This is a genomic window from Undibacterium sp. Ji50W (genome assembly GCF_049340445.1).
GTDB lineage: Bacteria > Pseudomonadota > Gammaproteobacteria > Burkholderiales > Burkholderiaceae_D > Undibacterium.
This window is the reverse complement of sequence record NZ_JBMPOX010000001.1, coordinates 980,415-1,038,085: the sequence shown is the minus strand read 5'-3', so window position 1 is coordinate 1,038,085 and position 57,671 is coordinate 980,415. Positions and strand designations below refer to the sequence as shown.

The 57,671-nt window shown below is 51.6% G+C and carries 49 protein-coding genes and 2 pseudogenes (2 of these 51 cut by a window edge); 37 read left to right on the top strand and 14 right to left on the bottom strand.

The window, feature by feature from the left end; translation table 11 throughout:
- From ACO0K9_RS04415 to ACO0K9_RS04365, 11 genes and pseudogenes are all read left to right on the top strand, one after another.
- On the top strand, window positions 1-128 hold the end of the coding sequence (locus ACO0K9_RS04415; RefSeq protein WP_422982138.1) for a hypothetical protein. The gene continues 475 nt to the left of window position 1, outside the view; the window shows 128 of its 603 coding nt (coding positions 476-603); its start codon lies beyond the left edge, outside the window; the stop codon is at window positions 126-128.
- Window positions 125-697 (top strand): hypothetical protein, encoded by a 573-nt coding sequence (locus ACO0K9_RS04410; protein ID WP_422982136.1) that lies wholly within the window; start codon window positions 125-127, stop codon window positions 695-697. Before ACO0K9_RS04415 ends, ACO0K9_RS04410 begins: the two co-directional genes overlap by 4 nt.
- Window positions 698-912: 215 nt before the next feature.
- On the top strand, window positions 913-3,177 hold the full coding sequence (locus ACO0K9_RS04405) for a secretin N-terminal domain-containing protein (RefSeq protein WP_422982134.1): 2,265 nt from the start codon (window positions 913-915) through the stop codon (window positions 3,175-3,177).
- A 12-nt stretch (window positions 3,178-3,189) separates the two neighbouring features.
- On the top strand, window positions 3,190-3,669 hold the full coding sequence (locus ACO0K9_RS04400; RefSeq protein WP_422982132.1) for a type II secretion system protein: 480 nt from the start codon (window positions 3,190-3,192) through the stop codon (window positions 3,667-3,669).
- Between the two features lie 39 nt (window positions 3,670-3,708).
- Window positions 3,709-4,101 carry a type II secretion system protein gene (locus ACO0K9_RS04395; RefSeq protein ID WP_422982130.1) on the top strand — a complete coding sequence of 131 codons (393 nt, stop codon included), beginning with the start codon at window positions 3,709-3,711 and terminating at the stop codon, window positions 4,099-4,101.
- Between the two features lie 20 nt (window positions 4,102-4,121).
- Complete coding sequence (locus tag ACO0K9_RS04390; RefSeq protein ID WP_422982128.1) at window positions 4,122-4,604, top strand: type II secretion system protein; 483 nt, start codon at window positions 4,122-4,124, stop codon at window positions 4,602-4,604.
- Window positions 4,605-5,111: 507 nt separating this feature from the next.
- Window positions 5,112-5,804: pseudogene (locus ACO0K9_RS04385) on the top strand (DUF6531 domain-containing protein); the annotation flags it as partial.
- 21 nt (window positions 5,805-5,825) lie between these two features.
- Window positions 5,826-7,697: a hypothetical protein gene (locus ACO0K9_RS04380; protein WP_422982538.1), complete on the top strand. Its 1,872-nt coding sequence runs from the start codon at window positions 5,826-5,828 to the stop codon at window positions 7,695-7,697.
- Complete coding sequence (locus ACO0K9_RS04375) at window positions 7,694-9,142, top strand: hypothetical protein (protein WP_422982126.1); 1,449 nt, start codon at window positions 7,694-7,696, stop codon at window positions 9,140-9,142. Before ACO0K9_RS04380 ends, ACO0K9_RS04375 begins: the two co-directional genes overlap by 4 nt.
- A gap of 47 nt (window positions 9,143-9,189) precedes the next feature.
- The gene (locus ACO0K9_RS04370; RefSeq protein ID WP_422982124.1) at window positions 9,190-10,722 is read left to right on the top strand and encodes an RHS repeat-associated core domain-containing protein; all 1,533 of its coding nucleotides are present in this window, start codon (window positions 9,190-9,192) and stop codon (window positions 10,720-10,722) included.
- Between the two features lie 113 nt (window positions 10,723-10,835).
- Complete coding sequence (locus ACO0K9_RS04365; protein WP_422982122.1) at window positions 10,836-11,330, top strand: hypothetical protein; 495 nt, start codon at window positions 10,836-10,838, stop codon at window positions 11,328-11,330.
- 541 nt (window positions 11,331-11,871) lie between these two features.
- Here ACO0K9_RS04365 and ACO0K9_RS04360 read toward each other — a convergent pair.
- The 3 genes from ACO0K9_RS04360 to ACO0K9_RS04350 form a co-directional block, all read right to left on the bottom strand.
- Entirely contained in the window at window positions 11,872-13,125 is a 1,254-nt protein-coding gene (locus ACO0K9_RS04360; protein WP_422982120.1) for a hypothetical protein, read from the bottom strand.
- 77 nt (window positions 13,126-13,202) lie between these two features.
- Window positions 13,203-13,727, bottom strand: coding sequence for a hypothetical protein (locus ACO0K9_RS04355; RefSeq protein WP_422982119.1), 525 nt, complete (start codon window positions 13,725-13,727; stop codon window positions 13,203-13,205).
- Window positions 13,724-14,377 carry an RNA polymerase sigma factor gene (locus tag ACO0K9_RS04350; RefSeq protein ID WP_422982118.1) on the bottom strand — a complete coding sequence of 218 codons (654 nt, stop codon included), beginning with the start codon at window positions 14,375-14,377 and terminating at the stop codon, window positions 13,724-13,726. Before ACO0K9_RS04350 ends, ACO0K9_RS04355 begins: the two co-directional genes overlap by 4 nt.
- Window positions 14,378-14,723: 346 nt before the next feature.
- Between ACO0K9_RS04350 and ACO0K9_RS04345 the strand changes: the two genes are divergently transcribed.
- From ACO0K9_RS04345 to ACO0K9_RS04285, 13 genes are all read left to right on the top strand, one after another.
- Window positions 14,724-15,026 (top strand): urease subunit gamma, encoded by a 303-nt coding sequence (locus ACO0K9_RS04345; protein ID WP_110253278.1) that lies wholly within the window; start codon window positions 14,724-14,726, stop codon window positions 15,024-15,026.
- Window positions 15,027-15,035: 9 nt separating this feature from the next.
- Window positions 15,036-15,341, top strand: coding sequence for an urease subunit beta (locus ACO0K9_RS04340; protein ID WP_422982117.1), 306 nt, complete (start codon window positions 15,036-15,038; stop codon window positions 15,339-15,341).
- A complete protein-coding gene (gene ureC, locus ACO0K9_RS04335; RefSeq protein WP_422982116.1) occupies window positions 15,338-17,035 on the top strand; it encodes an urease subunit alpha in 1,698 nt (565 codons plus the stop codon). The genes ACO0K9_RS04340 and ureC overlap by 4 nt, the downstream gene beginning before the upstream one ends.
- Window positions 17,036-17,038: 3 nt before the next feature.
- The gene (gene ureE, locus ACO0K9_RS04330; protein ID WP_422982115.1) at window positions 17,039-17,557 is read left to right on the top strand and encodes an urease accessory protein UreE; all 519 of its coding nucleotides are present in this window, start codon (window positions 17,039-17,041) and stop codon (window positions 17,555-17,557) included.
- A gap of 2 nt (window positions 17,558-17,559) precedes the next feature.
- Complete coding sequence (locus ACO0K9_RS04325; protein ID WP_422982114.1) at window positions 17,560-18,240, top strand: urease accessory protein UreF; 681 nt, start codon at window positions 17,560-17,562, stop codon at window positions 18,238-18,240.
- 23 nt (window positions 18,241-18,263) lie between these two features.
- Window positions 18,264-18,908, top strand: a complete 645-nt coding sequence (gene ureG / locus ACO0K9_RS04320; protein ID WP_422982112.1) for an urease accessory protein UreG — start codon at window positions 18,264-18,266, stop codon at window positions 18,906-18,908.
- Window positions 18,909-18,935: 27 nt separating this feature from the next.
- The gene (locus tag ACO0K9_RS04315) at window positions 18,936-19,538 is read left to right on the top strand and encodes a HupE/UreJ family protein (protein ID WP_422982110.1); all 603 of its coding nucleotides are present in this window, start codon (window positions 18,936-18,938) and stop codon (window positions 19,536-19,538) included.
- A gap of 357 nt (window positions 19,539-19,895) precedes the next feature.
- Window positions 19,896-20,792: a dihydrodipicolinate synthase family protein gene (locus tag ACO0K9_RS04310; RefSeq protein WP_422982108.1), complete on the top strand. Its 897-nt coding sequence runs from the start codon at window positions 19,896-19,898 to the stop codon at window positions 20,790-20,792.
- Window positions 20,793-20,818: 26 nt separating this feature from the next.
- Window positions 20,819-21,952: an NAD(P)/FAD-dependent oxidoreductase gene (locus ACO0K9_RS04305; RefSeq protein ID WP_422982106.1), complete on the top strand. Its 1,134-nt coding sequence runs from the start codon at window positions 20,819-20,821 to the stop codon at window positions 21,950-21,952.
- A complete protein-coding gene (locus tag ACO0K9_RS04300) occupies window positions 21,945-22,214 on the top strand; it encodes a 2Fe-2S iron-sulfur cluster-binding protein (RefSeq protein WP_422982104.1) in 270 nt (89 codons plus the stop codon). Before ACO0K9_RS04305 ends, ACO0K9_RS04300 begins: the two co-directional genes overlap by 8 nt.
- Window positions 22,214-23,503, top strand: a complete 1,290-nt coding sequence (locus ACO0K9_RS04295; RefSeq protein ID WP_422982102.1) for an FAD-dependent oxidoreductase — start codon at window positions 22,214-22,216, stop codon at window positions 23,501-23,503. Before ACO0K9_RS04300 ends, ACO0K9_RS04295 begins: the two co-directional genes overlap by 1 nt.
- A 225-nt stretch (window positions 23,504-23,728) precedes the next feature.
- The gene (locus ACO0K9_RS04290) at window positions 23,729-24,070 is read left to right on the top strand and encodes a hypothetical protein (protein ID WP_422982100.1); all 342 of its coding nucleotides are present in this window, start codon (window positions 23,729-23,731) and stop codon (window positions 24,068-24,070) included.
- Between the two features lie 70 nt (window positions 24,071-24,140).
- Complete coding sequence (locus tag ACO0K9_RS04285; RefSeq protein ID WP_422982098.1) at window positions 24,141-25,124, top strand: hypothetical protein; 984 nt, start codon at window positions 24,141-24,143, stop codon at window positions 25,122-25,124.
- On the opposite strand, the gene ACO0K9_RS04280 is transcribed toward ACO0K9_RS04285, so the two are convergent.
- The gene (locus tag ACO0K9_RS04280) at window positions 25,121-25,531 is read right to left on the bottom strand and encodes a hypothetical protein (RefSeq protein WP_422982096.1); all 411 of its coding nucleotides are present in this window, start codon (window positions 25,529-25,531) and stop codon (window positions 25,121-25,123) included. The two genes, ACO0K9_RS04285 and ACO0K9_RS04280, sit on opposite strands and share 4 nt — an antisense overlap.
- Window positions 25,532-25,679: 148 nt before the next feature.
- Here ACO0K9_RS04280 and ACO0K9_RS04275 point away from each other — a divergent pair, with 148 nt between their 5' ends.
- Both ACO0K9_RS04275 and ACO0K9_RS04270 read left to right on the top strand, forming a co-directional pair.
- Complete coding sequence (locus ACO0K9_RS04275) at window positions 25,680-26,822, top strand: acyl-CoA dehydrogenase family protein (protein ID WP_422982094.1); 1,143 nt, start codon at window positions 25,680-25,682, stop codon at window positions 26,820-26,822.
- Window positions 26,823-26,883: 61 nt separating this feature from the next.
- Window positions 26,884-28,019 (top strand): annotated as a pseudogene (locus ACO0K9_RS04270) (CaiB/BaiF CoA transferase family protein).
- A gap of 14 nt (window positions 28,020-28,033) precedes the next feature.
- Here ACO0K9_RS04270 and ACO0K9_RS04265 read toward each other — a convergent pair.
- A complete protein-coding gene (locus ACO0K9_RS04265; protein ID WP_422982092.1) occupies window positions 28,034-32,014 on the bottom strand; it encodes an ATP-binding protein in 3,981 nt (1,326 codons plus the stop codon).
- 244 nt (window positions 32,015-32,258) lie between these two features.
- On the opposite strand from ACO0K9_RS04265, the gene ACO0K9_RS04260 reads away from it, so the two are divergent.
- From ACO0K9_RS04260 to ACO0K9_RS04245, 4 genes are all read left to right on the top strand, one after another.
- Window positions 32,259-35,531 (top strand): amidohydrolase family protein, encoded by a 3,273-nt coding sequence (locus tag ACO0K9_RS04260; RefSeq protein ID WP_422982090.1) that lies wholly within the window; start codon window positions 32,259-32,261, stop codon window positions 35,529-35,531.
- 239 nt (window positions 35,532-35,770) lie between these two features.
- A complete protein-coding gene (locus ACO0K9_RS04255; protein WP_422982088.1) occupies window positions 35,771-36,964 on the top strand; it encodes an aromatic amino acid transaminase in 1,194 nt (397 codons plus the stop codon).
- A gap of 583 nt (window positions 36,965-37,547) precedes the next feature.
- Complete coding sequence (locus tag ACO0K9_RS04250; protein ID WP_422982086.1) at window positions 37,548-38,063, top strand: hypothetical protein; 516 nt, start codon at window positions 37,548-37,550, stop codon at window positions 38,061-38,063.
- Between the two features lie 70 nt (window positions 38,064-38,133).
- Window positions 38,134-38,481 carry a hypothetical protein gene (locus ACO0K9_RS04245; protein WP_422982084.1) on the top strand — a complete coding sequence of 116 codons (348 nt, stop codon included), beginning with the start codon at window positions 38,134-38,136 and terminating at the stop codon, window positions 38,479-38,481.
- A gap of 32 nt (window positions 38,482-38,513) precedes the next feature.
- Here ACO0K9_RS04245 and murI read toward each other — a convergent pair whose 3' ends face one another.
- The 3 genes from murI to ACO0K9_RS04230 form a co-directional block, all read right to left on the bottom strand.
- A complete protein-coding gene (gene murI / locus ACO0K9_RS04240; RefSeq protein ID WP_422982082.1) occupies window positions 38,514-39,374 on the bottom strand; it encodes a glutamate racemase in 861 nt (286 codons plus the stop codon).
- 27 nt (window positions 39,375-39,401) lie between these two features.
- Window positions 39,402-40,922 (bottom strand): fumarate hydratase, encoded by a 1,521-nt coding sequence (locus ACO0K9_RS04235; protein ID WP_422982080.1) that lies wholly within the window; start codon window positions 40,920-40,922, stop codon window positions 39,402-39,404.
- Window positions 40,923-40,992: 70 nt separating this feature from the next.
- A complete protein-coding gene (locus tag ACO0K9_RS04230; protein WP_422982078.1) occupies window positions 40,993-41,592 on the bottom strand; it encodes a TIGR00645 family protein in 600 nt (199 codons plus the stop codon).
- Window positions 41,593-41,964: 372 nt separating this feature from the next.
- Here ACO0K9_RS04230 and acs point away from each other — a divergent pair, with 372 nt between their 5' ends.
- The gene (gene acs / locus ACO0K9_RS04225) at window positions 41,965-43,971 is read left to right on the top strand and encodes an acetate--CoA ligase (RefSeq protein ID WP_422982076.1); all 2,007 of its coding nucleotides are present in this window, start codon (window positions 41,965-41,967) and stop codon (window positions 43,969-43,971) included.
- Window positions 43,972-44,142: 171 nt separating this feature from the next.
- On the opposite strand, the gene ACO0K9_RS04220 is transcribed toward acs, so the two are convergent.
- Window positions 44,143-45,006: an AAA family ATPase gene (locus ACO0K9_RS04220; RefSeq protein ID WP_422982074.1), complete on the bottom strand. Its 864-nt coding sequence runs from the start codon at window positions 45,004-45,006 to the stop codon at window positions 44,143-44,145.
- 337 nt (window positions 45,007-45,343) lie between these two features.
- On the opposite strand from ACO0K9_RS04220, the gene ACO0K9_RS04215 reads away from it, so the two are divergent.
- Both ACO0K9_RS04215 and ACO0K9_RS04210 read left to right on the top strand, forming a co-directional pair.
- Window positions 45,344-45,667, top strand: a complete 324-nt coding sequence (locus ACO0K9_RS04215) for a c-type cytochrome (RefSeq protein WP_422982072.1) — start codon at window positions 45,344-45,346, stop codon at window positions 45,665-45,667.
- A gap of 15 nt (window positions 45,668-45,682) precedes the next feature.
- Window positions 45,683-46,036 carry a c-type cytochrome gene (locus tag ACO0K9_RS04210; protein ID WP_422982070.1) on the top strand — a complete coding sequence of 118 codons (354 nt, stop codon included), beginning with the start codon at window positions 45,683-45,685 and terminating at the stop codon, window positions 46,034-46,036.
- 203 nt (window positions 46,037-46,239) lie between these two features.
- Here ACO0K9_RS04210 and ACO0K9_RS04205 read toward each other — a convergent pair whose 3' ends face one another.
- The gene (locus ACO0K9_RS04205; protein ID WP_422982528.1) at window positions 46,240-46,494 is read right to left on the bottom strand and encodes a hypothetical protein; all 255 of its coding nucleotides are present in this window, start codon (window positions 46,492-46,494) and stop codon (window positions 46,240-46,242) included.
- Window positions 46,495-46,837: 343 nt separating this feature from the next.
- On the bottom strand, window positions 46,838-47,971 hold the full coding sequence (locus ACO0K9_RS04200) for a JmjC domain-containing protein (RefSeq protein ID WP_422982067.1): 1,134 nt from the start codon (window positions 47,969-47,971) through the stop codon (window positions 46,838-46,840).
- 78 nt (window positions 47,972-48,049) lie between these two features.
- On the opposite strand from ACO0K9_RS04200, the gene ACO0K9_RS04195 reads away from it, so the two are divergent.
- Complete coding sequence (locus ACO0K9_RS04195) at window positions 48,050-48,610, top strand: FKBP-type peptidyl-prolyl cis-trans isomerase (RefSeq protein ID WP_422982065.1); 561 nt, start codon at window positions 48,050-48,052, stop codon at window positions 48,608-48,610.
- Between the two features lie 249 nt (window positions 48,611-48,859).
- On the opposite strand, the gene mutS is transcribed toward ACO0K9_RS04195, so the two are convergent.
- The 3 genes from mutS to ACO0K9_RS04180 form a co-directional block, all read right to left on the bottom strand.
- Window positions 48,860-51,490, bottom strand: a complete 2,631-nt coding sequence (mutS, locus tag ACO0K9_RS04190) for a DNA mismatch repair protein MutS (RefSeq protein ID WP_422982063.1) — start codon at window positions 51,488-51,490, stop codon at window positions 48,860-48,862.
- Between the two features lie 373 nt (window positions 51,491-51,863).
- Window positions 51,864-53,246 (bottom strand): DEAD/DEAH box helicase, encoded by a 1,383-nt coding sequence (locus tag ACO0K9_RS04185; RefSeq protein WP_422982061.1) that lies wholly within the window; start codon window positions 53,244-53,246, stop codon window positions 51,864-51,866.
- 93 nt (window positions 53,247-53,339) lie between these two features.
- The gene (locus ACO0K9_RS04180) at window positions 53,340-54,131 is read right to left on the bottom strand and encodes an inositol monophosphatase family protein (protein WP_422982526.1); all 792 of its coding nucleotides are present in this window, start codon (window positions 54,129-54,131) and stop codon (window positions 53,340-53,342) included.
- A gap of 169 nt (window positions 54,132-54,300) precedes the next feature.
- Between ACO0K9_RS04180 and ACO0K9_RS04175 the strand changes: the two genes are divergently transcribed.
- The 3 genes from ACO0K9_RS04175 to ACO0K9_RS04165 all read left to right on the top strand — a co-directional run.
- A complete protein-coding gene (locus ACO0K9_RS04175; protein ID WP_422982059.1) occupies window positions 54,301-55,059 on the top strand; it encodes an RNA methyltransferase in 759 nt (252 codons plus the stop codon).
- A gap of 520 nt (window positions 55,060-55,579) precedes the next feature.
- A complete protein-coding gene (locus ACO0K9_RS04170) occupies window positions 55,580-57,355 on the top strand; it encodes a type IV pilus assembly protein FimV (protein WP_422982057.1) in 1,776 nt (591 codons plus the stop codon).
- 126 nt (window positions 57,356-57,481) lie between these two features.
- A protein-coding gene (locus tag ACO0K9_RS04165; RefSeq protein WP_422982055.1) for a glutathione S-transferase crosses the window boundary here: on the top strand, window positions 57,482-57,671 show its 5' portion. The gene runs 458 nt beyond the window's last position; the window shows 190 of its 648 coding nt (coding positions 1-190); it begins with the start codon at window positions 57,482-57,484; its stop codon lies off the right edge, out of view.

The window sequence follows — 57,671 nt, the reverse complement described above, 5'->3', positions numbered from 1 at the left end:
CCTTTGCGTCACTTGATGAAATTTCATTCAAGCGTGAAACGATTAATGGGACGGTCATTGATTCAAAAATCGTTTTCACCTTATTCGTCACTGATGAGCCTGTACAGACTTCAGGAAATATCGAATGAAGTTAAGAAAAATCTTACTTGGAATCGGCTTGCTGGTAGCAGTCTGGTTCGCTTTTTTTGCAGACAAGACACCCGAGAATGGCATTGTTGACGCCGCCACCTCAGCAAAAGCAACAAAAAAAGTAGTCAATGTCCCAGGCAATGAAGCGATGCCCGGCAAGTCGGCGTACAGTCAGGCAGGCAAGCAAACTGATGCCAGGACAGAGAAAAAAGCTGAAACCAGCATTGCCAGCATTATTGATAGAAAAACCCTCATCTCTGGCGACTATAAGGCCAGTGATGGTTTTTTCTCTGCACAATCGTGGGTGCCGCCTCCACCGCCAATGGTCAAGGCTCCGCCACCTCCGCCACCAACTGCGCCACCAATGCCGTTTCGTTATATCGGAAAAAGAATAGAAGAAGGAGCGACAGAAGTTTACCTGTCTTACGGTGACAAAACCTATATCGTTCAAGAGCAGAGTGTGCTTGACGGCAGCTATAGAGTCGATTCCATCAAGCCACCTGTCATGACCTTGACTTACTTGCCCCTGAATCAGGTACAAACCATACAAATTGGTAGCGTTGATTGACGCTGCCATCAGCAGATTAATTATTTATGACTTCATACTCTAGCCGTTCCTTTTTAATAGGATTTACGCAAAATTGTTACAACAAGGTGCAGCGACGAAGACAGTACTTTAGTACGGCGAGGAGCTGCAACGCAGTTGGGGCGGTTTTGCGTAAATCCTTAAGATATATGGCTGTCATCGCTGTATACCTATCACTATGTGGCTGCGCAGCGCAGATGGCCTATCGTGAAGGGAAAGACTTTATTGCCCAGGACAAGCTAGAAGAGGGCCTGGATAAATTCAAACTTGCCATGACAGAAGCACCTGACCAGCTTGAATACCGCAAGGCTTACCTCAAAACACGAGAAAAAGTAATCTATGACTTGTCAGAACAGGCCGACCAATCGGTCAAACTGGAAAAATACCAGGCTGCGAGAAAAAACTATCAAAGAATTTTAAGTATAGATGCAGTCAACGAACAGGCAAGGGCAGGTCTGTTGAAATTGGAGATGTTTGATCAGCATGCAGCCATATTGACTGAGGCGCAAAGTGCATATGACAAGAAAGATTTTGTACATGCACAGCAATTGCTGAAAAAAATCCTGGCAGAAAACCCTATGAATGCCGGCGCCAACAGGCTGGGCAGAATGGTGTCTGAAATGATTGCGCAGGCTCCGCAAGAAGCCAAGGTAACCAGCAATTACAAAAAACCGATCAACATAGAATTCAGGGATGCGCCCGTACGACAGGTTTTTGAAGTTATTTCCCGCACCTCAGGTATCAATTTTTTATTCGATCGTGATGTCAAGACCGATCAGCGCACTTCCATTTTGCTAAAAAATAGCACGATAGAATCAGCCATTCACTTTACCTTGTTGACCAATCAGTTGGAAAAGCAAGTGCTCGATAGCAATACCATTCTGATTTACCCAAACACTGCAGCGAAACAAAAAGAATATCAAGAGATGATAGTCAAAAGTTTTTACCTGACCAATGCCGATGCCAAGGCAGTGTCCAGTTCACTCAAGACCATAGTAAAGACCCGTGACATTGTCGTTGATGAAAAGCTCAATATGCTGATATTGCGGGACAGCCCGGATGCAATCAAGCTGGCAGAAAAATTGATTGCCCTGCACGACGTACCAGAACCGGAAGTCATGCTCGAAGTAGAAATACTGGAGATTAAACGTACCCGTCTTTTGGACCTGGGCATACAGTGGCCAAACAGCTTAACTTTGACACCTTTGTCTGCAACCGCTGGTGGCGCACTGAATTTGCGTGATTTGCGTAGCAATATCAATCCTTCCACCATAGGTGTCGGTGTAAGCCCCGTTTCTGTCAAAGCAAGAAGAGAAACTGGTGATGCCAATTTATTGGCAAATCCACGCATACGTGCAAAAAATCATGAAAAAGCCAAAATCCTGATAGGTGAACGTGTGCCCAATATCACCACGACGGCAACATCAACAGGCTTTGTTTCAGAATCCATCAACTATATCGAAGTGGGTTTAAAACTGGATGTCGAACCCACCATTTATCTTGATAATGACGTTGGTATCAAAATTGCGCTGGAAGTCAGCAGCCTGACCAATCAACTCAAAACACAATCTGGTTCCGTGGCATACCAAATTGGCACACGCACTGCCAGTACAGTACTGCGCCTCAAAAATGGCGAGACGCAAATATTGGCAGGCCTGATCAATGATGAAGAGCGTAACTCTGCCAACAAAATACCTGGCATTGGTGAATTGCCACTGGTAGGGCGTTTGTTCGGTAGCCAGCTTGACGACAGTCAAAAAACAGAAATCGTCTTGTCGATTACCCCGCATTTAATACGCAATATCCAGCGACCAGATGCGGTCAATGCTGAATTTCAATCAGGTACAGAAACAAGTTTCAGGGTTCGCCCAGATTTTCCTGATGCTGCACCAGGCGCAACGACAACTGCTGCTTCTACTAATGGTGTTGATACATCCAAAACCGCACCAAAAAATAATGCCAATGCATTGAATGGCAATGCCAATGCCGGCACCAATACAGGTAATGCAGGCGTTATCGGGCCTGGTGTTGCTGCTGCCAACTTGCCCGGCATGCCGCAACTGGGCTGGCAGGGGCCACGCAGTGTAAAAATCGGCGACATTTTTTCGCTGCAATTGATCATGCAATCGGATCAGGCGGTCACCAGTGTGCCATTAAGCCTGAGCTTTAACCCGCAAGTATTACAAGTTGTCAGCGTAAATGAAGGCATATTTTTAAAGCAGGGCGGGGCGGCAACCACCTTCAATGCGCAAATTGATCCCAACGGCCAAGTGGTTGTCACCAACATCCGCACGCTGGGCGGCGCAAGCAGCCCTGGTAGTTTGATGACAGTCAATTTCCGTGCTATGGCAGCGGCGGAATCCACGCCAGTACAAGTCACCTCAGTAACGCCTGTCGGTATGACTGGTAAAGCGCTTCCCATGTCGCAGATCGCACCGGTGAATATTGAAGTATTGCCTTGATTGACCAGAACAATGAAATCAAAAAATGCATCGGGTTTTACGCTGATTGAATTGCTGGTGACACTGGCAATTATCGGCGTACTAGCCAGCATTGCCGTCCCCATGGCGCAATTGTCGGCGCAACGGGGTAAAGAACAGGAGTTGCGCCTCTCATTGAGAGAAATACGCAATGCCATCGATCAATACAAGCGACTTAGTGATGAAGGGCATATTGCCCGCAACTTCAATGCGTCGGGTTATCCACCCAGTTTGGATGTATTGGTGGAAGGCGTGATTGATCAGCGTGATCCGAATCGCAAAAAGATATACCTGTTACGCAGGTTGCCGCATGACCCTATGCAAGTGAATCAAACCTTGGATGCGGCCAGTTCATGGGGAAAGCGTTCTTATGCCAGCGAAGCCAGCGATCCGCAAGAAGGCGAAGATGTCTACGACATCTATACGGACAACAAACAAACAGGTTTAAACGGCATCGCTTATCGCCAGTGGTGATGGTCAATATTAAAAAATAGAAGGCAGCAGGTAATGCAGATGAAACATCCATCAATTGCAAAGTGCAGTACCGGTTTTACACTCATAGAGTTATTAGTGGTGCTGGCTATTCTTGCCCTGTTGGCGACGCTGACCATACCCAGGTACTTTCAAAGCATAGACAAAGGCAAAGAAACTGTTTTGCTTGAAAACCTGCGCATCACCAGGGAAAGTATAGACAAATTTTATGCAGACACTGCCCGTTACCCGGACAGCTTATCAGAACTGGTAGAGCGAAAATACCTGAAGGCCCTGCCAATAGACCCAATAACAGAGAGTGCATCCACCTGGCTGATCATTCCGCCAGTGGAAGGGCAGCAAGGGCAAGTCTATAACCTGCAAAGCGGTGCGCAAGGGCAGCGTGCCGATGGCAAGCCGTATCGCTCTTTATGATGCATGCCAGGCCAGTCAGGATGAACAATCACCGGTCCAATTACCTATTCAGGTACCGATCTGGCGGTCTGACTTATCTCAGCCTGTTGCTGGTATTGGCGTTATTGTCGCTTGCAGCAATGGCGACCTTGCAACTGGCTTCTTTTGCACAAAGACGGGCGGCAGAAGAAGAATTGCTTTTCATCGGACAAGAATTTCAACGTGCCTTATTAAGCTATGCCAACGCCACGCCACCCGGTGGCAACAAGGCACCACCATCGTTGGACGAGCTGTTGCGCGACAAGCGCACACCCACCGTCAGGCGACATTTGCGCAAGCTATATATTGACCCCATTCGCTTGAAACCAGACTGGGGTTTGATCACTTTGCCAGACGGTAAAGGCATCGTTGGCATTCACAGCAAATCAGACCGGCAACCGATCAAGATTGCCCAATTTCCAGTTTCAATGAATGATTTTGAAAATAAAAAAAGCTATGAAGACTGGGTATTTAAAACGCCTTGAGGATTTTTATTGCTGACTTGGCTACGGTGGAGTTTTAGTGAAAGTTTTTAATTTTCCATCAAATATTCACCTTGTGTATGAAATGTCAAGATAGCCGCACGGAAATAAATTAGTGACAAAATTTAACAATAAGAACTTTTTCATAATATAATCGTGTCGTTTATTTTGATATTAAGTCGGGTGTAAATGCAGTCTTAGTTTTGCGAGTGCGTGTCTTCAATTTCCTCCTACTGTGGTGGTGTTGAGTTGCATCGCCATACCTTTTTTGTTCAGATGTGGATGTTATCTGAGTGCACCCAACTACGATTAAATGCACGCATAGTGTGAAATGCTATTGACCTCATGTTTGCCTTATCGCCTGCATCTTGACGGTAATGGCCGCTCTTTGCAGCACAATTTTTACGTCCTGTTCCTCTTTCAAAATGCCGTGTGGGATTGGCGTTTTGCAAGTGGATTGCAGGTTGGAACGACGTAACCAAGTACCTAGTTAATTTAAAGAATTTTCTTATGTTTATATCTCAATGGCCGTTTGCTGCTTTAGAGCGATTGTTTTTTTTGTCAAACATCGCTTTGGAAAAAAATGCTAGAAAAGTCGTTTTGTGCGTCAGTATTTTCTGCTGCGCTATGTTTGGTGTTTCGATGGCCAATGCGCAAGAGACATCCATTAAATCGGTTAAATATTGGAGCTTGAGCGGCTACTCGTGGTGCTTAGGTACATATATATATAACGTATATCCTGGAATTGAAAGTCAACAGTTTTCATCTCCAGAAAGTGCCTGTAGTGTTGTTCAAAGTTTCCCAATTCTTAATCCACGAGATAACAACGGTCAGACAGGTAGTTGTTTTGATAGGTCACCACCGGTCAATACGTGTGGCACTGTCGGTTTGCACTTATACTGCCCACCTAGCACAACGCTAAGTGCCGATTGGGAAACTTGCAACTGTAGTGCAGGCGATGTTGCGGTCAACGGGGCGTGCGTGACCCCGGCTCCGAATAAACCAGATCCGCATAAACCGCCTCCACCCACTCCATGTTGTGGTAACCCGATTGTGCCGGCGAACGGCAGCAAAATTCAAATTGAAACTGACCTCAAAGTAAGCGGTGAGCTTGGATTTGATCGTCGCTACTATGGTGATATGCTCAATATTGACGAGGCAACGGTACGTTTGTTTGGCCGTCACTGGGTGACTCCTTTTGACTCAAGAATTTTACAAGAATTTGTGCGCGTAAATAGTGCACCGAATGCAGTCTGTTACACCAATAGCGTTGACGACCATTCGTTTTGTCCGGATCAATCACAAAAGTTGACTGGCCTGGTTGTTCCAGACATTGTGTCGGTAACACGCCCCAATAGTGGTCGTCACTTGTTCAGCATGGCAAATGGCGTTGGTACGCCAGATGCTGATATCAATAGCCGGCTTGTTGCGACAACAGACAGCAATAATAAAATTGTCTGGACTTACACCGACGGCGATACTGAAAATATCGAGAAATACAGCGCAGAAGGCAAGCTCTTGTCCATCACTTCCCGTGCTGGCACAACACGCACACTGACCTACAGTACGGGCACCAGCAATGACACGGCAACTGCCAGATGGCCAGCTGATGCACCCGTTTGCGATAACGTGCAGTCTGGCGCATTACTGCCAGCGGATCGCTTGCTCTGCGTTACTGATAATTGGGGCAGGCAGATCCAGTTTGAATACGACACAGTTGGCCGCATTGTTAAGCTCATCGCGCCAGATAAAGCCGTAACTGCATACCAATATGATGGCGCTTCAGCGGGGTGTGTTACCTATGATGTCGCCAACCTGGCTTGTAGTGCAAATAACCTTACGGGCGTCACCTACCCAGACGGCAAGCAACGTATTTATCATTACAACGAAAGTGCGTGGATTAATGGTGGTTCTAACTGCAGTGGTAACAATGTAGGCAATGGTTTTGGCGCATTGCTAAACATGCTTACCGGTATCACAGACGAAAATGGTGTGCGTTTTGCGACCTGGGGATATAACTGCAGGGGCAACGCGACTTTGTCCATGCATGCCGGTGGTGTGGAAAAGGTAACCATTGACTATGGCTTCAACTCTTTTCAAAGCACTCATGGCGTCAGGTACTACGGTGGAACAAATACAAATCCAAGCTTTAGTGAAACGACTTACATTTATTATCCCTGGATAGTTGGCGTTGCCAAGTACCAAGGCACCTATGCCCGGTGTGCAGGTTGCCCAGCGACCAAAGGCCACGGTTATGACGCCAACGGTAACCTGACCAGCAAGTATGACTGGAAAGATATCGGGACATCCTATGATTTTGATATGGCCCGTAATCTGGAGATTCGCCGTACAGACGCATTCAATACGTCGCAGCCCTTAACCACAACCACCTCGTGGCATGCAACGTATCGCCTGCCAGCACAAATCAACGAACCCTTGCTGCGCACGACCTACACCTATGATGCCAAAGGTAATGCGTTGACTAAAACCACGCAGGCAACCACTGATACGAATGGCAGCCAGGGTGCGAATGCCAGCGTGACCGGTACACCCCGTGTCTGGACCTACACCTACAACAATGTAGGCCAAATGTTGACGGTAACTGGCCCACGTACCGATGTCGTAGATAGAACCACCTACACCTACGACACCAAAGGCAACCTCAGTACCGTCAGCAATGCCGCTGGTCATGTCACGACTCTCGCTAATTATGACGGCAATGGCCGCGTTGGCCAGATTACTGACCCCAATGGCTTGGTCACGACACTGAGCTACACCCCACGTGGTTGGTTAAGCCAGCGTGTGACTAACGGTGACGGCGTGTCAGAAACCACCAGCTATCAATACGATGGGGTGGGCCAGATGACCAAAGTCACCCTGCCAGATGGCAGCAGCATCAGCTACACCTATGACGACGCCCATCGCCTGATAAAAATCAACGACAGCCTGGGCAACAGTATCAACTACACCCTCGACATCATGAGTAACCGTATCAATGAAACCATCACCGATAGCAGTGGCAACTTAACGCGTCAGGTTAGCCGTGTGTATGACACTTTGAACCAATTGAAAACAGTGACAGGAGCAGCACAATGAACCGCCTCCTGAATCTATCCATCGAAAGCAAGATGAATCGTCTAGTCACCTGCGCAATGGCGCTGGCCGTGGCTGCCCTGTGCAACCCGGCCCAGTCCCAGGCGCAAACCACCGTCTATCAGTACGATTACGACAACGTCGGCAATGTCACTAAAATCACCAATGCCAACAATGTCGCCACCCTGCAAAGTTACGACGCCCACAACCGCTTGCAAACACAAACGGATGGTAATAACAAAGTCACCGGCTATGACTATGATGGCCAACATCGCCTGATCAAAGTCACCGATGCACGCAACCTTAGTACCCTGTACAGTATTGACGGCCTGGGCAATCAGCTCAACCAGACCAGTCCCGATACCGGCGTCACCACGACCACCGTCGATGCCGCCGGTAATATCCTGACCCGTACCGATGCTAAAAACCAGACCACCAGCTACGTCTACGACGTGCTCAACCGCATCACCCGCATCACCTATCAAGATGGCAGCATCATCAACTACAGCTACGACCAGGGTGTGAATGCCAAAGGCCGCCTGACCCAGATCGCCGATGCCAACAGCACCATCCAGTACAGCTACGACAGCCGTGGTCGCGTCCTGACCGATACCCGTACCATCAATGCCGTCAACTATGTGACCCGCTACCAGTACGACAACGCAGGCCGCATCAGCAACCTGACCTATCCGAATGGCCGCAAAGTCAGCTACACCCGCGACAGCCTGGGTCGGATTACCCAGATCGACAGCAGCAAAGACGGTATCACCCTGACCCTGGTCAGCCAGGTCCTTTATCGCCCCTTTGGTGACGTACAAAGCTATCACAACAGTGCCGGGCAAACAGCCACACGCAGCTTTGACAATGAAGGCCGCATCGCCAGCTACACCCTCAACAACCAGGTGCAGGCCGTCACCTATGATGCGGCCAATCGCATTACCGCGATCAATGAAGTCAACAACAGCAATCGCCAGGCCAGCTATGGCTATGACAATCTTGACCGCCTGACCAGCTACACCACCCCGCAAACCAGCCAGAGCTTTACCTATGATGCCGTGGGTAACCGCAGTACCAAAACAACCGGTGCCGCCAATACCAACTATACCTACGCCAGCACCAGCAACCGCCTGACCCAGGTTGCTGATAGCCAGAGCAACGCTATCGTCAGCGACGCCAACGGCAGCATCACCAATAACGGCAATACCCAGTTTACGTATGACACCCGGGGCCGCATGACAGCCGTCACCACCAGCATCGGTGTCGTCCAATACACCATCAATGCGCTGGGGCAGCGGGTGCAAAAGGCTGTGCCGGCAAATGGCAGCAATGCCGCGACCAGTACCCTCTATCACTATGATGGCGGCGGCAAGCTCATTAGCGAACGTAGCGGGCAAAGCGATGTGGATTATATCTACCTGGGTGATATTCCTGTAGCGGTCATCAAGTAAAGCAGCGCATTTCTGCCCCTGACTAATCAATTAGAAAAAGCAAAAGCATGAATTCAACTTTACAAACCGTGCGTACGGCATGGGGCAGCTTGCAACTGTCAGCAATGGGTGTTGTCCTGTTGAGCTGCTGCGCAGTTCCAGGTGTGCAAGCCCAAACCACCACATCGCCGACCATCAGCCTGTCACCCGCCGTGTTGCAGACTAGCCAGGCCGCGCCTGCTAATGGCAACTTCATCGCCCCGGCCAGCATCAGCCTGACAGCAACGGCAACCGCTGCCAGTGGCAGCAGCATCAGCCAGGTCCAGTTCTATCAGGGTGCCACACTGATCGCCACAGCGAGTGCACCGACCATAGCCAACGGTAACAGCTACAGTGTCAACTGGACCAATGTCACTGCCAACAGCTATAGTGTTACCGCTAAAGCCACTGACAGTGCCAACGCCACCGCGACCAGTACAGCGGTGACTGTGAACGTCATCAACAACAACCCACCCAGCGTTAGTCTGACGGCCAATCCGGTCAATGCAACTGCACCGGCGACCATCATTCTGAATGCGACGGCAACAGACACCGATGGCACGGTAGCCAAGGTGGAATTCTTCAATGGCACAACGACTATTGCGACCATAACCACAGCACCGTTCACCACCAACTGGACGAATGTGGCCCAGGGTACCTATAGCATCACAGCCAGGGCGACGGATAACCTGGGGGCAGTTACTACCTCAGTATCTGTACCGGTGAGTGTGACGGCTAATGTGCCGAAGGCGTATGATATTCACAGTGACCAGCTTAATACACCGCGTGTGATTACGGATGCGAATGGCAATGAAGTCTGGCGTTGGGATAGTGCACCGTTTGGGGAAACTGCACCGAACGAACAGCCGACGACAGTCACCAACAAGTTCACATTTAACTTCCGCTTCCCGGGACAATACTTTGATGCGGAGACGAATCTGCACTATAACTACTTCAGGGATTATGATCCGCAGGCGGGTAGGTATGTGGAATCTGATCCGATTGGGTTGAGTGGGGGAATTAATACGTTTGGGTATGTGGGCGGGAACCCAATTAATAATTCAGATCCATCTGGATTAATTGCGAATGGAAAAAAGGAGGGGGATACAGTCACAATCACAATTCCAATTTATATTCGTTCTATTGACGGTGCTGATATTGGAAATTTTTCTAAGAATTTCAATAAGAACGTAACTTCAATTTGGAAAAAAGTAAAATATGGAAAATGTTGGGTTGTTTTTCAGCCCGAAATTCATCCTGATTTTCGACAGGGAGATAATGTTGGAAATATCTATCCACCTGGTTTTATAAAGCGGGAGTATGTTGGCGGAGTAGGCTATAGAAACATGCATGTAAACAGTGATTCTTCCCCTGGAGTGATTGCGCATGAAGTAGGGCATTTAATGTATGCTGATGATCACTACACGGATGTTAAAGGTAAAGGAAGCGTGCCAAATAAGGGATGGGAGTCGGACATTATGGCTAATTCAAATATGCCTCCAACTTCCAAATCAATAGGAGAGATACTTAAAAAATTAAATTTAGATTGCGAATGCAAATAATGACTCTTCTTGGCCAATATTTTCTTTAAAAAATCTCTGATGTTCTTTTTCTAAAAGAACACCTTTGCGATTTATAATGACTGGCAATGTATACTTGATCAAAGGTTCACGCCATGAAATATTTTTTGAGTTTGTTGCTCTTGTTAAGTACGATTTTTGCAAATGCTGATGCGCCATTGCAAGCCCCAAAAGTGATAAGGCGAGAAAATTTAAATAAGACCTTTACAGCAGTTTCAGATCCGAAAAAGGGTACCGTCATTCTCCGTACTGATGGTAAAGAAATGTGGCGTATTCCTGCTTGGTTTAGGGATTTTTATATTGCAAATGATGGAGTCTATTTCGTCAGTACCTATTGGGGTATGGATTTAATTCCTCTAGATTACAAAACTAATTTAGTGTTAATGACTTTTTGGAAAAACGGAAAAATTATTAAAGAAGTGCCCATAAAAGAACTTGTTACAAGTAAAGATGTTCTTGTACGGACAGCCTCGCACTATTTATGGGGAACTGTTGAGGGGTTAAATAAAGATGATCTCCTGACAGTACGACGAGCTGATGGAGTTATTTTTTTGTATAACATTAAAACAGGAAACCAAATTAAACATTGACATAACCGGTATTGCAATTAATTGATTAAACACTTTATGTCATTTATGTGTTGCCGCAAAGAAGCTGGGGTCACCCATTAGTCCCCAGCAGTCAATTAGTCGAACAACATACTCGCAATACACCGCGATAAGATATACCACGCCATCACGCGCTTGTTTCAAAATAAAAACGCAAAATAAAAACTGGGTCACCCATTAGCCCCCGGTAGTCAAGTAGTCGAACAACATACTCGCAACACAACGCGATCAGATTTACCACGCCACCACACGCTTGTTTCAAAATGCCGTCGTGCCTTTTGCTTCAACGTGTGGTTGCGTGAATCGCACCAGTCACTCATGTGGATCTAGCGAAACATCAAACCTGGATTTCGCCCAAGTAGCACAGCTACTCCAGAAGCATCTCAGTACCGCGTTGCGTCCAAGTGATGGGCAGATCTGTGGCTACCGGATTCGGTTCCTACAACAATACCAAAACAGAAACTAGTCCACGCTCCCTGATTTCTGTTCCGGCATCAAAAAAAATCTTACCCACGCCCAACCCTCACGGCTTTTTCTCTTCCCGTTTTTCTATCACTATTCTTGATGCAGTAGGCATTTCCCTGACGGTGTAGCCTTCCGGGACGCTGAACAGGTTGGCGGCTGGTTCGGTGCGTTTCAGGTTGTTGAGGCGGTAGCTCCATTCGCCGGTGCGGGGGTCGCTTTGTTTGGAATAGACGGTCATTTGCAGTTCTGGCGAATACCAGGTTTCTGAGCTGACGGTGATGGCGTTTTTATTGCCGATTTCGCCTGCGGGGATTTGGTAAGAGCGCATTTTCCCTTCGGCGCGTACGCCGTCTATGTCGCGGCTACCCAGGTCTTTGCTATTGCCTTTTGCTGTCCAGCGGGCGTCGGTGAAGGCCATGGGCAGTGGGCCCATTTTGATCAGGTCAGCAAAATTGCTGGTCAGTTGCAGCGTTTCGGCATGGGCTATTTGCAAGTCGCTGCCTGTGCTGGCACCAGCAACAACAGTCGCAGCACCAGTACCGGCGCGTATTACCCTGACCTGGACTTGTTCACGTGTGTCTTTGCTGCCTTCGGCTTTGTCGTCACCATTTTTGCGTTCGATTCTTTTGACTGTGACTTCATCACCGTTGCGCAGGGTTTCTACGTGGACGGTTTTGCCTTCCTGTTTCATTTTTTCCAGTTTTTCTTTGACGCTGGCCAGTTTGTCGTCAAGCTCTTTGCCGACGCTAATTTTGGTGGCTGTCTTTTTTTCTGGCATGAGGAGGTAACGCACGTTGTCAACCGGATCAACAATCAGGATGTGTTGTACGGTGCCTTTGCTGTCGCGGATTTCCTGGCGGGTGCGACCTGCGTTATCCCGGTAGCTGACGCTGGTGGTTTTATTGCTGATCTGGTTGCCGTCTGCCAGGGTCTGGGTTTTTTCTGTGACAATCTCTGCACTGTAAGGTGCATTCTTTACCGGCTTGATGGATTGCATGCCTTGCATGCCGGAAAAGGCTTGGCTCATGGCAGAAGATATGATGGTGTTAATGTGTTTGCCATCAGGTAAATCTGCCAGTGCGGCCAAGGGCGGCAGAGGAGTGATTGGCGTCATGGGCGTCATTGGGCTCATGGGGGCCATTGGCGGCATCGGTGCCATGGGTGCCATTGGGGTCACCTGTATTATTTCTATCCGTTGGCCGGACTGTTTTTCTTCTGCCGGTTCTGGTGCCGCATTGTCGTTGATGACGTTGGCTTGTGCCATTGCCCAGGAAGATCCGAGGAGAATAAAGAGGGGGAGTTTGCCGTTCATGGGGTGTCCTTGTTTTGTCGGGTAGCTTAAAAATCTGTTTGTTTAGTCAGTGTTTCAGTCAGTGCTGGAAAAGGGTTTTAATATTTGAGCAGGCGCATGGCCAGGGGCGTACCATCAGCATCCACCAGCATCTGGGCTTGTACCAGGTCGCCGGCCATTTCGGGGTTGACCGGCATGCCCAGGCTGGCCAGCCATGCAGCGGGTACTTCTGCTTCCAGCATGCGCGGTGTTTCATTGTTCAGGCGTTCCAGTGGCACCAGGGCGATGAAGGGTGGCAAATTAAAGGGTGGCAAATCTGCGTTGGCATAGGCAGTATTGGGTGGTGCCGGGTCTTGCATGCGGGTAGGGGCCAGCACCATCATCATGAACAGGCCCAGGCTGCCACCTACTGTCAACATGCCGCCCAGCCATAGGTGCCAGCGCCTGATGCGCGCCTGCTTTTTGTCTTTGGCTTGCTGGTTGGCAAAGGCTTTCAATAAAAGCTGTTCAGTTGCTGCTGGGGCATCCAGTTGTTGCAGTTCTTCACGCAGGATGCTGAATTGCCTGTCCAGCGCGGCGTCCATGTTGCCTGCATCATTCACGGAATTTACTGGGGATGTCATTGTTCTGTTCCTGTCATTGTTGCGTTTGCTCTTGATGCGGTTGCTGATGCTGTTGTCGTGCGCATGGCCAGTTCCGTGCGCCATCCCATTCTGTCGCTGTACTGCAAGATGGTGGCACGCGCCCTGGACAAACGAGAACGCACAGTGCCTATGTCTATGCTACAAATCACGGCGATTTCTGCATACGAAAGTTCTTGCAGCTCATACAAAATAATCACGTCACGATAATGCGGGCGCAGCACGCTCACTGCCTGTCTTACATGTTCTGTCAACTGCTGGCTGAAGATGGCGTCTGAGGTTTCTGCCGTTTCGCTCATCAATACTTCTTCCTGGTCTTCATCCCCCTGAGCTGGCAATGGCTGATGGCGGCGTTGGGCCTGGTCTTGTTTCAGCAGCAGGTTCCTGGCAACGCCAAACAAAAAATTTTGCAAATTACCCAGGCCAGCGTCATAGCGATACGACCTGGTCAGCAAGCCCATGAATACGTCCTGCACGACATCGGCGGCCAGCGCGCTTTGGCCGCAGCGCATCAGGGCATAACGATAAATCGGTCCTTGATGGCGTTGGTACAGACGCTGGAATGCCGCAGCATCGCCATCACGCATTTGCCTTAGCAAGCTGGAGTCTGTATCCCCGGTATCTGTTTTCATTCGTGTGCGGTTGTCTTCAGCTTGGATTTGGTTTTGGTGGAACAAGGTCTCTTGTATGTATTACTCTGAACCAGCTCAAAAGTTCCAACTATTTTTCTGCAGGGCTGTTAATCTGATATTTATTAAAATTGCACCCTATTGGTGATAGATGTGCCTTTATTTGGTGCGCAGTCATGCAATATGGCTTGCATAGGCTTACTTAGGCTTGGTTCAAAACTTGCTGTGTTGCTTTTAATAATGTTTGAGTAGTAAAAGTTGATATTCGGTATCTGACTACTTGTTATTTTGAAAATCAACCGAAATAATGGGAAAGCGCAGTTACTACGCAGATGACAAGAAAGAAGATATGGATCTGACACCCAGAGAAAAAGATAAATTGCTGATATTTACCGCCGCCTTGCTGGCAGAGCGGCGCAAGGCACGTGGCCTGAAACTGAATTACCCGGAAGCAGTCGCCCTGATCACCGCAGCCATCATGGAAGGCGCACGCGATGGCAGGACGGTGGCAGAACTGATGTCGGAAGGCACGCAAATACTCAGCCGTGCCGATGTCATGGAAGGGGTGCCGGAAATGATTCCTGATATCCAGGTTGAAGCAACCTTCCCGGATGGCAGCAAGCTGGTTACCGTCCATCACCCCATTCCTTAGGAGAAGACAATGATACCAGGCGAAACCCTGATAGAGGATGGGGACATTGAATTGAACGTGGGTCGCACCGTCGTCAGCATTACTGTGGCCAATAGCGGCGACAGGCCGATACAGGTTGGTTCACATTTTCATTTTTATGAAACCAACCCATCCCTGCAATTTGAACGTCAACTGGCCTACGGCATGCGCCTGAACATTGCTGCTGGCACGGCCATCCGTTTTGAACCGGGGCAGCATCGCAGTATAGAGCTGGTGGCCTTGGCTGGTGACAGAAAAGTCTATGGCTTCAGCGGCAAAGTGATGGGGGCGCTATGAAAATTTCGCGTCACGCTTATGCTGAAATGTTTGGCCCGACCACAGGTGACCGCATCCGTCTGGCAGATACCGGCCTGTTCATAGAAATTGAAAAAGACTTTGCCATTTACGGTGAAGAGGTGAAGTTTGGCGGTGGCAAGGTGATTCGTGACGGCATGGGCCAGTCACAAAGACCACATGCCGAAGTCATGGATACAGTCATCACCAATGCGGTCATTATTGATCACTGGGGCATCGTCAAGGCAGATATCGGTATTAAAAATGGTTTGATTGCTTGCATAGGCAAGGCCGGCAACCCTGACATACAGTCTGGCGTGGACATGGCCATTGGTGGCGCGACAGAAATCATTGCCGGTGAAGGCAAGATCGTGACCGCGGGCGGTATTGATTCACACATTCATTTTATTTGCCCGCAACAGATTGAAGAAGCGCTGATGAGCGGCGTCACCACCATGCTGGGCGGCGGCACAGGCCCGGCCACTGGCACGGCAGCCACCACCTGCACCCCGGGGCCCTGGCATCTGCATTCCATGTTGATGGCGGCAGATGCTTTTCCCATGAACCTGGGTTTTATGGGTAAGGGTAATGTCAGCCTGCCTTTACCGCTGGAAGAGCAGGTAAGGGCCGGTGCCATAGGCTTGAAGCTGCATGAAGACTGGGGCACGACGCCGCAAGCCATCGACAATTGCCTGACCGTGGCAGACCAGATGGATGTACAGGTTGCCATCCATAGCGATACGCTCAACGAAGGTGGCTTTTTGGAACATACCCTGGCGGCATTCAAGGACAGGACTATCCATACCTTTCACACCGAAGGTGCGGGCGGTGGCCATGCGCCGGATATTATTGCAGCGGTGGGCGAGGCGAATGTGTTGCCGTCATCCACCAATCCAACCCGGCCTTACACAGTCAATACCCTGGATGAGCATCTCGACATGCTCATGGTGTGCCACCATCTTGACCCGGCAATTGCCGAAGACATTGCCTTTGCCGAATCGCGCATACGACGCGAGACCATTGCTGCTGAAGATATCTTGCATGACATCGGTGCCATTTCGATGATGTCTTCAGATTCGCAAGCCATGGGCCGCGTCGGTGAAGTCATCATGCGTACCTGGCAAACGGCAGACAAGATGAAGCAACAGCGCGGCTCGCTGGCGGAAGACAATGCGCGTCACGACAACTTCCGCGTCAAACGTTATATCGCCAAATACACCATCAACCCGGCGCTTACCCATGGCATCGCGCATGCAGTCGGCTCGCTGGAAGTGGGCAAGATTGCCGATATCGTCTTGTGGAAGCCGGCTTTCTTTGGCGTTAAACCATCGATGATCGTCAAGGGTGGCATGATCGCCGCTGCCCAGATGGGTGACCCGAATGCATCGATACCAACGCCACAACCCGTGCATTACCGCATGATGTTTGGTGCCTTTGGTGGCGGGCTGAAAAAGTCTTTCACCTTTGTATCGCAGGCGGGGCTGGATGCCGGTCTGGCCGAACAACTGAAGCTGAACAAGACCCTGATCGCCGTCAAGAATACACGTCAGATTCGCAAAAAAGACATGATACACAATAGCCTGACGCCGACCATGGAAGTGAATCCGGAAACCTATGAAGTCCGTGCGAATGGTGAATTGCTGGTATGTGAACCGGCAAAAATCCTGCCCATGGCCCAACGCTATTTTTTATTTTAAAAGATGCTGACATTACAAACAAAAATCGAGACTACCGACAGCATAGCCGGGCAACTGGTCTTGCCGTATGAACTGCGTGAAAAAAGCCGCTTGCGCGCCACCCTGGCCAGTGGTGAAGATGTGGCGGTGTTTACCGTGCGCGGCACGGTCATGCGCCATGGTGACCTGATGCTGGGTAACGATGGCCGCGTGATAGAAGTCATTGCCGCTGCGGAACCGACGTATAAAGTGGAATGTGATACTGCCTTTAATTTATTGCGCTGCGCCTTCCATCTGGGTAACCGGCATACCCAGGCCCAGGTCGGCGATGGTTTTTTGCGCATACGCAAAGACCCGGTGCTGAAGGAAATGTTGCAGGGGCTGGGTGCAATCGTCACCGAAGAGCAGGCCAGTTTCGAGCCGGAATCAGGTGCTTATGGTGGTGGCCATCATCATGCAGGCGACGATGGGCATCCGCATAATCCGCTGGCACCGATACCTTTACGGCAGCGCATACATCGTCCTTCTGACAGCAAGGCTTAAGCATGCAGTCTGCAGCCTTACTCCACCTGTTGCAACTGGCCAGCCCGTCTTTGCCCATCGGTGCCTATAGCTATTCGCAAGGGATGGAAGCGGCGATAGAAAAAGGCCTGGTGCGTAATGAAGCCACAGCCAGGGAATGGATTATCAATTGCCTGCATGAAGTGGTAGCCCGTTTTGAAGCGCCAATATTGTGGCGTTTGTTGCAGGCTTTTGGTGAAAGAGATCTGGCCGCCGTGTCACACTGGACCAGCTTGTTCATCGCCGCCAGGGATACTGCAGAATTTCGGGCAGAGAGCATACAAATGGGTTATTCGCTGGGCAAACTGGTGCATGACCTGAAGATTGCAGATGCTGAATTGCTGGCGATTTTGCTGGCGCAACATGAATTGCCTTTGCCCACGGCCCTGGCTGCTGCTGCCATTGCCTTGCAGGTGCCACCAGAATCGGTCTTGCTGGGCATGCTGTTCTCATGGGCAGAAAATCAGGTGCTGGTCGGGGTGAAATCCATCCCCCTGGGACAGGTGGCCGGGCAGCGTTTATTGCTGTCGCTGCGCCCTGAGCTGGAAAAAGCCGCAAGGCTGGCGCAAGAACTGGAAGACGATCAATTATCGAACTGGGCACCCGGACTGTCTTTGCTGTCCATGCAGCATGAGGTGCAATACAGCCGGCTATACCGATCATAAAAATTAAAACAGGAAACAAATAAATGAACACCCAAAATCTAAGCTCTTCAGAACCGAATCCTTTGCGCGTAGGCATAGGTGGCCCGGTCGGCTCCGGTAAAACCGCATTGTGCGAAATGCTCTGCAAAAGTATGCGTGACCAGTATGAAATGGCGGTCATCACCAATGACATCTATACCAAGGAAGACATGGAAATCCTGCTGCGTGCTGATGCCTTGCCCGCCGAACGTCTGATGGGTGTGGAAACCGGTGGTTGCCCGCATACCGCCATACGTGAAGATGCATCGATCAATTTGGAAGCGATAGCCCGCATGAGTGCGGATTTTCCGGATCTGGATTTGATACTGGTGGAATCAGGTGGCGACAACCTGGCGGCCACCTTCAGTCCGGAATTGTCTGATCTGACTATCTACGTCATCGACGTGGCTGGTGGCGAAAAAATCCCGCGCAAGGGCGGGCCTGGTATCACCCGTTCTGATTTGCTGATCATCAATAAAACCGACCTGGCACCGCATGTAGGTGCCAATCTGGACATCATGGCGCAAGACGCCAAACGCATGCGTGGTGAACGCCCCTTTGTATTTACCAATCTGCGTACGGGTGACGGGCTGGAAGCAGTAGTCAGCTTCATTCGCAAGCAAGGCATGCTGGACGAAGTCAAAAACTAATTTTTAATCTGGAATCGGGAGAAACGCATGAAACCAAGCAAATCGCAATCCCTGGGCGCGGTCATCGCACTGAGCCTTGCCATGACCACATTGCCAGCGTCGGCGCATGACAGTGTGCTGCATACCATGAATGCGCTGCAGGATGGTTTTCTCCATCCATTTACCGGATTCGATCATTTGCTGGCCATGCTGGCGATAGGTATCTGGGCGGCGCAGCAAAAGCATGCACAGGCCTGGCTGATACCGGCCAACTTTCCCGTGGTGATGGTCGTTGGTGGCGCGCTGGCCCTGGCGGGCATCGCATTGCCGGGCGTAGAGCACGGTATTGCCGCTTCTGTCGTGGTGCTTGGCTTGTTGATCAGCTTTGCGGTTAAATTGCCGGTTGGTGCAGGTATGGCCATGGTATCCGTGTTTGCAGTGGCGCACGGCTACGCACATGGCCAGGAAATGCCGGCAAATGCATCTGCATTGCTATATGGCAGCGGCTTTGTAGGGGCGACTATGTTGATCCATGCCATCGGCTGGATGGCGGGCAAGACAGCGCAGCAATGGATGGTCAGCCAGTTTCCACGCATTGCCGGTGCAGGCATCGCCATGGCTGGGGTGTTCTTTTTCGTGTCTGCAAGCTGAACCAAGTTCAATCTTTATTCTGGCTATAGGGCAAGGGTGGCAATGTCATTCTTGCCTGATTCGTAATTTGTAACACTCTGCGAGCCTGCGGTCGCCGCCCCATGGCGACTATGCCGATTTCGTCTTTCAAAACACATACAAACATCAAGACTGCTGCCCCCGGCAGGCTTACACTTTCTCACGTTCAAGCCTGACAGCTGCGCAATTGCTTTAATTCGCTACCACTCGCTTCCAATCGCTTCATTTTAAGCTTCGTTTTTGCTGTGATCGATTTCTTCGGCAAGTTGTCAGCGCAGGGTTTCTTTGACTGATTTTCAAAATTAACCGGTCTTCGCCGGAGAAAGCAAGGCAAATACCATGTGGCAAGGTGTCATTCCTGCAGTAACGACAAAGTTCAATCCCGACGACAGTCTCGATTTCAAAGAGATGGAACGTTGTTTCCACTATCTGATGGATGCCGGTTGCGATGGCCTGATTGCCTGTGGCTCTTTGGGTGAAGGCCCGTTGCTGTCGCATGCAGAGCGCATCGATGTACTGAAGCTGACCAAGCAAGTTACAGGCAACAAGCCGGCAATTATGACCGTGGCTGAAGCCGCGACACGCGATGCCTGTGCCCTGGCAGAAAAAGCCGCCAAAGCGGGTGCCGATGGTTTGATGGTGGTGCCAAGTACCATTTACCATACCAATCATTGTGAGACCGTCGCCACACTGCGCAGCATTGCCGCGGCGGGTGATTTGCCCATCATGATTTATTCCAATCGCCTGGCCTATCGCGTCGATGTCACCACCGACATACTGGAAGAACTGGCTGACGATGCGCGCTTTGTGGCCGTCAAGGAATCGTCGGACGACATTCGCCGCACCACAGAAATCATCAACCGCCTGGGCAACCGTTATGACTTGTTCACTGGCGTGGACAATCTGGCGTTTGAAGCATTGACTGCCGGTGCCAAAGGCTGGGTAGCCGGGTTGGTGGTGGCTTTTCCGCATGAAACGGTGGCAATTTATCGCCTTATACAGGCTGGCCGGTATGCCGAGGCACTGGATATCTACCGCTGGTTCCGTCCTTTGCTGGATCTGGATGTTTCCACCTATCTGGTGCAGAACATCAAACTGGTGGAAGCCCTGGTGATCGATTCCAACGACAGGGTACGTGCACCGCGTCTGCCACTGGATGGTGCCTTGCGTGCGCGTGTGGAACAGATCGCCAACGCCGCCCTGGCAAGCCGCCCGGTGCTGCCTGTATTTAACTGACAGGCTGGGTCAGGATGGGGGCAGTGATGAGCATCAAGCCAAGGGCGCTGGTGGTAGGGGCAGGCATAGTCGGCAGTGCCTGCGCGCTCAAATTACAGCAAGACGGTTTTCAGGTAGGCTTGATTGACGCAGCCACGCCCGGTTGTGGTGTGACGGCGGCGGGCATGGGGCATTTGGTGGCACTGGATGAAAGCAGCCAGGAACTTGATCTGTGCCTCTTGTCTTTGCGCTTATGGCGCGAATTTTTTGCCGAATTTCCTGGCGTTGGCGAACCCAGCCCCTGTGGCACCCTGTGGGTGGCCGAGGACGAAGCGCAACTGGCAGAAGCACAGCACAGGGCCGCTACCTTGAATGCGCACGACTGGCAGGCAGATGCCCTGACCGGTGCGCAGGTACAAAAACTGGAACCAGCCTTGCGCCCTGGCTTGGCTGGTGGCGTCCGGGTGGTGGGTGACAGCGTGGTTTATCCGCCGCAGATTGCCCATTTCATGGCGCAACAATTGCGCAAGCAGGGTGGGCAGCTATTGCTGGGGCAGCAGGTCAGCAGCGTTCATGCAGCCAGCCTGAAGCTGCAAGACGGTAGCCGGCTGTCAGCAGATGTCATTGTCATCGCCGCTGGTCTGGATGTGGCAAGGCTCTTGCCAGAGATCGCCATATTTGGTCGCAAGGGGCATCTTGCCATCACCGATCGTTATCCCGGACGTTTATCCCACCAGATTGTCAGCATGAACTATGGCCAGGCGGCAGTCACGGCAGATGCTCTGGCGGTCGCTGCCAACATACAGCCACGCCCGACCGGCCAGTGGTTGCTGGGTTCTTGCCGCCAGGATAGACAGACGGATACCAGCATAGACCCGCGTGCCCTGGGTGCGGTGCTGCAGACCGCCATGCAATTATTACCCTGTCTGGCAGATATGCAGATTATCCGTGCCTGGGCAGGCATGCGCCCGGCTTCTCCCGATGGACAGCCTGTGATAGGGCCACACCCGCTTTTGCCCGGTATCTGGGTCGCAGCAGGGCATGAAGGACTGGGTGTCACGACAGCATTGGCTACGGCACAGATACTGGCAGACCAGATTGCCGGACGTCCTGCCAGGATTGATGACACTGCCTATCGGCCCTCACGTTTTTTTCCCGAACAGGGTGTCAACTATGCCTGAGCAAACTGCCGTACAGGCACACATATGGATCAACGGCCAGCCCGTTGAAAGCCGCAGTGACATGACCGTGGCGGCGGCATTAATGCAATACCAGCATCAGCAAACCCATGTATCGGTATCTGGCCAGCCACGCTTTGCCGTGTGTGGCATGGGCGTTTGCCAGGAATGCCGGGTCAGCATCAATGGCCAGCCACATCGCCTGGCCTGCCAGGAATATTGCTGCTCAGGCATGGTCATCAATACAGAATATGGCGGTCAATGATGATCGCTACGATCTTGCCTTTTTCTACTGACGTGCTGATTGTAGGTGCCGGGCCGGCCGGGCTGGCCGCAGCACTGGCCGCCACGGCGCAGGCAGGCATGGTGACCGTCATCGATGAAAATCCGGCACCTGGTGGCCAGATCTGGCGTGGTGGATCAGGGCAGTGGCGCGATAGCCGCGCCCAGGCACTGTGGGACACACTCAGCCAGCGCGCCAACCTGCGCATGGTGTACGGCGCGCGTATCGTGGCCAGGGCCAGCGAGCAGGAATTTTTGCTGGAAACCGTCGATGGCGCACAAAAAATACGCTGGCAAAAACTCATACTCTGTACTGGCGCGCGCGAGCTGTTGCTGCCTTTTCCTGGCTGGACACTGCCCGGTGTTACCGGGGCAGGCGGACTGCAAGCCCTGATCAAAGGTGGTATGCCGGTAAACGGCAAGCGTGTGGTGATCGCTGGCAGTGGCCCCCTGTTATTGGCAGTGGCTGACACCGCCAGGCGGGCAGGGGCCAAGGTGATTGCCATTGCAGAGCATCGCAGCACCGCTGAATTGATGCGTTTCCTGCTGACTTTGCTACGTCAGCATCGTGGCAAGTTCCTGCAAGCTGTGAAATTGTTCTGGCATCTGAAACAAATCGCTTACCGGCATGACGCCAGGGTCATCAAGGCCAATGGCGAACATCAGTTAAGCAGCGTCAGCTTGCAACATGGCAGCAAGATACTGGACCTGCCCTGTGATTTTCTGGCTTGCGGCTTTGGGTTGTTACCCAACCTTGAGCTTGGTAGCTTGCTGGCTTGCGAATTCAAAGACGGCAGTATTCAGGTAGATGCACAGCAGGCCAGCAGCCAGCCTGCAATCTGGGCCGCAGGTGAAGCCTGTGGCATAGGCGGTGTCGATAAAGCTTTGGCGGAAGGGCATATTGCTGGCCTGGCAGCCACGGGGCAGGCCATTAACGCCGAAGCGCTGGCCATGCGCGACCAGGCGCGGGTATTTGCCGCTCTGCTCAACAGCAGCTTTGCCACGGATGAAAAATGGCGCCATCTATGCCAGCCAGACACACTGGTTTGCCGTTGCGAAGATGTCAGCGCCCAGCAACTGGCCTTGCATGGCGACTGGCGCAGCGCCAAGCTGATGACCAGGGCTGGCATGGGTGCCTGCCAGGGGCGCATCTGTGGTGCCGCCTGTCAATTCTTGTTTGGATGGCAAGCCCCTGACATGCGGCAGCCGGTTTTCCCGGTCAGGGTATCCACACTGGCAGCAATGGGAACAATCGGCGCTGGCGATAAGTAAGGCTGACTATTTAATGGCAGGCAACTGCCCCCCAAAGAAAGCAGGCTTTAAGCCGGCTTTCTTCTTTTCTTCACGACAGATTCCCCGTCAAATTGACTGCTTGACCCGTGATTTATGCATTCTGTCGCAAGCGCATGGCAGATGAGGATGGTGGTGTCTAAGATAACTACATCGATCTACATCTCAGGCTTTGAAAAGCCCAACAACACTCACGAGAGGCACATCATGACTTCCAACAAACGCACCGCACTGATCCTGTTTTCCCTTATGTTGCTGGCTTTCATCAGCATAGCTTCCTTCAGTGACGTGAACATGCATGTCAATGGCCATGAGATGGGTGTGGTTGGTGGCTTTTTCGGCTTCGTCCTTGCCTGCGGCATAGGTGCACTTGCCTTGTTGTTTGCCCTGGGCCTGACGGGGGTGGTGCTGGCAGGGGTAGGCATTTTATTGTTCTTCATCTTTGCCGTCGTCCTTGGCTCTATCGCCCTGGCGCTCTTGCCACTGTTGTTTCCTATCTTGCTGATTGTTGGCCTGGTGGCACTGTTTTCAAAACGTAATCCTGCATAAGCATCTTATTTGCCAGCCCATTTGCCGGAAAGTCTTCCGGCAAATGGGCTTCAGTAGCTGGAGGTTTTAAATGCAAAGCCTGCACACCATCTATCCGGTCAGTCAATTACGGCTGCTGTTCTCGCCATTGTTGATATCTATAGTGCTGCTCCTGTCAGCCTGTTCGTCCGGCCCCACAATACCACCAGCACAAATCCAACTGGCTGCAGATGAGGGGGAAGTTACCATCCTCTGGAGTGCCATACCGCGTCCACCGCCTTTGCCTCCACTTGAGCATGCCGCCATGCTTGTGCCTGTGCATTTTGCGGGGGCTGAGGGTAAGGTGTTTTACATGCAGTTTGATCTCGGACATCCATCCACCATTGTGTATTCGAATAAATGGAAGTCGATTGCAGAGAAATACCGTATTCCGTATTCAGCCGACAAGATTGCCAGTCTCAATTTTACTTTGGGCAACATGCAAGTCAATGCCAGGAATGTTGGCATCATGCCGCGTGAAGGTGCTGGCGTTAACTGGGGTGATGACAGCATAGAACTGCTTGGAACCATAGGAGCAGACCTGATTGATGGCAGGGTAGTGGCGCTGGATTTCAAGAAAAACCTGATCCAGTTGGCCCGCAAGCGCGATGCGCTGGTCGGTGCCGGTACGCAATTTGTGCCTTTCAGTTTCAGCGGTCGCAGGATTCTTATGCCTGTGCATTTTGACGGTGCGGATAAAACCGTCATGTATGACAGTGGTTCCAGTGCCTTTGCCTGGTTAAGTAATGAAAAAACCTTTCAACGGCTGGCAAGGAAAGATGCTGTTCCTATCAGTTATCCTATACGTTCCTGGGACAAAATATTGACTGCCCATACGGTCGCCAGCGACGCCACGGTAAAAATAGCGGGGTTGACCCTGCCCATCAGGGAAATCAGCTATATCCAGGATATGGGCTTGCTGCAAGAGCTTGCCATCAGTAGTCTGGGGGTGGGTGGCATGGTTGGGAACAAGCTGTTTCTGGGCAAAAAACTGATTATTGATACCCGCAAGCTGGAAATCGGTATTGAGGATTAGGACGTGCTTGTGGTTTTGGTGCGCAAGATAAATTGCACGCATTGTGCAGCCAGTTCCTCTATGCCGATGCCGTCGATGCCGCTGCCACGGCGATACCATTGAGCGGTCCAGTTCAGGGTGCCAAACATCAGCAATTTGTCCAGTGGTGTCGGCATGGCCCAGTCGCCCGACGCATGCAGCGCGACGATGGTTTGTTCCCACACGGCTTCGTACCTGTCCTTGAGGTCAATGATACCGGCACGGGCAGGTTTATCCAGCGAACGCCATTCATACAGCAAGACAGCAATAAAATCATGATCCGGTGCCAGCAGGGTATTCAGGTGCACTTCTACCAGACGCTGAAAAGCCAGGCGTGGCGGTAAATCGGCCAGACTCAGTTGTTCAATTTCCTGCAATGATCTTTGCATGCCCTGTTCCATCACTGCAAGCAGAATATCCTGCAAATCAGGGATGATGTCTAATGGCTGGCGAAGATGGTAACCTTAAAGCAGGCTTGCGGCAATTCAAGCTTGAAAGCCCGCTAACTATAAGCTAACGATAAACGATGGAGACACCATGCAAACCAAGCCTGGCTGGATGACACCAGAACTGGACAGCTTTCGTGACGCCGTGCGTCGTTTTGTCGATGCCGAAGTCATCCCGCATCAGGATCGCTGGAAAAAACAGCAGCACGTGGACCGCGATGTCTGGAACAAGGCGGGCACCATGGGCATATTGCTGGCAGACATACCCGAAGAATATGGCGGATCAGGCGGCAGCTTTGCGCATCAGGTCATCGTGTTTGAAGAGCTGACCTATGCCGGTGACATGGCCCTGGGCATTCATGTGCATGCCATCGTCGCCCACTATATTTTGAATCAGGGCACGGAAGAACAAAAACACTATTACCTGCCCAGGCTGGCCAGTGGTGAAATGGTGGCTGCCATTGCCATGTCAGAACCAGGTGCCGGTTCTGATCTGAAAGGCATACGCACCAGTGCCCTGCGCCAGGACGATAGCTATGTCATCAGTGGGTCCAAGACGTTTATTTCCAATGGTTACCTGGCTGACCTGGTCGTGGTCGTCAGCAAGACCGACCTGGATGCCGGTGCCAAGGGGATTTCGCTGATACTGGTCGAAACCAAAGATTGCCCGGGTTACCGCGTTGGTCGCATATTGGAAAAAATAGGGCAAAAAGGCCAGGACACTTGCGAGCTGTTCTTTGACGATGTACGTGTGCCGCTTGATCGCGTGCTGGGTGGTGTGGAAGGCAAGGGCTTCAGTCAGTTGATGACAGAATTGCCGTATGAACGCACGATACTGGGTGTGGCCGGTGTTGCCGCCATAGAGCGGGCACTGCGCCTGACCATAGCGCATACGCGCGAACGCAAGGCCTTTGGGCAAGCCTTGATCGAGATGCAGAACACCCGTTTTGTGCTGGCAGAAATCAAGACCGAAGCAACCATCGCCCGCACCTTCATTGACCGTTGCATCGTCGATATGATGGAAGGACGCATGGATACCGAACTGGCTTCCATGGCCAAATACTGGATATCTGACCTGCAATGCAAGGTCATCGACCAATGCCTGCAATTGTTTGGCGGCTATGGTTATATGATGGAATATCCCATAGCGCAAATGTATGTGGATGCAAGGGTTCAGCGTATCTATGGTGGCGCGAATGAAATCATGAAAGAAATTATTGCGCGCAATCTGTAAATAGTCAGGCAAAAGTCAGACAATAATCAGACAGGGCAAAACGACAGATGAAGGATGAAATATGGCTGGGCCTTTAGCAGGAATACGCGTCATTGAAATGGTGGGTCTGGGCCCTTGTCCGTTTGCTGCGATGATGCTGGCCGACATGGGGGCGGAAGTGATACGCATAGACCGCAAACTGGCGGCGGGCAGCAATAATCCTTTCCCCATGCTGGGCAGCAAATACGATGTCATGGCGCGTGGCCGGCGTTCGCTGGCGCTGGATTTGAAACAGGAAGAAGCAAGGACACTGGTGCTGGAACTGCTGGGGCAGGCCGATATTTTACTGGAAGGTTTTCGGCCTGGCGTCATGGAAAGGCTGGGGCTGGGGCCGGAACCATGCATGCAAGCCAATCCCCGCCTGGTATATGGGCGCATCACCGGCTGGGGGCAGGATGGGCCATTGGCACAAGCGGCAGGGCATGATCTGAACTACATCGCACTCAGCGGCATGCTGCATGCCATGGGCAGGGCAGATACACCGCCCGCACCGCCGCTTAATCTGGTGGGGGATTTTGGTGGCGGTGCCATGATGCTGGCATTCGGGGTGGTCTGCGCCGCGCTGGAGGCACGCAATTCCGGTAAGGGGCAGGTTGTTGATGCTGCCATGGTCGATGGTTCTGCCTTGCTGGGTGCCATGATTTACGGTTTTCGTGCCTTCGGTGCCTGGAGTGACCAGCGTGGCGCGAATATGCTCGATGGCGGTGCCCATTTTTATGATACCTATGCCTGTGCCGACGGCAAATACATTTCCATCGCTTCGATAGAACCACAGTTTTATGCCCTGTTGTTGCAAGTCGCTGGTATCGCAGACCCTGCCTTTGAAGTGCAAATGGATGCCAGCAAGTGGCCAGAATTAAAAGTGAAATGTGCGGCCCTGTTCAAAACCAGAACCAGGCAGCAATGGTGCGCATTGATGGAGGGGACGGATATCTGTTTTGCCCCGGTACTGGATATGGCAGAGGCACCTGCACATCCACATAATCAGGCCAGGGCTAATTTTGTGGATGTGGACGGGGTGACCCAGCCCGCACCCGCACCAGCCCAGAGCTGGGCTTGCCACCCGCATCAGCAGGGCAACATAGCGCAGCTATTTTGCGTGACTGGGGTATTGCCGAAGACCGGATAAGCAGTTTGACAGAGCGCAAGCTGATTTAGCGTGCTGCCTGCAATCACTGTTGGGCAATAACCCCGGCTGCCGCCTCGAATTCAAACTGATGCATGAAATGCCTGAGCTGCACCATGCTGTCAGTACTCAGTTGGCTGGCAATGGCGTTCTGGTGTTCATCAAACAGGGTTTGTGCATCGCCATCGGATGCCAGCAATAAATGATATAAATCAGAGAGCAATTGTTTCGCCTCAAGTTCGCTGACTGCCGCTTCCGCCGGTCTGGGTAGCCTGTCCGGCAGTTGCGCTGTCAGTTCATCGAGGACAGCATTCAGTGATTGCTGCAGTCGTTCTTGCAAAGCAAAAATTGCTTCCCGGTCTTTTACATCGGACAGGGCAAGTTCCATCTCGGCCGCGATTTTTTGCAATTCCACTGCGCCTATGCTGCCCGCCAGTCCTTTCAGGGTATGGCTTAATCTTTCTGCGTTTTTATCATCGTTGGCGTGCAGCAGGCGTTGCATTTCGGGCAGGGTGTCTGACTGGCTTTGTTGAAAACGGTGCAGCATGTTCAGGTAAAAATCCTGACGTCCGCCCATGTAATGCAGCCCCTGGCGGGTATCAAGTTGCGTAAAGTGCGGCAAGATGATGTCTGATTCTTCCTGTGGTGCTGCCAAGGCGATGTTGATCTGCTCGGTCTGTTCGGGGTCACCTGTGATCCAGTGTGACACTATTCTGAACAATGCTTCTGGCTGCACCGGTTTGGTCAGGTAATCCTGCATGCCTTCGCGCATGCAGCGTTCACGAATATCGCCAACTGCGTGCGCTGTCAGGGCAATGATGGGGGTGTCGTCAAATTGGGCTTCTTTGCGTATCAGGGCGGCGGCTTCATGGCCATCCATGATAGGCATCTGCAAATCCATGAAAATCATGGCGTAATAACCGGGGGCAGAGGCCAGCGCCAGGCGGACTGCTTCCTTGCCATTTTCGGCAACATCGGCATTGATACCAACCATGCTCAAGAGTTCCAGCGCAATTTGCTGGTTGACCGGATTATCTTCTGCCAGCAAGACACGACGACCGGCATGGTTCTGTGAGGGCTGTGAAGGCCGGTGTTTTTCGTGCTGGGCAGATGAGTTGCCTGGCAGATGCTGTCTGTTGACAGGATGGGCATCGGCGTCGAAAGCCAGTTCAAAGGCAAAGGTCGATCCCTGGTTTTCAACGCTGTGGACGCTAATTTCCCCACCCATCAATTCCACCAGACGACGTGATATGGACAGGCCCAGGCCAGTACCACCATATTTGCGGGTGGTCGATCCATCGGCCTGGGTAAACGGCTGGAACAGATTCTGTTGCTGTTCTGTCGACATGCCTATGCCGGTATCGCTGACGGAAAATCGCAGCAATGACGTATTGGGGGCGTGTGCAGGTTTTGGCAAACTGTGCACATGTATATTGATGCTGCCACCTGCCGGGGTAAATTTGACTGCATTATTCACCAGATTGATTAATACCTGGCCCAGACGCAAAGGATCACCACGCAGGCTGGCCGGTACGCTGGCATCGACATGAACCAGGTAGTCGACCTGTTTTTCAGCTGCCTTCTGGCTGGTTACCGTGGAGATACCGGTCAATACTTCTTCTATGGAAAACGGGATGCATTCAACATCCAGCATGCCCGCTTCTATTTTTGAAAAATCCAGGATGTCATTGATGATGCCAAGCAGCGATTCGCCGGCATGATGGATCTTGCTTACGTAATCGTATTGCTTGGGCGTCAGCCTGGTCTGCAAGGCCAGGTGAGCCAGGCCGATGACAGCATTCATGGGGGTGCGGATTTCATGGCTCATGTTGGCCAGGAATTCACTCTTCAAACGTGTGGCATCTTCGGCCTTTTTGCGTGCCTGTCTTTCAGTAATGCTGGCAGCTTCCAGTTGCTGTTGGGTCAACCGCAATTCACGATAGGCATTGGCATTATCGAGCGCAATCGCACCATACGCACACAGGGTGCGGAACACCAGACACTCTCGTTCGCCATAGGCATGCTCGCGCGGTGTCTGTATCGTCATCACCCCCAGAATGCGTTCATTGATACTCAGCGGAGCAAATAGCAGGCTGAGTGTCTGCAAGGTATTCCGCACGGCGGCGAAATCATTGTCGGCCTGCAGCTCCAGCCTGATTTCGCGTTTTTCATTGACACAGCGGGCGCTAAAGGCGCGCTCATCGTTGACGGCAACTTCGTGATAGGGATGCGGCAAATTTTCTTCTATACCAAAGGCCTGGGTCAGGGTCTTGCCATCGTCGGATAACAGGTAAATGATGAAAGTGGTGGCATCCAGCAAATCTTTCAGGTGATGATGTATCGCTTCAAAGACTGCTTCCGGCTCCAGATTGGAGGTGATTTTTTGGCCGATCTTGCCCAGCCGCTCAAGGGTGGCACCTGCTTCTTGCAAGGTGGCGGCGCGCCGCGCTTCTGATGCGGCAATCAGTCTGTGTTGTTCGGCTTCGGCACGTATCAGTTCGGTTTCATGCCGGACCTGTGCCATGGCCGTGCGGTTGTTGGCCTGTTTTTTACTTTCACGCTGTTCTGCTGCGACAGCCATTTTTGCATATGCCAATGCCTTGCCGGTGTCGCCGATATCTGACCAGGCATTGCTTAATGCCATCAGCAATTCTGTGCTGGCTTGCCAACCCTCGGTCAGTTTGCCAGTCTGCAGTGACTCTTCCAGGTAATAGATGGTGGCATTTGGCGCATCCATGTTGTCTGGCAGGCTGACTACATGGCGTGCATGGATTTCTGCCAGTGTCTGGTTCAGCGTTACGCCCAGGGCGGTGAACTGGTGCAGGTGGATCAGGGTTCGTGCTTCTTCTATCGCATCCAGGGCATCACTGGCCTGGCCAGCAATGGACAGGGCGCGTGCATAACGTATTAATGCCTGTGGCAAGTCGTCCATGGAATGGGCGGCACGAAACAGGCTGATGGCTGCACTGAATGCCAGCACGGCTTTTTCGGTTTCTCCCTGCAATAACAGGCACTCGGCCAGTTCCGCATTGACGATGGCTTTATTGATGCCCCCCGGCGCATGCGAGAAGCCATTGAGTGCCTCTTCCAGTGTCTTTTGGCTGCGTTCCAGTTGTCCCAATTGGCGCAACAGGCTACCCAGATGGGACATGGCATAGCCGACCAGGGCTGGCCATTCGGTTTCATGGGCGCGTTCTGCCGCCCAATCAAAGACACCGGCAGCACCTTCAAGATCACCCACGGCCTGCATCGATTCACCAGAATTGCCAGCAGAAATAATCGCCAGCCGTATCAAGCCGGCCTGACGGGCCAGTTCGCTGGCTTGCAGATAATAGACCGACGCCCGGGCCGGTTCACGCCGGCCCTGGATGACACCCTGTGCCGCTGCCAGATGGGCGGCCACTGCCGGGTGGGATGCCTGCTGGTGTTGCTTGTCAAAAGCGGCATGCCTGACAGCGGCTGCCATCGGGTCATAAAATGCCAGTTCATAGATAGCCCAGGATTCTGCAATGGAGAGCCTGAGCTGGTCATTGGCCCGCGTGTACCAGGTAATGGCATTATTGCAGGCCCGTGCTTCACGCCCGGCATCTCCTTGCTCCAGTGCCAGTGCGGCGTCGGTCAGGCACGCATCACCCAGGCCAGTTGTGTCGTTGAGATCGGTGAAAACAGCTATGCTGTCGGCCAGCAAATGTTCGGCGGCAGCCAGGTTGCCATACAGGGCGGCAATTTCTGACCTGACCAGGCAAAGGCGGGCATGAAATTGCCTGCGCAGGGTTTCTGGCGCATCCAGCTCAGCCAGTTCTGTCAATACCAGGGCGGCAAGTTCAGAGGCACGTCGGCTATCCCTTTGCCGCAAATGCCAGGCCAGACTTAACTGTGTCATGAATTTTTCCAGACCATGTGCGGAAGTCAGCCTGGCAGCAAGCTGTGTTACTTCGTCCTCTAGCGCAAATAGATTCATGGTCATGGACAGGATGCAATTGCTCAAATCATACCTGATGCCAGTCGATTTGACGGCTAATGGCATGCTGCTTTGTTGTAATTCAAGATATTGCCGGGGAATACTGCATGGTGACAGCTTGTCATAGGGAACTTTTTGCCTGAGGATGCATCTGAAACGATCTGGCTGATATGCTTTGGATATATTATTGCCTGTCATTATTGGCTATCAAAAAAGCCAATAAGAGACACATAAGAGGCACATAAGATCCAAATAAGAGCCAAAGAAAAACCAGATCAAAACCAGATAAAAACTAACGAGGGGGAAGTGTATGGGTGTTTCACGACTATTGCCGGTGGCATGGGCTGTCATGCTGTGTTTGCCGGCATTGGCGGCAGAACCAACTGCCAAGCCGGATGCAGAGAAAAAGAAATGGGATGTCAATCATCCTCCTGGCGAAAGCAGAACAGTCAATATCGACACGCGCAGCGGCACCTGGATGAGTGTGGATGTCAGCCCCGACGGCAAACAACTGGTCTTTGATCTGCTCGGTGATTTGTATACGCTGCCGATTGCTGGCGGCGAAGCCACGGCGCTGACCCATTCCATGGCCTGGGAAATGCAGGCGCGTTTTTCACCTGACGGCAAGCAGATTGCGTACATGTCTGATGCTGGTGGTGGTGACAATGTCTGGGTCATGAATGTTGATGGCAGCAATGCGCATGCGGTCAGCAAGGAAGACTTTCGTCTCCTGAATAACCCGGTCTGGCACCCGAACGGCCAATATATTGCAGCGCGCAAGCACTATACTGGCACCCGCTCATTGGGGTCTGGTGAAATCTGGCTGTACCATCAAAGCGGTGGTACTGGCGTGCAGTTGAATGAAAAGCCAAACTGGCAAAAAGATCTGGGTGAACCGGCATTTTCGCCGGATGGACGCTATATCTATTATTCGCAGGACACTACACCTGGCACTTCCTTTGAATACAATAAAAATTCCAACGGGCAGATTTACCAGATTTTCCGTCGCGACATGCAGGATGGCAAGGTCAAGGCCCTGGTCAGCGGCCCTGGTGGCGCGGTACGTCCGGTTCCTTCGCCAGACGGCAAATACCTGGCATTTGTACGCCGCGTGCGCAATCAGTCCACCTTATTCCTGAAGAACTTGCAGACCGGTGAAGAGGCGGCAGCCTGGCCAGAACTGGAACGTGACATGCAGGAAGCCTGGGCCATACAGGGTGTTTATCCGGCGTTCGCCTGGATGCCCGGCAGTAAGGAAATTGTGGTCTGGGCCAAGGGCAAGATCTGGCGTCTTGATCCGTTCTCTCACAAGGCTGTGGAAATTCCTTTCCATGTGAAAGACACGCGTGAAGTCCGTGATGCCCTGCGTTTCCCGCATGAGGTTGCGCCTGATCAGTTTGATGTGCATCAGTTGCGCTGGGTGAATGTGGCACCGCAGGGCGATAAAGTCGTGTATTCGGCACTGGGACATATCTATGTCAAAGACTTGCCAAATGGCACGCCGCACCGTCTGACGACGCAAAATACCCATTTTGAATTCTTCCCCAGTTTTTCACGTGATGGAAAATCAGTGGTTTTCAGTAGCTGGAATGATGAAAAACTGGGTTCAGTCAGGGTGATGGATCTGGCCAGCGGCAAAGAAACCGTGGTCACCAAGGCGCCAGGCAAATATATACAGGCGCGTTTTTCACCGGATGGCAAGCAAGTCACCTATGTCAAAGCCAAGGGCGGTTTCCTGACCTCACCCTGGTTTGGGATGGAGACCGGCGTCTTTCTGGCAAGCGTCGATGGCAAATCCGAGCCGCGCCTGCTGACGGACGAGGGCAGTGCCCCCCAGTTTGGCAAAGATAGCGGCGCCGTGTATGTAACACGTACCCAATTTACCGGTGAGGTTGACTGGACTACTTCGCTGGTACGTCTGCCGCTGGATGGCAAGCCTGAACAGTCTGTGGCAAAAAGTGAATTTGCCGGTGAATTTGCGATTTCGCCAGATGGTGAATGGCTGGCATTCGGTGAGCGTTATCATGCCTATGTCACACCGTTACCGCTGGCGGGCAAGGCCGTTACCATAGGGCAGAAGATGGATGCCTTGCCTGTCAAACAACTGGACGTGAATGCCGGGCAATATCTGCACTGGTCGGGTGACAGCAAGCGTATTCATTTTTCTTTGGGCGATGAATTATTCAGCCGCGATCTGAAAGACGCCTTCGCATTTGTACCAGGCGCGCCGGTTGAATTGCCCAAACCTGTGGAGCAGGGCATCAAGATAGGCTTCCGTCAGCAGGCCGACAAGCCCACCGGTCTGACGGTGATTTCCGGTGCCAGGATAGTCACCATGAAAGGCGATGAAGTGATTGACGATGGCCGCATCGTGGTCAGGGATAACCGCATAGTCAGCATAGGCAAAGCCAGTGATATCGCCATGCCCGATGGTGCCATCCAGATAGATGCAAAAGGTAAAACCGTATTGCCAGGGCTGGTAGATGTGCACTGGCATGGCGGTATGGGGGAAAGTGGCATTATCCCGCAGCAAAGCTGGGTCAACTATGCATCGCTGGCGTTTGGGGTAACGACTATCCACGATCCTTCCAACGATACCGGCGAGATCTTTACCCAGAGTGAATTGCAAAAGGCCGGGCAAGTGTTGGGGCCACGCATCTACTCGACCGGTACCATACTGTACGGTGCCAAGGGTAATTTTGCCGCCATCGTGAATAACCTGGATGATGCCTTGACGCACCTGAAGCGCCTGAAGGCAGCCGGGGCAATTTCGGTGAAGAGCTATAACCAGCCACGACGCGAGCAACGCCAGCAAGTCCTGGAAGCAGCACGACAGACACAAATGATGGTGGTGCCTGAAGGTGGTTCATTATTCCAGACCAACATGACCATGGTGGTCGACGGCCACACCGGCGTTGAACATGCTTTACCCGTCGAAAAAGTGTATGACGATGTCCGGCAATTATGGTCACAAACCCAGGTTGGTTACACGCCTACACTGGGGGTTGCCTATGGTGGCCTGGATGGTGAACACTACTGGTATGCGCACACGGACGTATGGAAACATCCTTTGCTGACCAGATATGTTCCCAAATCGGTACTGGAACCGCGCAGCGTCAGGCGTGAAACTGCACCAGAAGAAGATTTCAATGTCATCAGGGTCGCAGAAACGGCAACCTCATTGCAGCGTGCTGGTGTGCCGGTCAATCTGGGGGCCCATGGTCAGCGTGAAGGATTGGCTGCCCATTGGGAACTCTGGACCCTGGTCAAAGGTGGCATGACACCGATGGAAGCGATACGCAGTGGCACCATCAATGGTGCGCGCTATCTAGGCCTGGACAAGGATGTGGGTTCGCTGGAAACCGGCAAGCTGGCAGACTTGATGATCGTCGATGGTGACGTGTTGAAAGACATACGCGTGTCAGACCGTGTCAGCCATGTCATGTTGAATGGGCGCTTGTACGAATCAGCGACCATGAATGAAATTGGGAAAACACCTAAAACCCGCAAGCCTTTCTTTTTTGAAGGTAAAAACGGTGGTGATATGCCGGTAGAAGCCGAGGAACACTCACACGGGCATTAATTCCATCACATTGCTGTGCGGTAATTGATGCTGCCACCTATGAAGGGTGGCAGCATTTTTTATGTCGGTTTGAATCAGAAAAATACAGTTTTCACTGACGTGAGAGGGCAGCTGTATCCTAAGCTGAAGGTGGCTTGTGTCACAATAGCGGCATGACGCACATTGTCAGTGCATTTTGTTTTGGTGAAAATGCAAGCAATGCCGCTTTGATTTTATGTCCAACCATCTGGAGTTTTATCATGTTTCAGCACGTCGAAGCCTACCCTGGCGATCCTATCTTGTCCCTGAATGAGGCATTTGGCAAAGATCCTCGTCCGAACAAGATCAATTTGTCCATCGGTATTTATTTTGATGATGCTGGCAAGATTCCCATGCTGCCTTCTGTCCGCGCAGCAGAACACAAGGTAGTGGCCGATGCCGGTGCCCGCCCTTATTTGCCTATGGAAGGTGCGGCCAATTTTCGTACAGCAGTTCAGCACTTGCTGTTCGGTGCTGACAATGCGGCGGTCAAGGCTGGCCGTGTGGTGACTATACAATCGGTCGGTTCCAGTGGTGGCCTGAAGGTTGGTGGTGATTTCATCAAACGCTATTTCCCTGAAAGTAGCATGCTGGTCAGTGACCCCACCTGGGATAATCACCGTGCCGTATTTGAAGGTTGTGGCCTGACGGTCAAAACCTATCCGTACTATGATGCCGCGACTGGCGGCCTGCGTTTTGATGCCATGCTGGAAGCTCTGAAAGTTGCGGCAAAAAAAAGCATCGTCTTGCTGCACGCCTGCTGTCATAACCCTACTGGTGTTGATTTGACCAAGGCACAGTGGCAGCAACTGGTGCCTGTGCTGAAAGAGCGTGAATTGATTGCCTTCCTGGATCTGGCGTACCAGGGTTATGGTGATGGCATTGAAGAAGATGCCTACGCCGTGCGTTTGCTGGCTGATGAAGGTTTGAACTTCTTTGTCGCCAATTCTTTCTCCAAGAGCATGAGCCTGTATGGTGAACGTTGTGGCGCACTGAGTGTGGTGTGCCCGGACGCAGCACAGGCAGTGAATGTATTGGGACAGTTGAAGGCAACGATACGCCGCAATTATTCCAACCCACCTTTGCATGGTGGCCAACTGGTGGCGCGTGTTCTCAGCGACCCTGAACTGCGCCCTATGTGGGAAGCCGAAGTGGTTGCCATGCGCGACCGTATCCAGCTCATGCGTCATAAATTGCATGATGTACTGAGTGCCAAACTGCCAGGCCGTGATTTCAGCTATTTCCTGACCCAGCGTGGCATGTTCAGCTATACCGGCCTGACGGCAGAACAATGTGATCGACTGAAGGAAGAATTTGGTGTCTACCTGGTGCGTTCTGGCCGCATGTGTGTTGCTGGCTTGAACACTGGCAATGTCGAAGCAACGGCCAGTGCCATTGCTGCGGTGCTGGCTTAAATCTATGCTGCCCCTCATTCTCCGTGTTTGAATGAGGGGCATCTGAACGGACTTATGCCAGCAGCAATCGAAAAAAAATGATGAAGCCACGAAACGTATTGTGGCTTCTTTCATACCCTAAGCAAAACCACCTCAAAATGAGCTTGCAGTATTAGGGCGTGTTGACCTATCTTTTAGGCAAAGCATTCCCCCCATAGCGCGGGCTGGCAATGTGGTGGAGCAGGGGTTGCGGGCGGCATGCAGCCCGCCTGCGCAACGATGTGCGCCTACCAGCGCACATGCGCCCTGCAAGGGCGGCGCAGTCAGGGCTGGTGCCCCTGACAAGACGTGCAACGCAGTCCAGCGCGCGCTATGGGGGGCCCCGCCTAGGGGGAACCCGGAGGGAATGGGTCCGAAACCTCGCCTGGCGTTGTTGTGCGTCGCTCACTTGGATCACCAAGCAGCGCTCCGCACGCCTAGCCAGACAAGGTTTCAAATCCATTTGCTTGCCTAAAAGATAGGTCAACACGCCCTAGTATATTGGTTGAAATTGCATTCCATGATGTTAATATAAAGTTTTTGACAGCATGAAATGTGGAGAGCCATGAAGCGGACTACAAGTATTCTGTTATTGACGCGTTTATGGCTGCTTGGCCTATGCGTGATGCTGGCTGCCTGCGCCACGCAACTGGCCCCAGCCTATGATAAAACTGTGGTTGCTGGATTAGCTGCAGTCAATACCGATACCATGATCCTGTTTGCCAGTGCTTCAAATGGTACGGATAAAAGCAGCTTCGCCAGTCGTGCCGATCAATATAATTCACTCATAGGACGGCTGGACGCACTGAGTCTGCAAGCCGGTGCCCGCCCCATGCCAAAGAACAAAGTGACCGATGCCATCAATCGCGCACTCGACAAGCGCGGCAGCACGGGCATGGTGGATGATGACAGCACACCACCCAGTGCCTATGCGATCAAGAAAGTCTCGGACACCCTGGGCAAAATGCGCGATACCGACCGCCAGCAAGGCGTGACAGCCTATGAGGTGCTGGCATTCAAAGGTCAGGCCGTGATCTATCTGGATCAGGCCATCACTTACGAAAATTTCTTGCAGCGCTAATTTGTTGTGCTGATTTTTGTAGCGCAACTTGTAGAGATAACTTGCAGCAATATGCAGAAGGAAGAACACCATGTCACTTGATCTTGACCAACTTGTCGCCGATATGCAGGCTGCTGCCACAGGCGTTTTGCAAACCGACGTGACTGCCTTGCGTGGCTTCACCCAGCAGCAATTAAAAGCCATTGCGCAACAAGCAGGGCTGGTAAGCACCGGTATATTAACCAAGCAGATTACCCCGGAAACCCAGCAGTTTTTCCTGGATGGTTTGGAAGACATGGCCCTGAGTTTTGCAAAAACCTTGCGCGGCTTGCTGATGGTGACCATAGAAAAGGTCTGGAATGCGGTTGTTGGCGTGCTGTGGAGCGCCATTTCCAAGGCGACGAATCTGGTGTTGCCGGCACCGGTGATGAGGCAGTAAGTTTTTGTGATCCAGGGTGTAAGTGCTGGAGATCAGGTATTTAGCGCTGCCATGCGGACATCTTTGTGTGCGATGTGCAGCCATTGTATACAGGCTTGCTGCAAGCGTTGAATATTGCCACTAGCGTAGGCGGTAAAAGCAGGTTTTACATCAGTTTTAATGTCCAGCCCGCGCTGTACCAACAGGCGTTGCAAGTGCAGGGCGACTGCCTGGCCGGTATCTACCAGTTGCACTGCTGTGCTGGTAGTGACATGCCGGGTCATAGGTTCAAGCATAAGTTCAGGTATAAGTTCACGTATGAGATCGGCAACCAGAGGGTAATGCGTGCAACCCAGCACCAGGGTATCGGCATTGGCATCCAGTAAAGGTGTCAGGTATTGTTTCAGCAGGATGCGTATCTGTTCTGAATCGATATCCGCTTTCTCAATCTGATCGACCAGGCCAACACAAGCCTGCGAAATAAATTCAACCCCGGTTTCTATGCTTAACTGCGAACGCAGGCGCTGGTATTTATCGCTTTGCAGGGTGGAGCGTGTCGCCAGAACGCCGACGGTTTTAGTCTGGCTGAGCAGGGCTGCGGGTTTCAGTCCCGGCTCCATGCCGACAATGATCAGTTCGGGATAATGCAGACGCAAATGGGCAATGGCAGCAGCCGTCGCCGTGTTGCAGGCGATCACCAGGGCCTTGATCTGTTGGCTGAGCAAAAATTCTGTCACCGCGATACTGCGTTCGAGTATCAGGGCTGCAGATTTATCGCCATAGGGCGCAAAACCGGAATCGGCCACATACGACAGAGATTCATTCGGCAATGTCTGTTTTATGTGCCGTAAAACTGACAGGCCACCAATTCCGGAATCAAACACCCCTATAGGCGCAGAGGTTTCGTGTGTCATGCAGGGGTGTTCATGTCAGGTACGTACTCAGGCGCTGACCGGGATGATGCCGATTTTAGCCTGCCATTCTCTAGGGCCGGTATTGTGGACAGATGTACCTGTGGAATCAACTGCAACCGTGACTGGCATATCGACGACATCAAATTCATAAATGGCTTCCATGCCCAGGTCAGCAAAACCAACCACGGTAGCTGATTTGATTGCTTTCGATACCAGGTAAGCGGCGCCACCGACTGCCATCAGGTAGGCAGACTGGTGTTTGCGTATGGATTCGATGGCGACCGGGCCGCGTTCTGCCTTGCCTATCATGGAAATCAGACCGGTTTTTTCCAGCATCATATCGGTGAATTTATCCATGCGGGTAGCTGTCGTCGGGCCAGCCGGACCAACTGCTTCATCACGTACCGGATCAACCGGGCCGACGTAGTAAATCACGCGGTTGGTGAAATCGACAGGTAATTGCTCGCCTTTGGCCAGCATGTCTTGAATACGCTTGTGAGCGGCATCGCGGCCGGTCAGCATTTTGCCGTTCAACAGCAGGGTCTGGCCTGGTTTCCAGGACGCGACTTCTTCCCTGGTCAGGGTGTTCAAATCTACGCGCTTGGATTTTTCTGTATCAGGTGCCCAGCTTACATCTGGCCAGTCAGACAGTTTTGGTGGTTCGATATAGCTGGGACCAGAACCGTCGAGTACGAAATGCGCATGGCGGGTCGCCGCGCAGTTCGGGATCATGGCAACGGGTTTCGATGCGGCATGGGTAGGGTACATGTTGATCTTGACATCCAGCACGGTAGTCAAACCGCCCAGGCCCTGCGCGCCTATGCCCAGTGCATTGATCTTATCGCACAACTCTATGCGCAATTCTTCAGTCTTGTTTTGTGGGCCGCGTTGCTTGAGTTCATACATGTCGATGTCATCCATCAGGGATTCTTTCGCCATCAGCATGGCTTTCTCGGCGGTGCCGCCTATGCCTATACCCAGCATGCCGGGAGGACACCAGCCCGCGCCCATGGTAGGTACGGTTTTCATGACCCAGTCAATCAGGGAATCAGACGGGTTCAGCATGACGAACTTGGTTTTATTCTCAGAACCACCGCCTTTGGCTGCGACTTTGACATCCACCGTATCGCCGGGTACCAGTTCCATGTGCACGACAGCCGGTGTGTTGTCCTTGGTATTTTTACGTTCGAAGTGCGGGTCGGCGACGATGGAGGCGCGCAGCTTGTTGTCCGGATCATTGTAGCCACGACGTACACCTTCATTTACGGCATCAATGATGGAGCCGCTGAAGCCTTCAAAACGTACGCTCATGCCGATTTTCAGAAACACATTGACGATGCCGGTGTCCTGGCAGATCGGGCGACGACCTTCGGCGCACATGCGCGAATTGGTCAGAATCTGCGCAATCGCATCCTTGGCGGCGGGGCTTTGTTCTGCCTCATAGGCGCGCGCCAGATGGGCGATATAGTCGGCTGGATGATAATAGCTGATGTACTGCAGCGCAGCGGCTACGGATTCGATCAGATCGTCTTGCTTGATGACTGTCATGATATGGCTCTTGGCTAGGTGAAGGAAAACGGTATATCTCTAAATATGAATGCGCGCAATATTCTGTACTTTAATGCTTACTGGCTGCTTGCGCAGTTTGGGTCATGATCCGGTCGCAATGTGCAATGGCCAGCGCAGATAACAAAAACACCAGATGTATGCCAGTCTGTGCCAGCACTACATGCGGCTCATAATTGCCTGCATTGATGAAGGTCTTCAACAAATGGATAGACGAGATGCCGATGATCGCCATCGCCAGTTTGACTTTCAGTACGGATGCGTTGACGTGCGACAGCCATTCTGGCTGGTCAGGGTGGCCATCCAGTCCCAGGCGGGATACAAAGGTTTCATAGCCACCAATAATGACCATGATCAGCAGGTTGGAAATCATGACGACGTCAATCAGGCCCAGTACCACCAGCATGATGGTGGTTTCAGTCAGCTTGGTCGGTTTGACGCTGCCGGTAGCAACGGCATCGACGATATGTTTCAGGGCAGCTTCATTGCCCATGGCGGCACCGATCAAATCGACCAGTTCAACCCAAAAATGAAAGACGTACACGCATTGTGCGAGTATCAAACCCAGATAAAGAGGAAGTTGCAGCCAGCGGCTGAAAAAAATCAAGCTGGCAAGAGGGGAAAGTTTTACTGGAGATTCTGGTTTTGACATGTTTACAATCTGCTTGATGGGCAACAGTGGAACGCGTGATGTAAGGCAAAGCGATATTTTACATGGCCCTGCAGGGCTCGTGTGGTAAGGCTGAAATGTTCAGGCATGTAGTGGCAATTGAATGGTATCTTTGTGGTATTATTTTCCATAAAAGCAACCGTAAGGCCTGAGTAAGTCTCCAAGTTTAAGGTTGGCGTGTGTAAAAACTACTTTGTGCATGGCAGCTGTGCTGATCTGACGCCTATACTGAATGCAGAATGGGTCATGAAGGCTCGCCGGGGTGCGTGAAATGACTTATCGATCGATAAGAATTTTGTGCTGGCTCAACAGTAGTGATGATTTCAATCAAACTATAACAAGTTGGAGATACAAATGTCTGACCTTAATGCTGCTCAAAATGCTGCTCAATACGAAGGCAAAGCCGAATCCCGCATTTTCTATCCACCTGCCGCTTTTGCCGCCAATGCCGCTGTCTCGGGCATGGATGCTTACAATGCATTGTGCCAGGAAGCCGAACAGGACTATGAAGGCTTCTGGGCCCGCCTGGCGCGTGAAAATCTGCACTGGCACAAACCTTTCCAAACCACACTCGACGAATCAAATGCGCCGATGTACAAATGGTTTGAAGATGGCTTGCTGAATGTTTCCTACAATTGCCTCGATGTGAATCTGCAAAATGGTAATGCTGACAAGGTCGCACTGATATTTGAAGCGGATGGTGGCGATGTCACCAAGATCACTTACCAGCAACTGCATCAAAAAGTCTGCCAGTTTGCCAATGGCCTGAAATCATTGGGCATAGTCAAGGGTGACCGCGTCGTTATCTATATGCCGATGTCGGTAGAAGGTGTGGTTGCCATGCAGGCCTGTGCCCGTATAGGTGCGACGCATTCGGTGGTGTTTGGTGGTTTTTCTGCCAAGTCGCTGCAAGAACGTATTGTGGACGTGGGTGCAGTGGCGGTTATCACTGCAGACGAACAAGTGCGTGGCGGTAAACATCTGCCACTCAAAACCATCGTTGACGAGGCACTGGCACTTGGTGATTGTGAAAAAGTAAAGAATGTCATTATTTACAAACGCACTGGCGGTAACCTCAAGGTCGCCGCTGGACGTGATTTGTGGATGCATGAACTGGTTGCCACCCAATCTGCAGTCTGCGAACCTGAATGGGTCAGCGCCGAACATCCCTTGTTCATCCTGTACACGTCCGGTTCCACCGGCAAGCCAAAAGGTGTGCAGCATTCGTCGGGCGGGTATCTGCTGTGGGCGATTCTGACCATGAAATGGACCTTCGACATCAAGCCAGCAGACGTGTTCTGGTGTACTGCTGACATCGGCTGGGTCACTGGCCATACCTATATTACCTATGGTCCGCTGGCCGCGGGCGCAACTGAAATCGTGTTTGAAGGTGTGCCTACCTTCCCGAATGCAGGCCGCTTCTGGAGCATGATAGAAAAACACAAGGCGACTATTTTCTATACCGCACCAACGGCTATCCGCTCACTGATCAAGGCAGCAGATGGTGATGCGGCTATCCATCCGGACAAGTTCGATCTGTCTTCGCTGCGCCTGCTGGGTTCCGTGGGTGAGCCTATCAATCCGGAAGCCTGGATGTGGTATTACAACCATATCGGGCGTGGCAATTGCCCGGTCGTTGATACGTTCTGGCAGACCGAAACCGGTGGCCACATGATGAGCCCATTGCCAGGCGCGACACCGCTGGTGCCAGGTTCCTGCACCTTGCCTTTGCCTGGCATTATGGCCGCGATTGTGGATGAGACAGGCCATGATTTACCAAACGGGCAGGGCGGTATTCTGGTGGTGAAACGTCCATGGCCATCGATGATACGTACCATCTGGGGTGATCCTGAACGATTCAAAAAGAGTTATTTTCCGGAAGAGTTCGGTGGCAAGGTCTATCTGGCGGGTGATGGTGCCATCCGCAATAAGGATACCGGCTACTTCACCATTACTGGCCGTATTGATGATGTGCTCAATGTTTCTGGACACCGCATGGGTACCATGGAAATTGAATCGGCTCTGGTCGCCAATCCGCTGGTTGCCGAAGCTGCCGTGGTCGGCAAGCCAGATGAAACCACTGGTGAGGCAATTTGTGCTTTCGTGGTTTTGAAGCGGTCACGCCCTACCGGCGAAGAAGCGAAACAGATAGCTACTGAATTGCGCAACTGGGTAGCGAAAGAAATTGGACCAATTGCCAAACCCAAGGAAATCCGTTTTGGTGATAACCTGCCAAAAACCCGATCAGGTAAAATCATGCGTCGCTTGTTGCGTGTGCTGGCAAAGGGTGAGGAAATTACCCAGGATATCTCTACGCTGGAAAATCCAGCCATCCTGGAACAGTTGAAGCAGGCGCAGTAATTATTTTGAGATTGCTTTGAGTAAGATGCGACATCAAAATATAATGACAGAATACTGAAAGCAATCGCATAGACGAAGCATTGGTATAAATACCGGTAATATTAAAAAGGCACTGCATATCCAAGGATATGACAGTGCCATTTTTTTATTCAATAATGCTTGGGGTGTTGACTAGCGATTGGTGCGTGACATGAAGACCAGGCGTTCAAACAGATGCACGTCCTGTTCATTTTTCAGCAGGGCACCGTGCAGCGGCGGGACGATGGCTTTGTTGTCCTTGCTGCGCATGGCTTCCAATGGAATGTCTTCGGCCAGCAAGAGCTTCAGCCAGTCTATGAATTCTGAGGTGGATGGTTTTTTCTTCAAGCCGGCAACATCACGGATTTCATAAAAGGTCTGCAGGGCTTGTGCCAGTAAATCCGATTTTAGTTTCGGGAAATGCACGTCGACGATTTTCTGCATGGTTTCCTTGTCGGGAAACTTGATGTAGTGGAAGAAGCAGCGACGCAGGAAGGCATCTGGCAATTCTTTTTCATTATTCGACGTGATGATGACCAGCGGGCGATGTTTGGCCCTGACCATTTCACGCGTTTCATAGACATAAAATTCCATGCGGTCGAGTTCGCGCAACAGGTCATTCGGGAATTCGATATCGGCCTTGTCGATTTCATCAATCAGCAATACCACCGGCTCGTCGGCTGTAAAGGCCTGCCACAGTACACCCTTGATGATGTAATTGTGGATGTCCTTGACTCTTTCATCGCCGAGTTGTGAATCGCGCAGGCGCGAGACGGCATCATATTCGTACAGACCTTGCTGGGCCTTGGTCGTGGATTTGATATGCCATTGCATCAGCGGCATGTTGAGGGCTGCGGCAACTTCTTCTGCCAGCATGGTTTTGCCTGTGCCGGGTTCGCCCTTGATCAATAGCGGGCGCTGCAGACTCAGGGCTGCATTCACGGCCAGTTTCAGGTCATCGGTGGCGACATAATTATCGGCACCGTCAAAGCGTAAATTATTAGGGACTTGCGTCATGGTTTGTACCCGGAATTTATATTTAGGATTTACGCAAAACCACACAGGTGGCCACGCACGAATAACATGCATTGCGTCATAAAACTGTTTGAAGAGTATAAGCCAGAATTTGCCCTCTTGTGAACGCCTGTTCTTTTTTTGCGAAAGCAATCCCAATGAAAGTCCGGAGCGTGCATGAAAAACGCCATGCTGGATTGCATAAATGCAGCATTTTCATCTTTCAACAGATAATAGGGGGCAGGTTTTTTGCGCAAATCTGCTTGTAATCGGCTAAAATGCTGAGTTATATCAAAACACTGTATTTATTGATCTGCCAGCTAAATTAATAATCGCTACTATGAAAAAATTGTTTGCACTCCTCGCCATGGCGAGTTTCGCTCAAGCTGCTGCGGCAGCAGATCCGGTTGGCAATGCTAAAGATGCTGCCGACAAAAAAATCGCTATGTGTATAGGTTGCCACGGCATTCCAGGTTACAAGGCTACCTTCCCGGAAGTGTATCAAGTGCCCATGATCGGTGGCCAATCCGCCAAGTACATTGAAAATGCCTTGAAAGCCTATCAAAAAGGTGATCGCAAGCATCCAAGCATGCGCGGTATTGCTGGCAGCCTGTCCGAACAGGACATCGCTGATCTGGCAGCTTACTATTCCCAACAAAAATAAAAACAGGAGCGAACCATGAAGAAATCTATTGTGTTGGCAACGCTGTTGTCTATGGCATCTTTCGCAGCACTGGCAGGTGGCAATATTGAAGCCGGCAAAGCTGCGGTTATAAAATTCGACTGTGCTTCTTGCCACGGCGTAAATTTCAGTAGCCCGAAAGATCCATCCTATCCAAAACTGGCTGGCCAGCATGTTGATTACCTGGCGCAAGCCCTGAAATCTTACAAGCGCGGTGGCGATGTGGCGAGTGCCAATGGCCGTACTAATGCAACCATGGGCCCGAAGGCAAAAGAATTGTCGAATGATGACATTCAAAATATTGCAGCATATCTGCATAGCCTGCCTGGCGAGTTGGTATTGAAAAAATAAGTGATCCCACTTTAAAAAAGCCACGACTTGTCGTGGCTTTTTTTGTAACTTTCACTTCTTTCACTTTTTTCCAGCACTGCGTATTCTTTGCTATGGCAGGCTGCTGATATTGGCATGCGTGCCGCCAGAAAATGGGAGCGACAGGTTTGTAAAAGGCGAAAAAAAACCGACCCAAGGGCCGGTTTTTCTTAAGTAATTAAAAATTACTTGGATGCAGATGCGGAAGCTGCTGCTGGAGCAGATGCTGCTGCGGAAGCTGCTGGCGCTGCGCCAGAAGCTGCTGCTGCATCAGATGCTGCTGCTGGAGCAGGAGCTGCTGCTGGGGCTTCTGCTGGAGCAGATGCTGGAGCTGGAGCTGCTACGGAAGCTGCTGCAGAAGCAGATGCTGCCTCTTCTTTTTTGCCGCAAGCAGCCAAAGCGATTGCCAACAGGGAAACGAGCAAGAGTGATTTTTTCATGTTTGTACTTTCAATAAATAGATCAAAAAAGAAGATCAAAACGTTGCGATGAATAATTACCGGTAATTATCGCTCTATAGGTTAATTCGCGAGCTTCTCGCCAAAACGACATTCGGCCCCTACGAAAGTTTCCTAACCCGGAATTATAATGATTTTTCCATTGTTGGAATAGGCATAGATGCATTTTTGCACTCAAATCTGTCATTATTTATAGGTTAGAGGGCAATTTTAGTGGTGGTTTCCAACTTTTACTTGAAAATTAGCCTTCAAAAGACGAAAATTTCTTTTCAAATTTTAATTCGAATGCTGCGCTGCGACATGTGTTTTCGTTGTTTTTAGGCAATTAACGGATTTCCAGCCAGCCATCTTCGTACCATAAGCAAAATGCTTCCAGCACGTCGGCAGAGATATTCGTGATATCGCTACCATCGAGTTCCCTTTGGTTCGCCAGCAGCGTCAGGCACATCTTGTCTTCCCTGCCAACAGCAAAGGATTCGCCGTTGATGAAGACATGTTTGCCTTTGTATAACATCTGGGATTTGCGCGACAGCTTCAAGCCATTCTTGATGGCAGATTGCTGGAAGCGCTTGGGCGTCAATGGTTTCTCTGGTCCGGTAAAGAAGACGCTGGGCTTGGGTTCGGTCAGGTGTTCACCCAGGAAGATCAGGATGTCATCATCGGTGAAGCGTATCTTGGCGATTTCGGCCGAGATATCGTTCAGCATTTCTGTACTGATTTCAGCCGGTTTGGCGCTGGATTTCAAGTCAGGGTCGGCATAGCGTCCTGGCAAGTCTATGGATTCAGACATGAAATGTAGGAAAGACTCGCCCAGTTCCTGGTAGGACGGAGCGCGGAAACCGATGGAGTAAGTCATGCATTCGCCGATTGCCACGCCATCATGCGCATAGTTGGGCGGCAGGTACAACATATCGCCGGGTTCCAGCACAAACTCTTGTTCGGCCTTGAAGTTGCGCAAAATTTTCAAAGGCATGCCTTCTATCAGAGTCAAATCCTTTTGCGCGCCTATGCGCCATTTTCGTTGACCATATGCCTGCAGCAGGAAGACATCATAAGAATCGAAATGCGGTCCGACGCCGCCGCCATCCGCCGCATAGCTGATCATCAGGTCGTCCAGCCTGCTATCGGGAATGAAACGGAATTGCCTCAGCAGGGCGTCTGCCGCATCATTGTGCAGGTTGACGCCTTGTAGCAGAAGAGTCCAGTCTTTCTTTTCCTTAACTGGTATCTGCTCATGTGGGCCGGACTGCATTTCCCAATGCTTGCCAAAAAAGCTGATCAGGCGGGATTCAACATCGTCGCGACCTGCCATGTCAAACAAATCGGTCTTGGCCAGCAAAGGCTGAAAGCCGGGAATGGCCTGACGGATCAGCAAAGGCTTCTTGTGCCAGTATTCACTGAGAAACTCTTCGGCTGAGATGCCGCCAAGCAAGGGGAGGGATGAGGTGATTTTTTTCATGCCCGCATTATAGGCCGAGGCAAAGCACTCGACTAGACGGGTATAATCCGGAAGCAGATAAATTTTTAAGGAATTGCTATGAAGATAGGCAAAAATTCAGTTGTTACCGCGCGCTACACCTTGAAAGACGCACAAGACAATCTGATTGAAGACGGGCAAGACCCTATGGTGTACTTGCATGGCGGGTACGATCAGGTCTTCCCCAAGATAGAAGAAGCCCTGGAAGGCAAGGAAAAAGGCTTTAGTGCCACGATACAGCTCAATCCTGAAGATGCCTTTGGTGATTATGATGCCGCTTTGGTCAAGGTCGAGCCGCGCGAGCGTTTCCCTTCTCCGCTTGAAGTGGGTATGCAGTTCGAAGGTATGCCAGAAGAATCCGGAGAGTCTTCAGATTCTGAAGATGACGACGCCCATATTTTTACCGTGACCGATATCGCTGAAGATAAAGTGGTGCTCGATGGTAATCACCCTCTGGCTGGCATTGCCTTGCGTTTCAGCCTGACCGTCGACGATGTGCGCGAAGCGTCGGAAGAAGAAATCGCCCATGGCCATGTGCATGGTGCCCACGGCCATCATCACGACGATGATGAAGACGATGATGGCGCGGACGGCGAATATCGCAGCCACCAGTTGCACTAGTGTGGTGCTGCACTCTTCTTGCCACATATAAAATGCGCCTTTTCCGCCGATACTGCGTCAAAAATCCTCGCAATACCTCGGTATTGCTGCGGTTTTTTCCTTGTCTCAACGAAAAATTCGCGATTTTATAAGCGGCAATCTGCGTGCAACACCACACTAGCGTCAAATGAAAATGCCGTTGAATACAACGGCATTTTCATTTTTTCATTCAGTTGGACACAACTGGATATAACTGAATGCAGCTGGACATCAGTTTTTACCCAGCAAGCCCTTCAATTCATACAGCGCTGCCAGAGCTTCTCTGGGCGTCATGCTGTCTGGTTCCATGGAATCCAGGGTTTCCAGCAATTCGGTATTGGCGGGAGTGGTATCGATGGGCTCGGGTTCCGGTGCTGCCACCGCTGATGAAAACAAATCAAACTGCGAGGTCGATTGCAGTGACTGTGCTTCCAGGTCAGCCAGGTGTTTGCGTGCAGATCTGATGACGGCTTGCGGTATGCCCGCCAGTTGCGCTACCTGCAAGCCATAGCTTTGCGAAGCTGGCCCGGCCTGCACTGCATGCAGGAAAACGATATTTTCCTTATGCTCCACCGCGGACAAATGCACGTTTTCGGCCGATGGATGCACCTCAGGCAATTGCGTCAGTTCAAAATAATGCGTGGCAAACAGGGTATAGCTTTGGGATACCTGGATAAGGTGTTTGGCAATGGCCCAGGCCAGCGCCAGTCCATCGAAAGTGGAGGTGCCACGACCGACCTCATCCATCAAGACCAGGGAATGTTCGCTGGCGCCATTTAATATTGCTGCAGATTCTGTCATTTCCACCATGAAGGTAGAACGTCCGCCCGCCAGATCATCTGCCGCGCCGATACGGGTAAAGATGCGGTCTATGGGGCCTATGCTGGCTTCTGTGGCCGGTACATAGCTACCGACGTAGGCCAGCAGGGTAATCAAGGCTACCTGGCGCATGAAGGTCGATTTACCACCCATGTTGGGGCCGGTGATCAGTAATAATTTGCGTTCGGCAGAAAAATCGCAATCATTGGCGATAAAGCGCTCGATCTGGTTTTCCACCACAGGGTGACGGCCCTGGGCAATATGCAATACCGGCTCGCCAAGCAATTGTGGGGCGCACCAGTTATTCTTGGTCGCATGTTCGGCCAGGCTGACCAGGGTATCGAGCTGGGCAATTGCATTCGCAATTTTTTGCAAGGCAGGAACCTGGGGTAACAAATCTTGCAGCAGGCGTTCGTACAGCATTTTCTCGCGCACCAGCGCCCGTTCCTGGGCTGACAGGGCCTTGTCTTCAAATGCCTTCAATTCTGGCGTGATATAACGCTCGGCATTTTTCAGGGTCTGGCGCCGGCGGTAGTTGTCGGGGACTTTATCGCTCTGTCCATTGGTCACTTCAATATAAAAACCATGGACGCGGTTGTATTCGACACGCAGATTGGCAATGCCGGTCCGTTCACGTTCCGATGCTTCGAGTTCAATCAAGAATTGCCCGGCATTTTCTGACAGAGCCCGCAGCTCATCCAGTTCTGCATCAAAGCCGGTCGCAATCACGCCGCCATCACGTACCATGGTGGCCGGTTGCAGCATCAGGCCGCGCTCCAGCAAATCCAGGCATTCTGTTGGGGTATCCAGGTCAGACAACACTTTGGTCAGCAGACTGGTCTGGTTATCGGCGATGCACAGGCTGACGTAGTTGCGCAAGCCAGGCAAATGTTGCATACCGTCGCGCAGCGCAGACAAATCACGCGGGCGCGCCGACTGTAGGGCGATACGGGTGGTGATGCGCTCTATATCCGGGATCGATTTCAAGGTGGTTGCCAGACCATCGGTAGAATCTGCCTGTATCAGCGCCTTGATGGCATCATGGCGGGCCCGTGCCACTGACTGGTCGCGGCGCGCATGATGCAGCCAGTGGCGCAACAGGCGTGAACCCATCGCGGTACGGCAATGATCCAGCAAAGAAAACAGTGTCGGCGATTCTTGCCCGCGCAAGGTTTCAGTCAATTCCAGATTGCGTCGTGTGGCGGTATCCAGGCCGATGAATTCATGCTCGGTCTCGACATTCAGGGTATTCACATGCTTCAGGCCGCGGCCCTGGGTACTTTCCGCATAGCGCAGCAAGGCCCCGGCGGCACCCAGGGCGGCATGCAGGTTTTCTACCCCAAAGCCTGTCAATGATGCCGTGCCGAGTTGATCCTGCAAGGCTTTTTGCCCTTGTTTGACATCAAAATGCCAGTCAGGCAGTTCAGAGAATTTTCCCGGTAGCTGGCTATAATGCTCATCCAGCAAAAGCGTGCCGGCAGACAGCAAGACTTCAGCAGGGCTGATGCGTTCCAGCTCTTGCTGCAGGCGCTGTGGCAGCGATTTTTCGTCGGTGGACACTTCCATCAGCTTCAAGGCGCCGCTCGCCAGTGACAGCCATGCCAGGCCTATGCTGACGGTTTTTCTTTGCTGTAGCATGCACAGCGACAGCAAAGGACGGTCAGACTTCTCTGGCAACAAATCGGTATCAGTCAGCGTGCCGGGCGTGATGACACGCATCACCTTGCGTTCTACCGGCCCCTTGCTGGTGGACGGGTCGCCTATCTGCTCACAAATAGCGGCAGATTCGCCAATCTTGACCAGCTTGGCCAGGTAGGGTTCCAGCGAGTGAAAAGGCACACCCGCCATCTTGATCGGTTCACCGCCAGAACTGCCGCGCTGGGTCAGGGTAATACCCAGCAAACGCGAGACTTTTTCGGCATCACCGTAAAACAGTTCGTAAAAATCACCCATGCGATAAAACACCAGCGTGTCCGGATAATCTGCCTTGATGCGCAGGTACTGGGTCATCATCGGTGTGTGCTGAATTTCTTTTGTGCTCATAAAGCCTTGATTGTATTGATGTATTTTCCATTGCCTTGGATGCGGCGATGGCTTGTCCAGGTCTTGTGCAGCGTTAACAGCAGGCCTGCTATTTTTCGTATTTTTGCCAGGCCAGCCGTTAATTTTGGTGCGCACCTTATCATAGACGATTGCTGTGGTCTACGGGGGTACTCTGCGGGATTGCCTGTGTATGAAGGGTAAGCGCATGAAATACCCTGGCATATTGTCGCAAAAAACAAGAATGAGTCAATGGCAACGACGAGCAAACCCGGGCAGTAAATGTCATTGTCTTCAGATGTTTGTCATCTAAAAAAATAAAGCCAGCTACGCAAGTAGGCTGGCTTTGTTATTGCTGCATGCTGGCAGGATTGTATTAGCCGTTGCCGCGACTGCCCGACCTGCGGGGGGCAGATTGCTTGACTACCGGGCGAGGGCCGGCTGGGCGTGGTTTTGATTGCGCCGCGCCTGGTGTTGCCGGTTTGCCTGGCGCACGTGCTGCCTGACCGCCGCCATTGCCCTGTGGACGTTGTCCACGGCCTGATGGTTGTGCTCTGCCGCCTCTGTGATCCTGGCTGCGCAACTGTATGGGCTGGGCTTTGGCATGGGGATCAGGGATGAAGCCATCAATGATTTCTTGGGGTATCTGGCGCTTGATGAGTTTTTCTATGTCGGCCAGCAACTTGAATTCATCCACGCACACCAGGGATACGGCTTCGCCAGTGGCACCAGCGCGACCGGTACGGCCTATGCGATGTACATAGTCTTCTGGCACGTTGGGCAAGTCATAATTGACTACGTGTGGCAGTTGGTCAATGTCGATGCCGCGTGCAGCGATGTCGGTCGCTACCAGTACTGTCAGGCTGGCTTCCTTGAATTCGGCCAGGGCCTTGGTGCGTGCAGACTGGCTCTTGTTACCGTGTATGGCCATGGCAGCGATGCCATCTTTAATCAACTGTTCCACCAATTTATTGGCACCGTGCTTGGTACGGGTAAATACCAGAACTTGTGACCATTGATGGGTCTTGATCAGGTGGGCCAGCAAAGGGTGCTTTTTGTCGCGGTCAACCGGATGCACTTTCTGGGCAATCACTTCCACGGTGGAATTGCGGCGTGCCACTTCTATCATGGCCGGGTTGTCAAGCAGACGGTCGGCCAGTGTCTTGATCTCATCCGAGAAAGTGGCAGAGAACAGCAGATTCTGGCGTTTGGAAGGCAAGATCGCCAGCACTTTCTTGATGTCGTGGATAAAGCCCATGTCCAGCATGCGGTCGGCTTCGTCCAGTACCAGGATTTCAATATGGCGCAGGTCTATCGTGCCTTGCTGATGGTGATCCAGCAGGCGTCCAGGCGTGGCCACCAGAATATCGACACCCTGTTTCAGCAGTTTGATTTGCGGGTTGATGCCGACGCCGCCAAAAATGACGCCAGAATTCAGCGGCACATATTTGCCATAGGTGTTGACGCTTTCTTCTACCTGGGCAGCCAGTTCACGCGTCGGTGTCAGCACCAGTGCGCGGATAGGGCGTCTGCTGGTTTTGTCCTTGGGTGCATTTGCCGAAGTCGAAAGACGTTGCAATATCGGCAGGGTGAAACCTGCGGTTTTGCCGGTGCCGGTTTGCGCGCCGGCCAGCAGATCACCACCCTTGATGACAGCAGGAATAGCCTGTTGCTGAATCGGGGTTGGCGAGGTATAGCCTTGTTCGGTGACTGCGCGAACAATGTTCTCGGATAAGCCGAGTTCGTTGAATGATGCCATGTGGTTTGACTGTGTTTCTAAGTGGCCGGACCGATATCCATCAGTCCGGCATGTGGGGCAGTGGGGCGCTCCAATTTTTCGGAGCGTGAGAAATTACTTGATAGCTGAAAACGGTTGCATTGCATTGACCATTTGTGCAAATACCTTGGGTGTACCGGCCAGTACATCACCTTTGTGCAGGTAATCGGAATCGCCAGAGAAGTTGCCGACGATGCCGCCAGCCTCAGTAATCAGCAATGCACCTGCGGCGATATCCCAGGGGGCCAGGCCTTTTTCAAAAAAACCATCCAGGCGACCGCTTGCGACATAGGCCAGATCAAGTGCTGCCGAACCTGGTCTTCTCAGACCCTGGCATCTGCTGGTCATGACCTTGAACATGGCCAGATATTCGTCCAGGCCAGACAAGTCACGTGAAGGAAAGCCGGTACCGATCAGTGCGTCGGCCAGTTTGTCGCAACGTGTAACGCGTATGCGTTTGTCGTTCAGGAAAGCGCCGGCGCCTTTGCTGGCAGTAAACATTTCATTGCGGGTTGGGTCATACACGACAGATTGCGTGATCACGCCGCGCTGTTGCAGGGCGATGGAAACGCAATATTGAGGGAAGCCGTGGATGAAGTTGGTGGTGCCATCGAGTGGGTCGATGATCCAGACATTGTCATTTTCGTCGTGCAGATTAGCGGAAGCACCTGATTCCTCGGCCAGTACGGCATGATCCGGGTATGCAGTGGTCAGCACTTCAATGATGGCGGCTTCGGCAGCCTTATCGACTTCAGTCACGAAATCATTGAAATGTTTTTCTGTGACTGTGACACGATCAAGGTCAAAAGATGCGCGATTGATAATCGTCGCGCCACGACGAGCGGCTTTAATGGCCGTATTCAGCATTGGGTGCATAAGGTTTCCGATAAAATGACAGCATGCGAATTACTGTCACCCGAAAAGTGAGGTAATTGCAAAGCTACACAAAAATGATAAAGAGCGTGCGTAATTGTCGTCAGTCAGGCAATGATCAGCACAACCGATGAAAAATTAACGCTTGATACCGCTATTTTAAATGAACTTGCCCAAAACTGACACATCTCTTTTTCAACGCCTGCGCTTCATCCTGGTGGAAACCAGCCATCCTGGCAATATAGGCGCTGCTGCGCGGGCAGTTAAAAACATGGGCTTTTCTGAACTGGTTCTGGTCAATCCCCGGTTTGACGATGCCTTGCAGCACCCTGAAGCGGTGGCTTTTGCCAGTGGTGCGCAAGACATCCTGGAGCAGGCACGCATTGTCAGTACGATAGAAGAGGCCTTGCAGGGTTGTGAGTACGTGGCCGCAGTCAGTGCCAGACTGCGCGAGTTTTCACCGCCTGTGGTCAGCCCGCGCCGCTTTGCCGAAGATATGGCGCAGCGCCAGCCAGCGCAGATGGCTTTGATATTTGGCAACGAACGCTATGGCCTGCCCAATGAGATCGTAGTGAATTGCCATGTGTTGATCAATATCCCGGCCAATCCCGTGTATTCGTCCCTGAACCTGGCACAGGCCATACAACTGCTGGCCTATGAATGCCGCATGGCATTCGATACGGATGTGCCTGTTGCCAGTCATATCGGCTTTCAGGGACAGATGGCGTCAGCGGAAGAAATCGACGGCATGTACAGGCATCTTGAGCAGGCTTTGGTTGCCATCGATTTCCTCGATCCTGACAATCCCAAAAAACTGATGCCCAGGTTAAAGCGCATGTTGGCACGTGCCGAACTGGAAGCGGAAGAAGTCAATATTTTGCGCGGCATCGCCAAAAAGATTCTTGATATTAACAAAAAATAAAATCTTTCCTTGTAGGTTGCTATAAATTAAATTATTTTGATAGTACGCAAACAAGAAAGCATCACAGATCATTTGGCATTCAGCTCACATTTAATATGATTTTAATCATTGAAATCAAGCATTAAATGCGATACTAAAACACGCTGCCTTTGTGCCATCACTTCATTTTCACCAAGAAAATATGGAGGTAACTATCTGTTTTTTATGAGTTAAATAATAAGGCTTGTTGCTGCAAATGATAAATATGTTGAAATTCACAGGCATTTTGGTGTGAAACCCATGTTTTCATTTGGTTACGACTTTAAGGATGCTTATAAAGCCAGTAAGATTGCAGATAACATACATTCGGGAATAGCAATTGACTAATTGATTTTCTGAATTAACTGATTCTGAGGTCTCTATTATTTTTGTTCCATTCCGTCGATCAACGTTACACCTGTTATGCCTGGGGGCGCTTGCAACCGGGGTAGGGGGTAACGCACATGCATTGGGTTTTAATAACCTGATTGTGCAATCCGGTTTGGGACAGCCATTACGGGCACAGCTCGAAGTGACAGGCAGGGATGCTCCCGAGATTGATCAGTCTTGTTTCAAGGCCAAAGTAGAAACGACGGACGGTGTTTTTCTGGCGCAGGCCGGCGTTACGCTGCTTACCAGGGGCAATGTACGTTACCTGACGCTGGTAACCAGAAAAGAGTTGATGGAACCCGCCGTCAAGATCATGGTGGACATGGGGTGTGAAATCCAGTTGCACCGCGAATTTTTGATTTTGCTTGATCCTCCCTTATCCGCCTTGCAGCCGGTTCCCAGCCAAAAAGCGCCAACTGCCATTAATCTGCCACAAGTGGCTGCGACAAATGTGCCCGTCGATACCGTGGCAGCACCACGACCAGTGAGACCGAAAGTCAGGAAAGAAAAGCCTCAGCCAGAAATGTCTGAAGGCATGCGCCCTGACACTGAAGTCGTCCCTGTAAAAAAAAGCCCGAAAAAATCTTCGGCACCCCCATTACCTAAAAATGACCGCCCGCCCCGGGATCAACTGAAGTTGTCGGATGATGTTGTCATTATTGAGCCAGGCTTGCGCCTGAGTGACAAGCTGACTGTCAATAGCCCGCAATCGAATATAGAAGAATTGCGTGCTGCACAGGCACAGTTTGCTGCCATGCTGCGGGATGAGGTGCCAGTCGAGGTTGCACCTTCCAAGTTGAAATCAGAGCAGCAAAAAATCCTCAGCTTGCAACAAGAGGCGCAGCAACTCAAACGTCAAAGCCAGCTGGATAAGGCGGCTCTCGAAGAAACCAGGGAAAACAGTTTTCCGAGGGAGTGGATCATAGGTTTGTCCATCTTTGCGCTGGCTGGCCTGAGCATTATTGCCTTCCTCCTGCTGTACATCAGCCGCATGCATAAACGGTTTACAGCCACCTGGTGGCAGCAAAAAGAGCATGCACATGAGCCGGAGCCAAGGAAAAACATAGAAGAAATCGTGGACAGTATCCAGGCATCCTATGGGCCAACCACGACGGGTTCGATGTACCAGATCGATGATGACGACGCTGCAGACACCGGCCGCCAGGTTACTGTGCCAGCCAAGAAAAATGCGCCTGACAGCAGTCTTGGTGAACTGGAAACACCATCCATATTCAGCAAAGCTTATGTGCCTACGCTGGAAGACAGCAATAGCAGTACATTCAATTTCTTTTCCACACGCGGTCAATCCGTCAAGGTGGAAGAAATTTCAGATGTGACGCAGGAAGCCGAATTCTGGATTTCTGTCAATGACCCGCAGCGTGCCATAGAAATATTGGAGCCGCAGGCAGAAATTGACTTGCCAGAATCGCCGGTGCCATGGCTGTATTTGCTGGACTTGTACCGGGTAACCGGCAACAAGGAAAAATACGATATTCTGAGAGACAGGTTTGTCGTGTTTTTCAATGCCAATATTCCAGAATACGAGACTGATCCCGCCCTTGTGCCAGTGCGGCAGCTGGAAGATTTTGAGCACCTGACGAATCGTATTTGCCGTTTGTGGGGTAGCAACGATATCCTGCCTTTCCTGGAGAGTCTGCTGGTCGATGACAGGGATGGTAAACGTATGGGCTTTGAATTGCCTGTGTACCGGGATATCTTGTTACTGATTTCTGTCGCCAACGAGCTGGAAAGAATGGGCCCTGCCGGCGGCAAGCCGAAAGTATGGACGCGTGCAGCCGTGGAACCTGTGGCTGCCAAAGGGCCGGAAGCAGATTCCAACATCATCAATTTTGAAACCATCGATTTCCGTACAGACAAAGAAAACTGATCTGGTTTTGTGGGAAAATAAGCGTGATCCTGTATTCCAGACGGTCACGATAATAATATGCTGTTAGCCGGCAAGCGCTGAATGCCACATGCACCGGCAACGGCACCCCCTATAAAACGGAGATATATGATTACACTTTGCGGCTTCGCCCTCAGTAACTATTACAACAAGGTCAAACTGGCGTTAATCGAGAAATCGCTTCCTTTTGAAGAGAAACTGGTATGGGCCGGGCGCTCACCAGAACTCTTGATGCATTCACCGCTGGGCAAGATTCCCTATATAGAAACGCCTGATGGTTCATTGTGCGAATCCCAGG

Bases quoted from the DNA above. Each gene is read 5' to 3' on its own strand.
- ACO0K9_RS04410 (WP_422982136.1), top strand. From the start codon at position 125: ATGAAGTTAAGAAAAATCTTACTTGGAATCGGCTTGCTGGTAGCAGTC.
- ACO0K9_RS04405 (WP_422982134.1), top strand. From the start codon at position 913: ATGGCCTATCGTGAAGGGAAAGACTTTATTGCCCAGGACAAGCTAGAA.
- ACO0K9_RS04400 (WP_422982132.1), top strand. From the start codon at position 3,190: ATGAAATCAAAAAATGCATCGGGTTTTACGCTGATTGAATTGCTGGTG.
- ACO0K9_RS04395 (WP_422982130.1), top strand. From the start codon at position 3,709: ATGAAACATCCATCAATTGCAAAGTGCAGTACCGGTTTTACACTCATA.
- ACO0K9_RS04390 (WP_422982128.1), top strand. From the start codon at position 4,122: ATGAACAATCACCGGTCCAATTACCTATTCAGGTACCGATCTGGCGGT.
- ACO0K9_RS04375 (WP_422982126.1), top strand. From the start codon at position 7,694: ATGAACCGCCTCCTGAATCTATCCATCGAAAGCAAGATGAATCGTCTA.
- ACO0K9_RS04370 (WP_422982124.1), top strand. From the start codon at position 9,190: ATGAATTCAACTTTACAAACCGTGCGTACGGCATGGGGCAGCTTGCAA.
- ACO0K9_RS04365 (WP_422982122.1), top strand. From the start codon at position 10,836: ATGAAATATTTTTTGAGTTTGTTGCTCTTGTTAAGTACGATTTTTGCA.
- ACO0K9_RS04360 (WP_422982120.1), bottom strand. From the start codon at position 13,125: ATGAACGGCAAACTCCCCCTCTTTATTCTCCTCGGATCTTCCTGGGCA.
- ACO0K9_RS04355 (WP_422982119.1), bottom strand. From the start codon at position 13,727: ATGACATCCCCAGTAAATTCCGTGAATGATGCAGGCAACATGGACGCC.
- ACO0K9_RS04350 (WP_422982118.1), bottom strand. From the start codon at position 14,377: ATGAAAACAGATACCGGGGATACAGACTCCAGCTTGCTAAGGCAAATG.
- ACO0K9_RS04345 (WP_110253278.1), top strand. From the start codon at position 14,724: ATGGATCTGACACCCAGAGAAAAAGATAAATTGCTGATATTTACCGCC.
- ACO0K9_RS04340 (WP_422982117.1), top strand. From the start codon at position 15,036: ATGATACCAGGCGAAACCCTGATAGAGGATGGGGACATTGAATTGAAC.
- ureC (WP_422982116.1), top strand. From the start codon at position 15,338: ATGAAAATTTCGCGTCACGCTTATGCTGAAATGTTTGGCCCGACCACA.
- ureE (WP_422982115.1), top strand. From the start codon at position 17,039: ATGCTGACATTACAAACAAAAATCGAGACTACCGACAGCATAGCCGGG.
- ACO0K9_RS04325 (WP_422982114.1), top strand. From the start codon at position 17,560: ATGCAGTCTGCAGCCTTACTCCACCTGTTGCAACTGGCCAGCCCGTCT.
- ureG (WP_422982112.1), top strand. From the start codon at position 18,264: ATGAACACCCAAAATCTAAGCTCTTCAGAACCGAATCCTTTGCGCGTA.
- ACO0K9_RS04315 (WP_422982110.1), top strand. From the start codon at position 18,936: ATGAAACCAAGCAAATCGCAATCCCTGGGCGCGGTCATCGCACTGAGC.
- ACO0K9_RS04310 (WP_422982108.1), top strand. From the start codon at position 19,896: ATGTGGCAAGGTGTCATTCCTGCAGTAACGACAAAGTTCAATCCCGAC.
- ACO0K9_RS04305 (WP_422982106.1), top strand. From the start codon at position 20,819: ATGAGCATCAAGCCAAGGGCGCTGGTGGTAGGGGCAGGCATAGTCGGC.
- ACO0K9_RS04300 (WP_422982104.1), top strand. From the start codon at position 21,945: ATGCCTGAGCAAACTGCCGTACAGGCACACATATGGATCAACGGCCAG.
- ACO0K9_RS04295 (WP_422982102.1), top strand. From the start codon at position 22,214: ATGATCGCTACGATCTTGCCTTTTTCTACTGACGTGCTGATTGTAGGT.
- ACO0K9_RS04290 (WP_422982100.1), top strand. From the start codon at position 23,729: ATGACTTCCAACAAACGCACCGCACTGATCCTGTTTTCCCTTATGTTG.
- ACO0K9_RS04285 (WP_422982098.1), top strand. From the start codon at position 24,141: ATGCAAAGCCTGCACACCATCTATCCGGTCAGTCAATTACGGCTGCTG.
- ACO0K9_RS04280 (WP_422982096.1), bottom strand. From the start codon at position 25,531: ATGCAAAGATCATTGCAGGAAATTGAACAACTGAGTCTGGCCGATTTA.
- ACO0K9_RS04275 (WP_422982094.1), top strand. From the start codon at position 25,680: ATGCAAACCAAGCCTGGCTGGATGACACCAGAACTGGACAGCTTTCGT.
- ACO0K9_RS04265 (WP_422982092.1), bottom strand. From the start codon at position 32,014: ATGCCATTAGCCGTCAAATCGACTGGCATCAGGTATGATTTGAGCAAT.
- ACO0K9_RS04260 (WP_422982090.1), top strand. From the start codon at position 32,259: ATGGGTGTTTCACGACTATTGCCGGTGGCATGGGCTGTCATGCTGTGT.
- ACO0K9_RS04255 (WP_422982088.1), top strand. From the start codon at position 35,771: ATGTTTCAGCACGTCGAAGCCTACCCTGGCGATCCTATCTTGTCCCTG.
- ACO0K9_RS04250 (WP_422982086.1), top strand. From the start codon at position 37,548: ATGAAGCGGACTACAAGTATTCTGTTATTGACGCGTTTATGGCTGCTT.
- ACO0K9_RS04245 (WP_422982084.1), top strand. From the start codon at position 38,134: ATGTCACTTGATCTTGACCAACTTGTCGCCGATATGCAGGCTGCTGCC.
- murI (WP_422982082.1), bottom strand. From the start codon at position 39,374: ATGACACACGAAACCTCTGCGCCTATAGGGGTGTTTGATTCCGGAATT.
- ACO0K9_RS04235 (WP_422982080.1), bottom strand. From the start codon at position 40,922: ATGACAGTCATCAAGCAAGACGATCTGATCGAATCCGTAGCCGCTGCG.
- ACO0K9_RS04230 (WP_422982078.1), bottom strand. From the start codon at position 41,592: ATGTCAAAACCAGAATCTCCAGTAAAACTTTCCCCTCTTGCCAGCTTG.
- acs (WP_422982076.1), top strand. From the start codon at position 41,965: ATGTCTGACCTTAATGCTGCTCAAAATGCTGCTCAATACGAAGGCAAA.
- ACO0K9_RS04220 (WP_422982074.1), bottom strand. From the start codon at position 45,006: ATGACGCAAGTCCCTAATAATTTACGCTTTGACGGTGCCGATAATTAT.
- ACO0K9_RS04215 (WP_422982072.1), top strand. From the start codon at position 45,344: ATGAAAAAATTGTTTGCACTCCTCGCCATGGCGAGTTTCGCTCAAGCT.
- ACO0K9_RS04210 (WP_422982070.1), top strand. From the start codon at position 45,683: ATGAAGAAATCTATTGTGTTGGCAACGCTGTTGTCTATGGCATCTTTC.
- ACO0K9_RS04205 (WP_422982528.1), bottom strand. From the start codon at position 46,494: ATGAAAAAATCACTCTTGCTCGTTTCCCTGTTGGCAATCGCTTTGGCT.
- ACO0K9_RS04200 (WP_422982067.1), bottom strand. From the start codon at position 47,971: ATGAAAAAAATCACCTCATCCCTCCCCTTGCTTGGCGGCATCTCAGCC.
- ACO0K9_RS04195 (WP_422982065.1), top strand. From the start codon at position 48,050: ATGAAGATAGGCAAAAATTCAGTTGTTACCGCGCGCTACACCTTGAAA.
- mutS (WP_422982063.1), bottom strand. From the start codon at position 51,490: ATGAGCACAAAAGAAATTCAGCACACACCGATGATGACCCAGTACCTG.
- ACO0K9_RS04185 (WP_422982061.1), bottom strand. From the start codon at position 53,246: ATGGCATCATTCAACGAACTCGGCTTATCCGAGAACATTGTTCGCGCA.
- ACO0K9_RS04180 (WP_422982526.1), bottom strand. From the start codon at position 54,131: ATGCTGAATACGGCCATTAAAGCCGCTCGTCGTGGCGCGACGATTATC.
- ACO0K9_RS04175 (WP_422982059.1), top strand. From the start codon at position 54,301: ATGAACTTGCCCAAAACTGACACATCTCTTTTTCAACGCCTGCGCTTC.